This window comes from Enterobacter sp. RHBSTW-00593 (genome assembly GCF_013784105.1).
Lineage (GTDB): Bacteria > Pseudomonadota > Gammaproteobacteria > Enterobacterales > Enterobacteriaceae > Enterobacter > Enterobacter ludwigii.
Genome location: NZ_CP056393.1, coordinates 1 through 56,641, shown reverse-complemented (window position 1 = coordinate 56,641; position 56,641 = coordinate 1). Strand labels below are relative to the sequence as shown.

General features: G+C 56.3%; 56 protein-coding genes, 2 pseudogenes and 1 other annotated feature (1 of these 59 cut by a window edge). Of the genes and pseudogenes, 20 read left to right on the top strand and 38 right to left on the bottom strand.

Annotated features, from left to right (window positions below):
• The 3 genes from HV242_RS00290 to HV242_RS00280 all read left to right on the top strand — a co-directional run.
• A protein-coding gene (locus tag HV242_RS00290) for an efflux RND transporter permease subunit (RefSeq protein WP_047954863.1) crosses the window boundary here: on the top strand, positions 1–326 show its 3' portion. 2,785 nt of this gene lie to the left of the window's left edge; only the last 326 of its 3,111 coding nucleotides appear in the window; its start codon lies beyond the left edge, outside the window; its stop codon occupies positions 324–326.
• Positions 326–1,690 (top strand): efflux transporter outer membrane subunit, encoded by a 1,365-nt coding sequence (locus HV242_RS00285; protein ID WP_050737656.1) that lies wholly within the window; start codon positions 326–328, stop codon positions 1,688–1,690. The genes HV242_RS00290 and HV242_RS00285 overlap by 1 nt, the downstream gene beginning before the upstream one ends.
• A 131-nt stretch (positions 1,691–1,821) precedes the next feature.
• The gene (locus HV242_RS00280) at positions 1,822–2,118 is read left to right on the top strand and encodes a YicS family protein (protein ID WP_020882719.1); all 297 of its coding nucleotides are present in this window, start codon (positions 1,822–1,824) and stop codon (positions 2,116–2,118) included.
• Positions 2,119–2,145: 27 nt separating this feature from the next.
• Here the strand turns inward: HV242_RS00280 and HV242_RS00275 are convergent, their stop codons facing one another.
• Complete coding sequence (locus HV242_RS00275; protein WP_014168010.1) at positions 2,146–3,096, bottom strand: LacI family DNA-binding transcriptional regulator; 951 nt, start codon at positions 3,094–3,096, stop codon at positions 2,146–2,148.
• Positions 3,097–3,389: 293 nt separating this feature from the next.
• Between HV242_RS00275 and HV242_RS00270 the strand changes: the two genes are divergently transcribed.
• From HV242_RS00270 to HV242_RS00245, 6 genes are all read left to right on the top strand, one after another.
• A complete protein-coding gene (locus HV242_RS00270) occupies positions 3,390–3,704 on the top strand; it encodes a PTS sugar transporter subunit IIB (RefSeq protein WP_050737657.1) in 315 nt (104 codons plus the stop codon).
• Between the two features lie 11 nt (positions 3,705–3,715).
• Positions 3,716–5,041, top strand: coding sequence for a PTS cellobiose transporter subunit IIC (locus tag HV242_RS00265; protein ID WP_014168008.1), 1,326 nt, complete (start codon positions 3,716–3,718; stop codon positions 5,039–5,041).
• Positions 5,042–5,058: 17 nt separating this feature from the next.
• Positions 5,059–6,441, top strand: coding sequence for a glycoside hydrolase family 1 protein (locus HV242_RS00260; protein ID WP_181616877.1), 1,383 nt, complete (start codon positions 5,059–5,061; stop codon positions 6,439–6,441).
• Positions 6,441–6,743 (top strand): PTS lactose/cellobiose transporter subunit IIA, encoded by a 303-nt coding sequence (locus HV242_RS00255; protein WP_014168006.1) that lies wholly within the window; start codon positions 6,441–6,443, stop codon positions 6,741–6,743. Before HV242_RS00260 ends, HV242_RS00255 begins: the two co-directional genes overlap by 1 nt.
• 138 nt (positions 6,744–6,881) lie before the next feature.
• A complete protein-coding gene (locus HV242_RS00250) occupies positions 6,882–8,261 on the top strand; it encodes a carbohydrate porin (RefSeq protein ID WP_050737658.1) in 1,380 nt (459 codons plus the stop codon).
• Positions 8,262–8,413: 152 nt separating this feature from the next.
• Positions 8,414–9,319 carry a DMT family transporter gene (locus HV242_RS00245; protein ID WP_020882723.1) on the top strand — a complete coding sequence of 302 codons (906 nt, stop codon included), beginning with the start codon at positions 8,414–8,416 and terminating at the stop codon, positions 9,317–9,319.
• Between the two features lie 48 nt (positions 9,320–9,367).
• Here the strand turns inward: HV242_RS00245 and nepI are convergent, their stop codons facing one another.
• On the bottom strand, positions 9,368–10,558 hold the full coding sequence (nepI, locus tag HV242_RS00240; protein ID WP_044865934.1) for a purine ribonucleoside efflux pump NepI: 1,191 nt from the start codon (positions 10,556–10,558) through the stop codon (positions 9,368–9,370).
• Positions 10,559–10,765: 207 nt separating this feature from the next.
• Here nepI and HV242_RS00235 point away from each other — a divergent pair, with 207 nt between their 5' ends.
• Positions 10,766–11,764, top strand: a complete 999-nt coding sequence (locus HV242_RS00235) for an aldo/keto reductase (RefSeq protein ID WP_020882725.1) — start codon at positions 10,766–10,768, stop codon at positions 11,762–11,764.
• Positions 11,765–11,829: 65 nt separating this feature from the next.
• Here the strand turns inward: HV242_RS00235 and HV242_RS00230 are convergent.
• The 6 genes and pseudogenes from HV242_RS00230 to HV242_RS00205 all read right to left on the bottom strand — a co-directional run.
• Positions 11,830–11,985: pseudogene (locus HV242_RS00230) on the bottom strand (acetyl-CoA C-acetyltransferase); the annotation flags it as partial.
• Entirely contained in the window at positions 11,955–12,158 is a 204-nt protein-coding gene (locus tag HV242_RS00225) for a thiolase family protein (RefSeq protein WP_032679297.1), read from the bottom strand. The pseudogene HV242_RS00230 and the gene HV242_RS00225, both read right to left, overlap by 31 nt.
• Positions 12,155–12,568, bottom strand: coding sequence for a carboxymuconolactone decarboxylase family protein (locus HV242_RS00220; RefSeq protein WP_025206518.1), 414 nt, complete (start codon positions 12,566–12,568; stop codon positions 12,155–12,157). The genes HV242_RS00225 and HV242_RS00220 overlap by 4 nt, the downstream gene beginning before the upstream one ends.
• Positions 12,555–13,775, bottom strand: a complete 1,221-nt coding sequence (locus HV242_RS00215) for an MFS transporter (RefSeq protein ID WP_063858526.1) — start codon at positions 13,773–13,775, stop codon at positions 12,555–12,557. The genes HV242_RS00220 and HV242_RS00215 overlap by 14 nt, the downstream gene beginning before the upstream one ends.
• 123 nt (positions 13,776–13,898) lie before the next feature.
• Positions 13,899–14,390, bottom strand: a pseudogene (locus HV242_RS00210) (HAD family hydrolase); the annotation flags it as partial.
• Positions 14,391–14,404: 14 nt separating this feature from the next.
• Positions 14,405–14,623, bottom strand: a complete 219-nt coding sequence (locus tag HV242_RS00205; RefSeq protein WP_050737659.1) for a hypothetical protein — start codon at positions 14,621–14,623, stop codon at positions 14,405–14,407.
• A 371-nt stretch (positions 14,624–14,994) separates the two neighbouring features.
• On the opposite strand from HV242_RS00205, the gene HV242_RS00200 reads away from it, so the two are divergent.
• Positions 14,995–15,915, top strand: coding sequence for a LysR family transcriptional regulator (locus HV242_RS00200; RefSeq protein ID WP_020882730.1), 921 nt, complete (start codon positions 14,995–14,997; stop codon positions 15,913–15,915).
• Here HV242_RS00200 and HV242_RS00195 read toward each other — a convergent pair.
• The 9 genes from HV242_RS00195 to ivbL form a co-directional block, all read right to left on the bottom strand.
• On the bottom strand, positions 15,912–16,364 hold the full coding sequence (locus HV242_RS00195) for a DUF1198 domain-containing protein (protein ID WP_050737660.1): 453 nt from the start codon (positions 16,362–16,364) through the stop codon (positions 15,912–15,914). The genes HV242_RS00200 and HV242_RS00195 overlap by 4 nt on opposite strands.
• 186 nt (positions 16,365–16,550) lie before the next feature.
• Positions 16,551–17,555 (bottom strand): alpha/beta fold hydrolase, encoded by a 1,005-nt coding sequence (locus tag HV242_RS00190; protein WP_050737661.1) that lies wholly within the window; start codon positions 17,553–17,555, stop codon positions 16,551–16,553.
• Positions 17,556–17,709: 154 nt separating this feature from the next.
• Positions 17,710–19,101: a hexose-6-phosphate:phosphate antiporter gene (gene uhpT, locus HV242_RS00185; RefSeq protein ID WP_020882733.1), complete on the bottom strand. Its 1,392-nt coding sequence runs from the start codon at positions 19,099–19,101 to the stop codon at positions 17,710–17,712.
• A gap of 132 nt (positions 19,102–19,233) precedes the next feature.
• Positions 19,234–20,553, bottom strand: a complete 1,320-nt coding sequence (gene uhpC, locus HV242_RS00180; RefSeq protein WP_014167989.1) for an MFS transporter — start codon at positions 20,551–20,553, stop codon at positions 19,234–19,236.
• Positions 20,546–22,051: a signal transduction histidine-protein kinase/phosphatase UhpB gene (gene uhpB, locus HV242_RS00175; RefSeq protein WP_014167988.1), complete on the bottom strand. Its 1,506-nt coding sequence runs from the start codon at positions 22,049–22,051 to the stop codon at positions 20,546–20,548. The genes uhpC and uhpB overlap by 8 nt, the downstream gene beginning before the upstream one ends.
• Positions 22,048–22,641 (bottom strand): transcriptional regulator UhpA, encoded by a 594-nt coding sequence (uhpA, locus tag HV242_RS00170; protein WP_014167987.1) that lies wholly within the window; start codon positions 22,639–22,641, stop codon positions 22,048–22,050. The genes uhpB and uhpA overlap by 4 nt, the downstream gene beginning before the upstream one ends.
• A gap of 73 nt (positions 22,642–22,714) precedes the next feature.
• Positions 22,715–23,002 (bottom strand): acetolactate synthase small subunit, encoded by a 288-nt coding sequence (gene ilvN, locus HV242_RS00165; RefSeq protein ID WP_014167986.1) that lies wholly within the window; start codon positions 23,000–23,002, stop codon positions 22,715–22,717.
• Between the two features lie 3 nt (positions 23,003–23,005).
• The gene (gene ilvB, locus HV242_RS00160) at positions 23,006–24,694 is read right to left on the bottom strand and encodes an acetolactate synthase large subunit (RefSeq protein WP_050737662.1); all 1,689 of its coding nucleotides are present in this window, start codon (positions 24,692–24,694) and stop codon (positions 23,006–23,008) included.
• A 107-nt stretch (positions 24,695–24,801) separates the two neighbouring features.
• On the bottom strand, positions 24,802–24,900 hold the full coding sequence (gene ivbL, locus HV242_RS00155) for an ilvB operon leader peptide IvbL (protein WP_071605430.1): 99 nt from the start codon (positions 24,898–24,900) through the stop codon (positions 24,802–24,804).
• 525 nt (positions 24,901–25,425) lie between these two features.
• On the opposite strand from ivbL, the gene tisB reads away from it, so the two are divergent.
• From tisB to emrD, 4 genes are all read left to right on the top strand, one after another.
• A complete protein-coding gene (tisB, locus tag HV242_RS00150) occupies positions 25,426–25,515 on the top strand; it encodes a type I toxin-antitoxin system toxin TisB (protein WP_020684667.1) in 90 nt (29 codons plus the stop codon).
• A gap of 64 nt (positions 25,516–25,579) precedes the next feature.
• Positions 25,580–26,026, top strand: a complete 447-nt coding sequence (locus HV242_RS00145) for a GNAT family N-acetyltransferase (protein ID WP_014167984.1) — start codon at positions 25,580–25,582, stop codon at positions 26,024–26,026.
• A 62-nt stretch (positions 26,027–26,088) separates the two neighbouring features.
• Positions 26,089–26,922 carry an EamA family transporter gene (locus HV242_RS00140; protein ID WP_032680035.1) on the top strand — a complete coding sequence of 278 codons (834 nt, stop codon included), beginning with the start codon at positions 26,089–26,091 and terminating at the stop codon, positions 26,920–26,922.
• A 175-nt stretch (positions 26,923–27,097) separates the two neighbouring features.
• On the top strand, positions 27,098–28,282 hold the full coding sequence (gene emrD, locus HV242_RS00135; protein ID WP_050737675.1) for a multidrug efflux MFS transporter EmrD: 1,185 nt from the start codon (positions 27,098–27,100) through the stop codon (positions 28,280–28,282).
• Here emrD and HV242_RS00130 read toward each other — a convergent pair.
• Positions 28,185–29,273, bottom strand: a complete 1,089-nt coding sequence (locus HV242_RS00130; protein ID WP_050737663.1) for a cellulase family glycosylhydrolase — start codon at positions 29,271–29,273, stop codon at positions 28,185–28,187. The genes emrD and HV242_RS00130 overlap by 98 nt on opposite strands.
• Before the next feature lie 85 nt (positions 29,274–29,358).
• A complete protein-coding gene (gene dsdC / locus HV242_RS00125) occupies positions 29,359–30,285 on the bottom strand; it encodes a DNA-binding transcriptional regulator DsdC (protein WP_025206531.1) in 927 nt (308 codons plus the stop codon).
• Between the two features lie 204 nt (positions 30,286–30,489).
• Between dsdC and dsdX the strand changes: the two genes are divergently transcribed.
• Complete coding sequence (gene dsdX, locus HV242_RS00120) at positions 30,490–31,827, top strand: D-serine transporter DsdX (protein ID WP_014167979.1); 1,338 nt, start codon at positions 30,490–30,492, stop codon at positions 31,825–31,827.
• A 17-nt stretch (positions 31,828–31,844) separates the two neighbouring features.
• A complete protein-coding gene (gene dsdA, locus HV242_RS00115; RefSeq protein ID WP_032680040.1) occupies positions 31,845–33,137 on the top strand; it encodes a D-serine ammonia-lyase in 1,293 nt (430 codons plus the stop codon).
• Here the strand turns inward: dsdA and HV242_RS00110 are convergent.
• The 4 genes from HV242_RS00110 to HV242_RS00095 form a co-directional block, all read right to left on the bottom strand.
• Positions 33,121–33,468: a DUF202 domain-containing protein gene (locus tag HV242_RS00110; protein ID WP_014167977.1), complete on the bottom strand. Its 348-nt coding sequence runs from the start codon at positions 33,466–33,468 to the stop codon at positions 33,121–33,123. The genes dsdA and HV242_RS00110 overlap by 17 nt on opposite strands.
• Positions 33,458–33,805: a YidH family protein gene (locus tag HV242_RS00105; RefSeq protein ID WP_020882741.1), complete on the bottom strand. Its 348-nt coding sequence runs from the start codon at positions 33,803–33,805 to the stop codon at positions 33,458–33,460. Before HV242_RS00105 ends, HV242_RS00110 begins: the two co-directional genes overlap by 11 nt.
• A 91-nt stretch (positions 33,806–33,896) precedes the next feature.
• Positions 33,897–35,219, bottom strand: coding sequence for a 6-phospho-alpha-glucosidase (locus tag HV242_RS00100; RefSeq protein ID WP_014167975.1), 1,323 nt, complete (start codon positions 35,217–35,219; stop codon positions 33,897–33,899).
• Positions 35,216–36,838 carry an alpha-glucoside-specific PTS transporter subunit IIBC gene (locus HV242_RS00095; protein ID WP_050737664.1) on the bottom strand — a complete coding sequence of 541 codons (1,623 nt, stop codon included), beginning with the start codon at positions 36,836–36,838 and terminating at the stop codon, positions 35,216–35,218. Before HV242_RS00095 ends, HV242_RS00100 begins: the two co-directional genes overlap by 4 nt.
• A gap of 223 nt (positions 36,839–37,061) precedes the next feature.
• Here HV242_RS00095 and HV242_RS00090 point away from each other — a divergent pair, with 223 nt between their 5' ends.
• Positions 37,062–37,808 carry a GntR family transcriptional regulator gene (locus HV242_RS00090; RefSeq protein ID WP_050737665.1) on the top strand — a complete coding sequence of 249 codons (747 nt, stop codon included), beginning with the start codon at positions 37,062–37,064 and terminating at the stop codon, positions 37,806–37,808.
• Here the strand turns inward: HV242_RS00090 and HV242_RS00085 are convergent.
• The 3 genes from HV242_RS00085 to ibpA all read right to left on the bottom strand — a co-directional run bounded on the left by HV242_RS00085 (position 37,776) and on the right by ibpA (position 40,565).
• Positions 37,776–39,437, bottom strand: coding sequence for a putative transporter (locus HV242_RS00085; RefSeq protein ID WP_020882744.1), 1,662 nt, complete (start codon positions 39,435–39,437; stop codon positions 37,776–37,778). The genes HV242_RS00090 and HV242_RS00085 overlap by 33 nt on opposite strands.
• 152 nt (positions 39,438–39,589) lie before the next feature.
• The gene (gene ibpB / locus HV242_RS00080) at positions 39,590–40,018 is read right to left on the bottom strand and encodes a small heat shock chaperone IbpB (RefSeq protein WP_025202652.1); all 429 of its coding nucleotides are present in this window, start codon (positions 40,016–40,018) and stop codon (positions 39,590–39,592) included.
• A gap of 136 nt (positions 40,019–40,154) precedes the next feature.
• Positions 40,155–40,565: a small heat shock chaperone IbpA gene (ibpA, locus tag HV242_RS00075; protein ID WP_008500162.1), complete on the bottom strand. Its 411-nt coding sequence runs from the start codon at positions 40,563–40,565 to the stop codon at positions 40,155–40,157.
• Positions 40,559–40,631 (bottom strand) — a sequence feature (ROSE (Repression Of Heat Shock gene Expression) occurs in the 5'-region of heat shock genes and acts as an RNA thermometer to modulate expression.). It overlaps the preceding gene by 7 nt.
• A gap of 248 nt (positions 40,632–40,879) precedes the next feature.
• Here ibpA and HV242_RS00070 point away from each other — a divergent pair.
• Positions 40,880–41,197 (top strand): YceK/YidQ family lipoprotein, encoded by a 318-nt coding sequence (locus HV242_RS00070; protein ID WP_025202651.1) that lies wholly within the window; start codon positions 40,880–40,882, stop codon positions 41,195–41,197.
• A 10-nt stretch (positions 41,198–41,207) separates the two neighbouring features.
• Here the strand turns inward: HV242_RS00070 and HV242_RS00065 are convergent, their stop codons facing one another.
• The 8 genes from HV242_RS00065 to HV242_RS00030 all read right to left on the bottom strand — a co-directional run bounded on the left by HV242_RS00065 (position 41,208) and on the right by HV242_RS00030 (position 49,387).
• Positions 41,208–42,437 (bottom strand): DUF3748 domain-containing protein, encoded by a 1,230-nt coding sequence (locus tag HV242_RS00065; RefSeq protein ID WP_072126526.1) that lies wholly within the window; start codon positions 42,435–42,437, stop codon positions 41,208–41,210.
• 51 nt (positions 42,438–42,488) lie between these two features.
• Positions 42,489–43,826 carry an MFS transporter gene (locus HV242_RS00060; RefSeq protein WP_080271857.1) on the bottom strand — a complete coding sequence of 446 codons (1,338 nt, stop codon included), beginning with the start codon at positions 43,824–43,826 and terminating at the stop codon, positions 42,489–42,491.
• A gap of 72 nt (positions 43,827–43,898) precedes the next feature.
• Positions 43,899–45,047: a galactonate dehydratase gene (gene dgoD / locus HV242_RS00055; RefSeq protein ID WP_014167964.1), complete on the bottom strand. Its 1,149-nt coding sequence runs from the start codon at positions 45,045–45,047 to the stop codon at positions 43,899–43,901.
• On the bottom strand, positions 45,044–45,661 hold the full coding sequence (locus HV242_RS00050) for a 2-dehydro-3-deoxy-6-phosphogalactonate aldolase (RefSeq protein ID WP_032680045.1): 618 nt from the start codon (positions 45,659–45,661) through the stop codon (positions 45,044–45,046). Before HV242_RS00050 ends, dgoD begins: the two co-directional genes overlap by 4 nt.
• Complete coding sequence (locus tag HV242_RS00045) at positions 45,645–46,523, bottom strand: 2-dehydro-3-deoxygalactonokinase (protein ID WP_040018330.1); 879 nt, start codon at positions 46,521–46,523, stop codon at positions 45,645–45,647. Before HV242_RS00045 ends, HV242_RS00050 begins: the two co-directional genes overlap by 17 nt.
• Positions 46,520–47,209 carry a D-galactonate utilization transcriptional regulator DgoR gene (dgoR, locus tag HV242_RS00040; RefSeq protein ID WP_050737666.1) on the bottom strand — a complete coding sequence of 230 codons (690 nt, stop codon included), beginning with the start codon at positions 47,207–47,209 and terminating at the stop codon, positions 46,520–46,522. Before dgoR ends, HV242_RS00045 begins: the two co-directional genes overlap by 4 nt.
• Before the next feature lie 226 nt (positions 47,210–47,435).
• The gene (gene yidA, locus HV242_RS00035; RefSeq protein ID WP_025202646.1) at positions 47,436–48,248 is read right to left on the bottom strand and encodes a sugar-phosphatase; all 813 of its coding nucleotides are present in this window, start codon (positions 48,246–48,248) and stop codon (positions 47,436–47,438) included.
• A gap of 113 nt (positions 48,249–48,361) precedes the next feature.
• Positions 48,362–49,387, bottom strand: coding sequence for a zinc-dependent alcohol dehydrogenase family protein (locus HV242_RS00030; RefSeq protein ID WP_014167960.1), 1,026 nt, complete (start codon positions 49,385–49,387; stop codon positions 48,362–48,364).
• Positions 49,388–49,496: 109 nt separating this feature from the next.
• Here HV242_RS00030 and HV242_RS00025 point away from each other — a divergent pair, with 109 nt between their 5' ends.
• Complete coding sequence (locus tag HV242_RS00025; RefSeq protein ID WP_050737667.1) at positions 49,497–50,444, top strand: LysR family transcriptional regulator; 948 nt, start codon at positions 49,497–49,499, stop codon at positions 50,442–50,444.
• Positions 50,445–50,477: 33 nt separating this feature from the next.
• Here the strand turns inward: HV242_RS00025 and gyrB are convergent, their stop codons facing one another.
• The 4 genes from gyrB to dnaA form a co-directional block, all read right to left on the bottom strand.
• Positions 50,478–52,889, bottom strand: coding sequence for a DNA topoisomerase (ATP-hydrolyzing) subunit B (gene gyrB / locus HV242_RS00020; RefSeq protein ID WP_020882753.1), 2,412 nt, complete (start codon positions 52,887–52,889; stop codon positions 50,478–50,480).
• Between the two features lie 28 nt (positions 52,890–52,917).
• The gene (gene recF / locus HV242_RS00015; RefSeq protein WP_050737668.1) at positions 52,918–53,991 is read right to left on the bottom strand and encodes a DNA replication/repair protein RecF; all 1,074 of its coding nucleotides are present in this window, start codon (positions 53,989–53,991) and stop codon (positions 52,918–52,920) included.
• Between the two features lie 147 nt (positions 53,992–54,138).
• A complete protein-coding gene (dnaN, locus tag HV242_RS00010; RefSeq protein ID WP_014167956.1) occupies positions 54,139–55,239 on the bottom strand; it encodes a DNA polymerase III subunit beta in 1,101 nt (366 codons plus the stop codon).
• A gap of 4 nt (positions 55,240–55,243) precedes the next feature.
• Positions 55,244–56,641 (bottom strand): chromosomal replication initiator protein DnaA, encoded by a 1,398-nt coding sequence (gene dnaA, locus HV242_RS00005; protein ID WP_020882755.1) that lies wholly within the window; start codon positions 56,639–56,641, stop codon positions 55,244–55,246.

Genomic DNA, 56,641 nt, shown 5'->3' with positions numbered 1-56,641 from the left:
CCATCGGCCTGTCGTCGAAAAACGCCATTTTGATCGTTGAGTTTGCGGAGGCGAAAGTCGCGGAAGGTTACTCCCTGACGCGTGCCGCGCTGCGTGCGGCTCAGACGCGACTGCGTCCGATCATCATGACGTCGCTTGCGTTTATCGCCGGGGTAACACCGCTGGCCGTCGCCACCGGTGCAGGCGCCAACAGCCGCGTGGCGATTGGGACCGGCATCATCGGCGGGACGCTCGCGGCAACGCTGCTGGCCATCTTCTTTGTTCCATTATTCTTCGTACTGGTGAAACGTCTCTTCTCCGGTAAGCACGCAAACCGGAGGTCATAATGTTTCGTGTATCTGTTTTAGTGTTAGCGCTGCTGAGCGCAGGCTGTGTTTCGTTAGACCCTACCTACCAGCGTCCTGACGCGCCCGTCCCGGCCACGTTGCCGGGCACCCACGGCGAAGCCACCGCCGTGGTCAGCCAGTGGCAGCAGGTGATGAACGATCACCGCCTGAACAGGGTGGTAACAATGGCACTCACCGGCAACCGCGATGTGCAAAAAGCGATTGCTGATATCGACGCCGCCCGCGCCCAGTATGGTGAGACGCGCTCGTCTCTGTTCCCGTCGGTGGATGCCAGCCTGAGCCATACCCGCAGCCGCACGCTGGCCAGCGGCGTGAGCACCAGCGATGAGGCTAACGGCACCGTCTCCAGCTTCGAGCTGGATCTGTTTGGTCGTAACCAGAGCCTCTCGCGCGCCGCGCGTGAAACCTGGCTTGCCAGCGAGTTCACGGCGCAGAACACGCGCCTGACAATGGTCAGCGAGCTGACCACCGCCTGGATTACTCTGGCGGCAGATAACAGCAATCTGGCGCTGGCAAAATCCACTCAGGAGAGCGCAGCGAACTCGCTCAAGATTGTGCAGCGTCAGCAGGACGTCGGGGTCGCCGCCGCAACGGATGTCAGCGAAGCAATGGCGGTTTATCAGCAGGCCCGCGCCAGCGTCGCCAGCTATCAGACGCTGGTGATGCAGGACAAAAACGCCCTGAATTTGCTGGCGGGCGAGACGGTACCGGAAAACCTGCTACCCGGTACGCTGGAGAGCCTGAGCGATAACGCCATCACCCTGATCCCGGCGGGCGTTAGCTCCGCCACACTGCTGCGTCGCCCGGATATTCAGGAGGCTGAACATAACCTGTTGAGCGCGAATGCCAACATCGGTGCTGCGCGCGCCAACTTCTTCCCGACGATGTCGCTTACCGCCAGCGCCGGGGTCGGCAGCGATTCGCTCTCGTCATTGTTCAGCCACGGCATGAAGGTCTGGTCGTTCGCGCCGTCCATCTCCCTGCCGCTGTTCAGCGGCGGCAATAACATGGCGCAACTGCGCTATGCCGAAGCGGAGAAAAAAGGGCTGATTGCCACCTATGAGAAAACCATCCAGAGCGCGTTCAAAGATGTAGCCGATGCGCTGGCGCGCCGCGAAACCCTGAGTGAAGAGCTTGATGCCCAACGTGAATACGTGGCGGCAGAGCAAAAAACGCTGGATGTGGCAACGCGCAGATATCAGGTGGGGGCGGGTGATTACCTGACCGTTCTCACCGCGCAGCGCGCCCTGTGGTCGGCACGGGCATCATTGATTACCCTGCAGCAGACCGACTTTGAAAACCGTATTACGCTGTGGCAGTCGCTGGGCGGAGGGATTCAATAACCGCCGGTGCCGGTCCGGGTGCAGGGTTCTCATACGCAGGAAGACAAAAATTCATACTTTCGGCTGGCGTCGCTACACTGAATGTAACGATATATTTCATGGGAAGCCTGTGACGTCTAAAGGGGATTTTGATGAAAGCTGCACACCTGGTTTGCCTGCTCGTTTGTCTGCTCTTCGCCGCGTTTGTCCATGCCCAGGAAAAAGACGATCCCGTGAAAGAGGCCCAGATAAAGCAGCAGATCCTTAAAGATGTGAAGAAGGCCTGCACGCCCCAGAAAAAGCAGAGCGATAAAGCCTGGCAGGCGATGATTTTGTCGTCTGAGGCCAATCAACTGTTGATCAAAAACGCCATCACGGCCGTGAAGCGCGACAATCTGGATGCTTACTGGGACGCGGTCAGTCAGGTAGATTGTATGGAAGATTATTAAGCGTGAAGCCGGGCTTCACGCTTTTTTTTAGCGCTTTCGTACATCCGGAATAATCAAATCCCCGCGCAGAACATAGGACCCCAGCATCTGCGTTTTCTCCGTCAGCCAGCCCACAATACGTGCCGCCATAGCATCCATTGAGTATTCAATGGCCGGGATCACCGGGATACCCGGCAGATGCAGCGATCCGGCAAGGCTAAAGACCATAATGTCGTCCGGTACGGATTTATTAAACGCCTGCAGCTGCGGGATCACCCGCTGAGCTTCCTGTTCGTCCGCCACCAGCAGCGCGTTAAAATTCAGCGTGCTCGCATTGTTAAGCAACTCCTGCAGCGCAACGGATGAGGAGGTGGCATCCATAAAGACGAGGTTGCGATTAAAGGGCAGGAAATTTTTCTCCAGCGCGTGTTTATAGCCCAGCAACACCTGGTCGGCGAAACCGCTGCCTTGCGGATGGATCAGGGCTATCTGGCGTCGCCCCTGGCTGGTCAGATAGTTACAGGCGGTTTCGGCGGCAAAGGCGTGATCGAACTGGATGCTGTTGGAATTATCGGACTCCATACAGTCAACGAGAATGACATTGTCCATCTCGACGTCCAGCGGGAAACGCGCGCCAATCACCAGGATGTCATCACATAACCCACAGGAAAGTTCTTCCAGGGCGTGCATCACTTCCGCTTTGGTATGCGCGAAGCGCAACAGCAGATGTTTTTGATGCTGGCTGAGGTGCTTTTCCAGCGCGTAAAGATAACCGGTGGTCTGGTTAATATTCTCCTGCGCGCAAATCACCCCAATACACCCCGTCGACTGGCTCAGCAGCGACTGCGCAATCACATTGGGCCGGTAGTTCAGTTCATCAACCGCTTTTAAAACGGCCTGGCGGCTGGCTTCCTTTACGCCACGCGACCCACTCAACACTCGCGATACCGTGGCTTTAGACACCCCGGCAAGACGTGATACATCATTGATTGTCGACATCTCTTTCCCCTGGCAGGCTTACTTCGCACCTGCAAATTCCATCACCGCTACGGCTCATATTATAGCCAGAATGGAGTATATCCTTTTCCGTTTTTCATGGAAACCGATTTTCCATTTCAACTCAAAATGATGTCAAAACGCGCAAATTATGTGACATGCATCTGGTTAATTAGCGTCATAAGTAGTGGATCTTGATGGTTGTCACACTTCTGTCTTTTATAAATGGAAACCGGTTTCCGTATAATGTCCAATCATCCTCGCAATAACTTTTTACATTTAGAGGATGGTTGTCGATGTTCAAGATTATGCTGTGTTGCTCTGCCGGGATGTCCACCAGCCTGCTGGTCAGCAAAATGGTCGATGTCGCGAAAGAGCGCGGGTTGCCGGTAAAAATAGACGCGTATGGCGTTTCCGAATTTGATACGCAGTTTCCGCAGTACCAGGTTGTCCTTCTCGGACCCCAGGTGAAGTACATGTTACAGACACTCTCAGACAAGGCGGCTACAAAGGGCATCCCGGTCCAACCCATCGACATGATGGATTACGGTATGCAACGTGGCGATAAAGTACTGGACTATGCTCTGTCGCTCATCGAAGCGACACACTAAAAGGTGTTCACATGAGTTCGTTATATCAATCAATGGTCGCGGTTATTGAGCAGTCAATTACCCCGCTGGCCGCGAAGCTCGGCCAGCAAAAGTATGTGATTGCCATCCGCGACGGCTTTACCGCCGCGCTGCCGTTTATGATCATCGGCTCGTTTATGCTGGTGTTCATCTTCCCGCCCTTCTCCGCGGATACGACAAACAGCTTTGCCCGCGGCTGGCTGGATTTCTCCCAGACTTACCGTGAACAGCTGATGCTGCCGTTCAACCTCAGCATGGGCGTGATGACGTTCTTCATTTCGGTGGGGATTGGTGCAAGCCTGGGGCGTCAGTTTAACCTCGATCCGGTGATGTCCGGTCTGCTGGCCTTTATGGCCTTCCTGCTGGTGGCAGCTCCGTATGCCGACGGCAAGATCTCGACCCAGTACCTCTCCGGCCAGGGGATTTTCACCGCGCTGATCACCGCCATCTACTCCACCCGCGTGTATGCGTGGCTGAAGCAGAACAACGTGACCATCCGTCTGCCGAAAGAAGTGCCGACCGGTGTGGCGCGTTCGTTTGAGATCCTGATCCCGGTCATGGTGGTGATCGGTACCCTGCACCCGCTGAACCTGTTTATCGAAGCACAAACCGGGATGATTATCCCGCAGGCGATTATGCACCTGCTGGAACCGCTGGTCTCTGCGTCTGACTCCCTGCCTGCCATTCTGCTCTCCGTGCTGCTGTGCCAGATCTTCTGGTTTGCCGGTATCCACGGCTCGCTGATTGTCACCGGCATCATGAACCCGTTCTGGATGGCCAACCTGTCCGCAAACCAGGCGGCACTGGCGGCTGGCGCGGCGCTGCCACACGTTTACCTGCAGGGTTTCTGGGACCACTACCTGCTGATTGGCGGCGTCGGCTCCACGCTTCCGCTGGCCTTCCTGCTGCTGCGCAGCCGCGTCACACACCTGCGCACCATCGGCAAAATGGGCGTTGTGCCCAGCTTCTTTAACATCAACGAACCGATTCTGTTCGGCGCGCCAATCATCATGAACCCAATGCTGTTTATCCCGTTCGTGTTTGTTCCGCTGGTGAACGCCTGCCTGGCGTACGGCGCCACCAAAATGGGCTGGCTGGCACAGGTGGTGTCGTTAACCCCGTGGACGACCCCGGCCCCTATTGGCGCATCGTGGGCGGCAAACTGGGCGTTGAGCCCGGTGGTGATGTGTCTGGTGTGTATGGTGATGTCAGCGCTGATGTACCTGCCGTTCCTGCGTGCTTACGAGCGTACGTTGATGAAAAACGAAGAGCAGAAAGCCCAGGCAACCGTCGGTGCCGCTGAAACAGCAAGTCATTAAGTCAAAGAGGAAAGGTCATGAAATACGCATTTCCCGATAATTTCTGGTGGGGCAGCGCAAGCTCCGCCCTCCAGACCGAAGGGACACGAGAGGGTGAAACCACCTGGGATTACTGGTTTGCCCGCGAGCCAAACCGTTTTCATAATGGCGTGGGACCGCAGCACACCTCCACGTTTTATCAACACTGGAAAACGGACATTCAGCTGTTAAAGCAGCTGAACCACAACAGCTTTCGCACCTCGATTAGCTGGGCGCGCCTGATCCCCGACGGTATCGGTGAAGTGAACCCGGAAGCGGTCGATTTTTATCATCAGGTCATTGATGAGCTGATTGAACAGGGTATTACCCCGTTTATCACCCTGTTCCACTTCGACATGCCGATGGCGATGCAGGAGATTGGCGGCTGGGAAAACCGCAACGTGGTGGACGCTTACGCCCGTTATGCGCAGATTTGCTTCGATCTGTTTGGCGATCGCGTGCTGCACTGGTTTACCTTCAACGAGCCGATTGTGCCGGTGGAAGGCGGCTATCTGTACGATTTCCACTATCCCAACGAGGTGGATTTCCGTCGTGCGGCCACCGTGGCGTATCACACCGTGCTGGCGCATGCGCAGGCGGTACGCGCTTACCGTGCCGGGCACTACGCCGGGGAGATCGGTATCGTACTGAACCTGACGCCGTCCTATCCGCGCTCGCAAAACCCGGCTGACGTCAAAGCGGCACACATTGCGGACCTGATGTTTAACCGCAGCTTCCTTGACCCCGTCCTGCGCGGCGAATACCCGGCGGATCTGGTGGCGTTGCTGAAATCTTACGATCAGCTCCCCGCCTGCAAACCGGAAGACAGTTTCCTGATTGCGGAAGGAAAAATCGACCTGCTCGGCATTAACTATTATCAGCCGCGTCGCGTGAAATGCCGTGACAGTGCGGTGAACCCACAGGCCCCGTTTATGCCGGAGTGGTTCTTTGATAATTACGAAATGCCTGGCCGCAAGATGAATCCATACCGTGGCTGGGAAATTTATGAGCCGGGTATTTACGATATTCTGATTAACCTGCGCGACAATTACGGTAACCCACGCTGTTTTATTTCTGAGAACGGTATGGGTGTCGAAAATGAACAGCGCTTTATTGAGAATGGTCAGATAAACGATCAATACCGCATCGATTTTATTTCCGAACATTTGGCCTGGCTGCATAAAGGTATTAGCGAAGGGTGCCAGTGTCTTGGCTACCATATGTGGACCTTTATTGATAACTGGTCGTGGTGTAATGCGTATAAAAATCGCTACGGATTTATCCAGCTCGATTTAACTACCCAGCAGCGCACCATCAAGAAAAGCGGCGAGTGGTTTGCCGCCACCGCATTAAATAACAGTTTTGACAGAGAGTCAGTGTAATGATCGCATTAGAAGAAGCCGTAATGGAAATTATCGTCAACGCCGGTCAGTCGCGTAGCCTGTGCTTTGAAGCCCTGCACGCGGCGCGTCAGGGCAACCTTGACGAAGCCAAAAGCCTGCTGCGCGAAGCCGATGGCTACGCGCGCCAGGCGCACAAAATGCAGACCAAACTGATCGAACAGGATGCGGGCGAAGCCCGCCAGCCGATGACCTTAATAATGGTTCACGCGCAGGATCATTTAATGAATTCCCTGCTGGCACGTGAATTATCCGAAGAAATAATCCATTTATATCAGAGATAATGTATGGCGAAAAAACGTTAATGTAATCACTCTGTACCTAAAATAGAAATCCACTTGTTCTGATGATAGCGACAAACTCTGTCAGATCGGAGCGGGATGGTTATTGTCTGAATAAAATTAAACTATATTGAGATAACCATGAATTATATTAAAAAACTTCCATTAACCATGGCGGTTGTCGCCGCGCTTTGCCCAATTTCTGTACTCGCACAAGAATTTACGCAAGAGCAAATCGACGCCATCGTGGCGAAAGCGGTAGACAAAGCGCTGGCCGAACGGCAGGCCAAAATGGACGCCGCCGTCGCGAAAAAAGCGGACGTGGTCACCGAACCGCAAAGCGCGGCGCAATCACCGGACCTCGCGATTCCGTTTGGGGTTAAATTTACCGGCTATGCCCGCTACGGCGCGCACTTCCAGGCAGCCGATCAGAAATACGTGGCGGTAGACGGTTCCTATAACGGCGCATCCGCAATCGGTCGTCTGGGTAACGAAGGCAACGGCGGTGAATTCCAGCTCTCCAAAGCCTTCAAGGGCGACAACGGTGCCATCTGGGACATCAACGTGATGATCGACCACTGGGGCGACGAGGTTAACCTGAAAAAAGCCTATGCCGGTGTGACCAACATTATGGCCTCCAACCCGAACGCCTATTTCTGGGCCGGCCGTGACTTCCACCAGCGTCCACAGCAGGGTATCAACGATTACTTCTGGATGAACCACGACGGCCAGGGTGCCGGGGTGAAGAACTTCGACATCGGCGGCGTGCAGTTTGACGTTGCCGCGGTGGCCGCGGTGGAATCCTGTAGCCCGGAAGTGATGGAAGATGAGGCGAACCCGTCGCGCATTACCTGTACCGGCGGTTCCGGCACGGGCGACAAGGGTAACTACGCTGTGACCTCAAAAATCCACGGCATGAAAGTCGGCCCGCTGGATCTGGAGCTGTACGCGAACTACGGTTTTGACTCCAAAGCCATTGAGAGTGAAGAGCGTCTGAAGGCCTGGCAGGGCGGCGTGGTGCTGAGCCACACCAACGACAGCGGCGTGAATAAGGTGATTGCCCGTTATTCTGATAACGCGGATAACAGCGTATTCAACAAAACCGAGGATCTGACGACGGTCTACGCCAGCTTCGAAGGGCTGTACAAATTCACCCAGGCCACGCAGGTGGAGTACATCCTCGCCTTCCACGACTACGACAACAGCCGCGATAAAACCGACAACCGTAAGAACTACAACGCCATCGTGCGTCCGATGCACTGGTGGAACGACGTTCACTCCACCTGGCTGGAAGCAGGCTGGCAGCACGTGGATTACGACAATGGCGGTGATAACAAAGGCTGGAAGCTGACCCTGTCGCAGAACATGTCTATCGCCATGGGGCCAGAGTTCCGCCCAATGCTACGCTTCTACGTGACCGGCGGCAAAGTGGATAACGAACGCACCGCCCGTGTGAACGGTACAAAAGATGAGACGCTGGATGATTTCAACGTCGGCGCGATGTGGGAAGCGTGGTTCTAAGCAAGGTAAAAGCAAAACGGCAACGCACGTTGCCGTTTTTCGTGTTTGCCCCCTCACCCCGTGGGAGAGGGCCGGGGTGAGGGCATCAGGCCACACCCCACCCGGCAAGACCCATGTTATGCTACACAAAAACCAACATAACAGGGGAGAACATGGGTTCCACACGTAAAGGAATGCTCAACGTTCTGATCGCCGCCGTTTTATGGGGCAGCTCAGGGGTTTGCGCGCAGTACATCATGGAGAAAAGCCAGATCTCGTCCCCTTACCTGACGATGATTCGCCTGCTGTTTACCGGCGTCATCTTGCTGACCCTCTCCTTCGTGCATGGCGACAAGATTTTCTCAGTCATCAAACATCGTAAAGACGCCCTCAGCCTGCTGTTTTTCTCGCTGGTTGGTGCGCTCACCGTCCAGCTCACCTTCCTGCTGACGATTGAAAAATCCAACGCGGCGACGGCCACCGTGCTGCAGTTTCTCTCGCCAACGATCATCGTCGCGTGGTTCGCGCTGGCGAGGAAAAAACGTCCCGGCGTGTTTGTTTTATCCGCCATTTTGACGTCACTTGTCGGCACTTTCCTGCTGGTCACCCACGGCGATCCAACCTCGCTCTCCATCTCCCCTGCCGCCCTGTTCTTCGGTATCGCCTCGGCCTTTGCCGCCGCGTTTTATACAACCTACCCGTCGACGCTTATCGCCCGCTACGGCACGCTGCCGATTGTTGGCTGGAGTATGTTAATCGCGGGGGTCGTGCTGACGCCGTTCTACGCCGGACGCGGGACCACCTTCGTGATTGATGGCAGCCTGCTGCTGGCGTTTTTCTATCTGGTGGTGATTGGCACGGCGCTGACGTTCAGCCTGTATCTGAAAGGCGCGCAGATGATTGGCGGGCCGAAGGCGAGCATTCTGAGCTGTGCCGAGCCGCTGAGCAGCGCCCTGCTGTCGGTGATTTTGCTTGGGGTGGCGTTTACGCTGCCGGACTGGCTGGGCACGCTGTTGATTGTGTCGTCGGTGGTGCTGATTTCGATGGATTCGAGAAGACGGGTTCAGACATCGGCGTAGCCTGATGCCCTCACCCCATCCCTCTCCCACGGGAGAGGGAGAAAAGCATTACTTCGCCTTAACCTTCCCCGCCACCAGCAGCGCGGTCAGCAGCATCAGCGTACCGGAAATCACCAGCGGTGACGTCAGCCCCAGATGGTCCAGCGCAACGCCGCCGATCGCCGCACCGCAGGTGTTCGCCAGCTGGATCACCGCGACCTGAATCGACCCGGCTTTTTCCGCCTGATCGGCGAGCGAGCGGGTGATCCACGTCGACCAGCCCACCGGCACCAGCGCAAAAGCAAAGCCCCAGATAATCGCAATCGCCGACGCAACCCACTTATCGCTGCCCCACAGCACCAACACCGCAGCGCTAATTGCCAGCACCAGCGGCGCGCCCGCCAGCGCCACTTTCAGGGAACGCTTCAGGAACGCGGACGACAGCGAGGTGCCGACAAAGCTGGCGATACCGAAGCTCAGGAGCACCAGCGTCAGGCCATCCACATCAAACCCGGCCATGTTCATGAATACCGGGCGGATATAGGTGAAAAAGGCAAACTGTCCGGCAAATGCCATAAAGATGGCGGTCATCCCCGCCAGCACGCCCGGGCGCTTCAGCAGGCTGAACATATTCTGTTTATGGTGTGCCGCTTCCCCCGGTAAGGACGGCAGCGCTTTCCAGACCCAGAGAATGCAAAGCACCCCCATCACCGCGGCAGCGTTAAAGACGTTACGCCAGCCGATGATCCCGCCAAGGAAACTGCCCAACGGCGCAGCAATGACCAGCGCAATCGAAACAGCACCAAAGATCACGGAGAGGGCTTTCGGCACGGTGCGCGCGGGAACCAGACGCATGGTGAGCGAGGCCGACATTGCCCAGAAGCCACCTAATCCCAACCCCAGGCAGGCGCGACCCAGCAGCAGCAGGGTGAAGTTATTGGCAAAAGAGACCAGCAGGCAGGAGAGCGTCAGCAGCACGCTGAACAGAATGACCACTTTACGGCGGTCGATGGTGCCGATCACCTGGGTAATAAACAGGCTCGCGAACATCGCCACAAAGGCGGTCACGGTGACGGACTGCCCCGCCACCCCTTCGGAAATGCCCAGATCCTGCGCCATCGGCGTCAGCAGGCTCACCGGCAGAAACTCAACGGTAATCAGGCAGGCAACGCAAAATGCCACGGAGAAAACCGCCGACCAGTTGGGGCGAGTGACCTCCTGGGTCTGCGGTCTGGGTGTGGGCTGAATGTGTTCTGTCATGGCGTCACCTGAAGATAAAAACGTGCGGAAAAGTCGCGCAGTTTATCATCAAAAGTGTGACGGATTTAACGATTTGACAACTTTTGTCGTTTTTAATGAGCCTGGAGAGAGCGCGTCGTCGACTGATACCTTTTCTGCATAACGAAAATGAAAATTCAGTATCCACATTTGAGGTGAAACAATCATAGCGTCTGAAAAGGAGAAACTATGAAAACACGTAATTTATCTCAAAATCTTACCGTCAGTGCCGTCGGTTACGGTGCCATGGGGCTGAGTGAATTTTATGGCCAGACTGATGACAACGCCTCGCTGCGGGTATTGCATAGCCTCATCGATCTGAACGTGACGTTTATTGATACCGCAAATTTATATGGTCGTGGTCATAATGAAAGACTAATCGGTCATTTTCTTGCCGGGCTGGATAAAAGCACTCGCGAGCAGTTCAAAATAGCCACGAAATGCGGCATCGATCGCTCTCCCGACGAGTCTTATGCCCGCACCATCAACAATACGCCTGACTATATCATCCGCTGCTGTAATGAGTCCCTCAAGCGGCTTGGCGTGGAGCGAATCGACCTCTTTTATCTACACAGACTGAGTAACACCACCCCGGTCGAAGAGAGTATGGATTGTCTGCGCACCCTTGTGAAAGAGGGCAAGATCAACCACATAGGCCTTTGCGAAGTGTCGGCGTCAACGCTGCAACGGGCCCATGCGGTACATCCGGTCACCGCGCTGCAAACGGAATATTCTCTGTGGACACGCGATATCGAGGAAAGCATTCTGCCGGTCGTGAAAGCGTTAGGCATTGGTCTGGTGCCCTACTCGCCTCTTGGCAGAGGCTTCCTGACGGGAAAATACCTGAACAATAGCGAATTTGCAGAGGGTGATTTCCGTAAAAATAACGAGCGCTTTATGCAGTCCAGCCTCGATCATAATCGCCAGCTGCTCGATGTCATCCACCCGCTGGCGGCGAAATACGGCTGTACCGCGGGTCAGATTGCCCTTGCCTGGCTGTTAGCGCAATACGATCGGCTGGTTCCCATCCCGGGCACTAAGCACACCGGCTATCTGGCCGAGAACGCGCGCGCTGCCAACATTGAGCTTGAGAAGAGCGATATTGAATCATTGAACAACCTGCATCGCCGGATAGCGATTAAAGGCGATCGCTATTCTGCCGAGGGTATGAAGGGCGTGAACGCCTGATACCTCATCAAGAAAATAAAAAAACCGGGTTTTCCCGGTTTTTTTATTTCGGATACGCCGTGCCGTTAGCGATAAACGCTCAGCGCGACGCCTTCCCCACCACCTACGCACAGCGCGGCGACGCCACACTTGCCGTCATTACGGACCAGGGCATGAACCAGCGTCACCACAATCCGGCAGCCGGATGCGCCTATCGCATGCCCAAGCGCGATTGCCCCGCCGTAAGAACCTGACCCATAATGACCTGAGAGATATCACTGGCCTCTACGCCAGATTCTTTCAGGAGCGCCTGAATGACCCAGCTTCCCAGGTCAGCGGCGGAATGCTCCGCAAGCGCGCCCAGAAATGCGCCCGTCGCCGTGCGGCGGGCTGCAATAATGACAACCTCGCTCATGCGTCACTCCCTTTCAGTCCCGGCAACGTATGACCCGTCGCAGCGATTGCCGCGCGGTAGGCGGTAAGACCGTTCATACAGGCGGGAACGCCGGCATACACCGCCATCTGTATCACAATTTCAAGCAGCTCTTCCGGCGTCACGCCGGTGTTGAGCGCGCCTCTCATGTGCAGTTCCAGCTGCGGCATAGCATTACCCAGCGTCACAAGCGAGGCGACAGTCAGCATTTCGCGCGTTTTGAGCTCCAGTCCCGGACGTCCCACCACATCCCCGAACGCATAGTCGGTTATCAGGGCGGGCAGGCCCGGGTCCAGTTCGCTCAGGCGGCGGGTGACTTTATCCGCGAGCCCTGCTTCAAGACGGTCCATGATCTCTCTGCCATAGCGCGTGCGGTCATTAATTTGACTCATAAGATTTCTCCATATGGGATTGTTTTGCGGTCAAGGTTGCAGGAATAACCGCGACAAGCAGAACGGACAGGCCGATAGCCGTGCCGGCGACGATATACAGGAGCGGCATTGAAAATGATGAAACCATCCAGGCACCGACCGACGCGCCGATACCAATGGCGGTATTGAAAAACGAAACGTAGATTGCGGAGGCCGGGAAGGCTTTATCTTCAGCCATACGTAAAACCCACGTCTGGAAGCCGACAAATATTCCTGACACGGCAACGCCCCAGATAATCATGCTGGTGAATATCAGCGCAGCAGAGAGCGAGGAACCTGACAGGCCCAGGAACAGCAGCACTGCACAGATCAGCAGTACAGACAGCGAAACCGTCAGCTTGAGATACTTATCAATCATCACGCCGGTCAGGAAATTACCGGCCAGACCCGCGATGCCGTAAACAAAAAGCACGGCGGGAATAAAGGCGGTGGACAGTAAACTCTGCGTGTGAAGCCAGGGTTCAATGTACGTAAAGGCGGCAAAGTGCGCCGTAACAGCCAGCAGGGTTGCTGAGTAAATTTTCCACAGGGTAGACGATTTCAGCACGCCCTTAAGCGCATCCAGGCCAAGCGCGCTTTTGCTTGCGATCTGGGGAACAAGCACGCTAATACCCACAAAGGCAATTACGCTCAGCGCAGCCATCAGCCAAAATGCCTGCCGCCAGCCGAAGTGGATACCAATGTAGTTGGAAACCGGTACGCCAAAAACGCTTGCTGCGGAAACGCCACCAAATACGATTGACGTCGCCGCACCAATATATCTGGCAGGAACCATGGCAACCGCCGTTGCGCCTATCATCGCCCAGAATGCACCGTGAGCAAGCGCGCCCAGCACGCGGGCACTAAGCAGCATTCCGTAGGTGTTTACCGTCGCGGCCATGACGTTAGAGATCAGAAGCACCACGGTGAGCACGAGTAAAAGCCGCTTCTTAGCCACATTGCCTAAAAAGACGGAGGCAAACAGCGCACTCAACGCCCCCACCCAGGCATAAAGCGACACGGTCATGCCCACCGCGGATTCCGAAGACCGTAATCCCTCTGCGATTGGCGTTAATAATCCGACCGGCGCCAGTTCGGTAGTGACAATAGTAAACGTTGAAATAGCCAGAATGAATAACGCAAGCCATGACCTTAACGTCATATTTTGCGGAGAGAGTTCTGAAGTCATACTACTTACCTCAATAATGGTTGAAATAATGTGCCAATTTTTTTCTGCTGCATATCGGGTAAGCGCGGAATGCTCTCCCACACAGACGGGATGCCCAATGGCTTCGAGCATTGGAATATCCGAAAGATCGTCACCATAGGCATAACAATCCGCCGGATTAATCTCCTTATCCCGGCAAAACGTCATCAGGGCGTCTTTTTTACCCGCTCCAATTGTTTGGGGCAGGCCGATTTCCCCCGTCAACTCGCCTGCGTCATTTATTATTAACGGAGCACAGAGTATGTCCGTTACCCCAAGATATTTCGCAATGGGTGACAGAATTGGAAGCATAGAGCCCGATATAAATACGGTGTACATGTTCTGTCTCTGATGGCTTTTAAGTGCTGAAACGGCACTCTCAATAAAAAATTCGTTTTCTGGCTTACGCCTGAACCATTCATGGCCCATTTCTTCCAGATAACGACAAGACACACCTTTAAACTGGCGATAATACTCTCTGTTCAGCGTCTCCCCTGGCACACCGTTTTTTACGTCGACGCGAAAGCGAGACATATAGCGTTGAAGACGATCGTTTTGATTATTTTCCCTGCACCAGAAGTCATAGAAATCAAACATGCTTTTAATATTTATTAGCGTCTCATCAACGTCAAAAAATGCGGCGTGGTTTCATCGCGCCACTGACGATACTGCTGATAGTTATGGGCGGGCACCTCAACGTGACGAAACTGAATATAATTAGATTCGGGTAAACTCTTTTTATTATCGATTGGGGATTCAACAAACTTAAGCAGTTCGCGACGAATATCGGCAGAAAGAACAGCAGAGAAACGATGGAACATGGATTCCATTTCACTCTCAGCACACGCAATTTCTTTAATGTCATTGAAAGCGCGCAGTTCCAGCAGTTCATTAACACCGTTTCTTCACAGGAAAACTAGCGAACGTTTTCATTGCTTTTTAAGGAGGTAAAGTCTTTCTCTGTAAAAGTATTTTTTAACGGGAAGCGTGACACCAGTACATATTTAGACGACATAATTACTCCGAATATTGATTGAGTGAGGATTCGGGTAGAAATTTATCAATATAGGAAACAATTGGAATTGTTAAATTTGTAATATATTTTTGGTATTACTGTTGAAATGGGTTTACTGCCCGCATTTAGCGTGTAATATCGAAATGGAAAAAAGACGAAATACCTTTTCGCATTCAGGACCCACGTATGGCCACAGCAGAACATTTAATCAGCAATAACCTGCCCAGTATCAAACAATTACAATGCTTTCTCGCTGTCGCACATGAACTGAACTTCCGTAAGGCTGCCGAACGCCTACGCATGACTCAACCGCCATTGACGCGTCAGATAAAATGCCTTGAAGCGGTTCTGAAACGTCAGTTGTTCAGCCGCAACACGCATGACGTTAGCCTCACAGAAGCAGGCCGTGCGCTGGTTGTTCAGGCTGAAAAAATACTCAAAGACATCAGTAACCTAAAAGAAGATCCTCTCTCTTCTGAAACGAGCCTGCGTATTGGACTCACACGGACCCTTAATTTTGAATATATTGAACCCGTGAATACCCAGCTTCACAAAATGAACGCGGGAGATGATGTCGAAACGCCGGACCTGACGTCAGCCCAACTGCTGCAAAGCTTGTCTAAAAACATGCTGGATCTGGTGCTGACCGGTGAAAAAGGAACGGGTCATGAAGACATTGTTCAATACCGCTGGGTCTGCCAGGAACCGTTGCTCATCGCAATGCCCTCTTTACATCCTGCCAGCCTGAAAGAGAAAGTCGCGCTGGAGGATATTAGCGATCTTCCCATTTTCTGGTTTTCCAGAAGTGCCAACCCGTCATTTTACGACAAATGCGAAAGCTACTTTGATACGCTGAAAACGCCGCTGAAGCGGATAAAAGAGCCGGATGATACCCTTGTGATGCTAAGCCGTATCGCAAGAGGGAAAGGATTTGCGCTGCTGCCTCAGTCGAAATGCACCTTTAATCAGGAAGGACTTTGCTACCGTGAACTCACGGACGCCGAGGCAAAAAGGTTAAACATAGATATCTATGCCGCCACTCGCCTCAATGAAAATAGAGAGGAGATCCTTAACGCACAGAATGTGTTATGCGGGAAAACGGCTTAATGCAGGTAAAACACGCCCTCTTCCGCCAGGAAAAGCTGGTTATAGCGTAACTGGAAGGCGTTTAGCTCCTGCGGATCGGGCTCCATTTCACGCATAAAACCCAGCGTCAGACGGACCTGCGCGTCCGTGATCGGCGCGGCCAGACGGGCTTTACGCAGCATGCGGTGCCAGGCAAGCAAATTCTCTTCACTGCCGTCGACAATGCAGACCTGCCAGATCAGCAGCACCTGCGCCGCGTTTTGCAGATGCGCCTCGTCCGGGCGTTCAAGGTAGCGGATAAACTCATTGCCGGGCGTTTTTCCGAACTGGTCGATCATCGATTCTACAGGAACCGGGGTGATCCCCAGCCGCTCGCTCAGGCGTTTAATTGCGCGACGTGAATCTGAGGTCAGGACCCGAAATCCCACCACAAACACCACGGCAAGCGTTGCCAGCATTATCCAGACCATGCGTTCTCCTCTACGTCAGCCGCTCATCATAGCGGGAAACGCGCGGCGTCGACAGCGGGCAAGGCCATAATAGTGCAGTGAAAAAAGGTGGAAAATCGTTATGAGGGCAGCGCCACGTGTGCTGGCGAGTAGTGCGCGGAAGACAGCCCGCGCAGAACGGGCTGCGGGGCTGTTGCTTTAGACCGGTCAACGTACCTGCAGCCCTTTCAGCAGCGCGTCATGGAAGCGCTGAGGGTCCTGCATCTGCGGCGCATGGCCCATGTCGTTAAACTCAACCAGCGTCGCATGCGGAATGCGTTTTTCCGTCTCCTTACCCAGTACTGCATAGTTGCCCAGCGTCTTGCGGATCGCCGGCGGGGCGAGGTCTTTCCCGATGGCGGTGTTGTCTTTGGTGCCGATCATCAATAATACCGGCATCTTCAGTTCACCAAATTCGTAGATCACCGGCTGGGTATAAATCATGTCGTAAAGCAGGGCTGAGTTCCAGGCGACACGCGTTTTGCCCGGCCCATTGTTCAGCCCGGCCAGCATCGTCACCCAACGCTCATACTCCGGCTTCCACTCCCCGGCATAGTAGGTATTTTTCTCGTACTGACGAATACCATCGGCGCTGGTTTTAAGTTCACGCTGATACCACTGATCGACCGTAATATGCGGTACGCCGCGGGCTTTCCAGTCTTCTAAACCAATCGGGTTAACCATCACCAGCTGTTCCACTTCCTGCGGCCACATCAGCGCGTAGCGGGTCGCCAGCATGCCGCCGGTCGAGTGCCCAATAACCGTCACGCGATCGACGCCGAGCTGCTTAAGCAACGCGTGGGTGTTATCCGCCAGCTGCTGGAAGGTGTACTGGTAATGCTCGGGTTTGGTGGATTTACAAAAACCAATCTGGTCTGGTGCCACCACGCGGTATCCGCTGGCGGAAAGTGCGCGGATAGTCCCCTCCCACGTTCCGGCGCAGAAGTTTTTACCGTGCATCAGCACCACGGTGCGGCCGTTGGGTTTTTCTGGCTTAACGTCCAGATAGGCCATATCAAGCGGCTGATGTTGCGAGGTAAAGGTGAAATGCTTAACCGGCCAGGCGTAATCAAACCCCTCCAGCTTCTCGCCGTACGTCGGCGCATCCGCCGCCAGGGCGGGGGAGGCAAGCGCCACCAATAGCGCAAGACAGGATAGTCGTCGGTTTACCATGCAAGCTCTCCATAACAAAACGGACAAAAGCCGCGGGGTGCGGCAGCAAAATTAAAATGTAGAGCATTGCAGGGAGCGGGTCTGTAAAGGGGGGTAAAGGTGGGATGTAAAAAAAAGCCCGGCGGTCAACCGGGCAAAGAAGTTACCTGCACACTCAGGCTACTTTTAATTTCTGCATCCGATTTTCACGGCGGATCTTACGTTCTTCCAGCACCGCGACCATCGCCATCAGGACGATACAGCCGATGGCGGCGGCATCCAGCGCGGCAAAGGTGCCCGCCCAGCCGGTGAGGCCGAAAATCGGCGTGCCGTCGGCGATCATACCCAGACCCAGCTTGGCGAAGCTGTCACCGATCAGGTAGGCGAAGGTGCCTTTAATTCCATCGGCAGCGCCGATCGCTTTTTTCGGTACGAAGCCGACTGCTGCCACGCCGATCAGCAGCTGTGGACCAAACACCAGGAAACCGAGCGCGAACAGGGACGCCAGGTAAACGTACTGGTTGCTGGCGTGCTGGTAGACGCCGAGCGTGGCGATAATCAGCGCCAGCGCGACGCAGGCCACCAGCGCGCGGCGACCATTGGCGAGGTCCGAGAGCCAGCCCCACAGCAGCGTGCCGACCAGCGCGCCCACTTCGAACAGGGTAAAGCCCTGAATCGCAACTTCTTTGGAGAGCTTCAGCTCCTGGAAGGCATACACGGTCGACCACTGGTCGATGCCGATGCGCACCACGTACAGGAAGATGTTGGAGAAACAGAGCAGCCAGATCACTTTGTTTTTCAGCACGTACTCAACAAAGATCTGCCATTTGGACATCTCGTTTTCTTCGGTCTCTTTGTCCTCTTCGCTGATCTCCTCGCCGAACAGCTCTTCGGCTTTGCCGAGGCCGTACGATTCCGGGGAGTCGCTGCCGTAGCGCAGGCCAATAAAGCCGACAATCAGGGCGATAATCGACGGGAAGATAAACATACCGATCACGTGGCCGTCGAACAGGTAGTTTGCGCCGAACAGCGCCACGCCTGCCGCACCCGCCCCGCCGAGGTTGTGGGAGATGTTCCACATGCCGAGGTACGAACCACGCTTGCGGCGAGGGGTCCATTTGGTGATGGTGGAGTAACTGCACGACCCGCCGGTACTCTGGAAGAAACCGCTCAGGGCGTAGAAGGCGATCATCATGAACAGGCTGACGGAGCCCGCGCCCATGCTGGCGCTGAAGCCGAGCATACAGATGGCGGAGAGGATCAGCATAAACGGCAGGAACTGCTTGGTGTTTTTGCCGTCCGCGTAGTAGGAAACGACGGTTTTACCCACGCCGTAAGTGATGGAGAAGCCCAGGCCAATCATCCCCAGCTGCGTCATGCTCAGCCCGTAGGTTGAGATCATGTCGTTCTGCGCGATGTTAAAGTTTTTGCGGATCAGGTACATGGTCAGGTAGCCGATAAAGACCACCAGGTAAGACTGCATGAACGGTTTGAACCACATTTTACGCCGCACATCGAGCGGCAGATCCAGGGTCGGCTTGCGCACCTGATTTAAGAAGGCCAGCATGATTGGTTTACTCCTGAGCTGATTTTTGCAGCATTGTAAAAACCAGCCGGGAGCGACGCCTGAGACAGCGTCCAGGTGAAACCAGGAAAATTTCTTAGTTTTGCGCCATTCGGGATGAAAAGGTGAAGCACATCACGCTTCGTGTGCCTCGCGCGGCGCCTGCGCATGCAGGAACGGCAGCAGCAGCAGGGCCGAAATTCCTGCCGCGATGGCGATCACGGCGAAGAAACCGCTCCAGTGCCAGACGTCGATCACCCGCGCCAGCGGCCAGCCGGAGAGCGATGCGCCAAGGTAAGCAAACAGCCCGACAAAGCCCGTCGCGGCCCCCGCGGCGTCTTTGTGTGAACACTCCGCCGCCGCCATGCCGATCAGCATCTGCGGGCCAAAGACGAAAAAGCCGGTGGTGAAGAAACACGCCGCCTGCATCACGTAGCTGGCAAACGGCATCAGCCATAGCGAACCAACGGAAAGCAAAATCCCGGCGGCGAAGATCAGGTTCATCGGCCCGCGGTTACCGTTGAAGAGCTTATCCGAGCCCCAGCCCGCCACCAGCGCGCCGATAAAGCCGCCCAGCTCGAACATCGTCACCGCCGAGTTGGCGGTCACCAGATCGACACCCAGGGTTTCGGACATATACAGATTGCCCCAGTCGTTGATCGCCGCACGCACCACGTAGACCAGCACGTAGCAGAGGGAGAGTAACCAGATATAGGGATTTAACAGCACATATTTGGTGAGGATCTCTTTACGCGTCAGCCCTGCACCTTCCTGCTGTTGAGCGACTTCCATCTCGTCGTGCCGCCAGTCGCCTACCGCGGGCAGGCCCACGGTTTGTGGCCTGTCACGCAGTCGCCAGCAGAGAAACAGCCCGGCAACGATCGCCAGCCCGCCGGCAATCATCATTCCCGTGCGCCAGCCGTAGTGCAGCGCCGCCGCCCCAACCACCATCGGAATAAGCGCCCCCCCGACGTTATGCGCCGTGTTCCAGATAGCCCACCAGCCGCCACGCTCGTTGCGCGAGTACCAGGCGGTAAGCAGACGGGCACACACCGGCGCGCCCCATCCCTGGAAAAAGGCGTTCAACGCCCACAGCAGCGCAAAGGCCCAGAGCGAGGTGGAGAAGCCAAACAGAATGTTCACCACGCCGGTGGCAATGAGTCCAGAGCCCATAAAATAACGGGCATTCGAGCGGTCGCTGACGATACCGGAGAAGAACTTCGACAGGCCGTAGGTGATGTAAAACAGCGTCGCCAGCAGGCCAATATCGGTGCGTGTCATCACCCCGCTGGCGAGGATTTCCGGCGCGGCGGCGTTGAAACTTTTGCGGGTAAAGTAAAAAAGCGCATACCCCAGCCAGATGGTGATCAGGATATGGCGACGCCAGTAACGATAGCGGGCGTCAATTTCACGTTTATCGTTTAGCGGGGCGGCATTCGCCGGGGTTTTAAACATGCTGACTCCTCAGCGGTAAACTGACGCTGACACGCGTGCCGTGGGTGCAGGAGATGGTCAGGGTACCACCCAACGCCTTGACGCGCTCACGCATGCCCGCCAGGCCAAAACCCAGCTGGCCGGAGCCCGGCGGCAGACCACAGCCATCATCTTCAATCACCAGCATCAGGCGTTCATCCTGTTGCCATCCCTGCAGCGTTACCGCGCTGGCGCTCGCGTGCTTAACAATATTATTCAGCCCTTCCTGACAGACGCGGAACAGCGTGACGCGCTGACCCTCGCTCAGCAAAGATTCATTGATGCGCCAGTCAAGATGGCTGACGATCCCGCGGCTTTCCAGCTCCATCTCGCGCATCAGAGACCGTACCGCCTGCTCAAGCGTAAGGTCGTCCAGCTGGCGCGGTCGCAGCCTGCCAAGCAGTCGCCGCACCGAGTCATACACGCCAAGAGAGAGCTGTTCGATATGTGCCCCGCCCTGCTTTACGCCGGCGTTTTCGGCCGCCAGACGCTGAACGATGCCCGCCTGAGTGCGAATGGCGGTAATGGTCTGGCCGATGTCATCGTGCAACTCGCGGGCCACCTCCTGCCGGACGCTCTCTTCCGTTTCCAGCAGGCGTTCTGCCAGACGGCGATTACGCGCCAGCTCGGTTTGTAATGAGTGGTTAAGTTCACGCAGGCGCTGAATCCCGGCCCCCAGCAGCAGCCCGGTCAGGCTCTGGGCCAGCAGGGAGAGCAGTAAATCGACGGGGTGATCGTGCCAGGTCTGGCTGGCAATCAGCGCGATAGCGTTCATCAGGGTGGCAATCAGCGCGCCCTGCCAGCCGTAGTGCCACGCAAGGGCAATAATCGGCAACGCCAGGCAAAACGGGGTAAAGCGCGACAGCTCATCGGGCAGGCCAAGCTGCAGCCACAGGCTGATCGCAAACAGCAGCAGATACCAGATAAGATGCCGGGCGCGCCAGTTTACCGGCTGAGAGACCAGCGCCGGTCCGAGCGGCTGCCAGACGTTACTGGTGAGGTAGTGCCAGATAACCAGGCAGGTGGGAGCCAGCGTCAGACCGCCGGTCAGCGTCAGCAGAAGGGCGTTAAGCATCTCCTCCTCGCCGGTCCAGGGCAGGGACTGCAACAGCGCGGCGGCAATCAGCGCCGCCCCCTGACGCAGCAGCGTGCGCCAGTCGCGCTGGTGACGGTAACGGGAGATCAGCGCCACCGGGATCAGCGTGAGTACGCTGCCCGTCACCAGTAAAGGCAAGTGCGCCAGCGCCACCTCCTGCGCCAGCCAGACCAGCATCAGCCATTCGGCGCCCAGCAGTACCGGCCAGAAACCGCGCGGACATTGCAGCATCAGCCCCAGACGCAGGCCAAACGGGAAAAGCAGCACCGCCAGCTCCGGGCGTTCAACCAGATGCAGGCTGATGCTCCACAGGCAGAACCAGGCGGCGGAGAAAATGGAAAAACTGGCAGCAACGGCGATCAGCCGTGAAAACAGCGGGTTCATTGCCAGCTGTCGAACATGCGGCGCGCCAGTTCAACGTCATTACTGACGCCGAGTTTTTCCATCAGGTTAGCGCGGTGAACGTGAACGGTTTTTGGCGACAGCCCCAGGTCCACGGCAATCTCTTTCACCGACATCCCCTGTGCCAGTTTTTCTGCCACCTGACGTTCGCGTCGGGTGAGTGGGTCTTGTCGCCCTGCCGCCAGCTTGATGGCGATATCCGGCGTCAGGTAGCACCCGCCGGTGGAGACCGTGCGCACGGCAGCGATCAGTTCGTCCGGGCTGCAGCGCTTGGAAAGAAATCCCCGTGCGCCTGCGTTCAGTGCCTGCTCCACCAGCGCCGGGCTGTCATGGACCGAGAGCATCACGATCGCCATCCCTTTCGGCAACTGGCTCAGCAGCTCGAGTCCGGAGAGATCCGGCATCGAGATATCGCAGATACAGACCTGGACACCGCGCCCGGGCAAACCTGCCAGCGCCTCACGACCGGAGCCGAACTCCGCCACCACCTGAAAATCAGGCTCAAGGTTCAGCAGCTGGGCAAATCCGGAGCGGACGATGAGGTGGTCGTCGATAAGGGCGATGGTGGTCATGGCGCGTTCCTGGCGGGTTAAAAAACGCGCTTACCTTAACGATAAGCGCGTGGGGGTTCAAGCTTTGCGCTATTTACTCGAAGAACACCGCAATTTTGTTAAACATGGTGGGATCGGACTGGTTGCGCACCACTTTCTCGACATCTTCCAGCTTATCGATCTGCGCAATCATCTGCTCCAGACGCTGATCGTCATTCACCAGTAGCCAGATGCGGCTGTGCTCGCTGCCCTGGATGGGCAGACAAAGGATACCTTCCACGTTAAATGCGCGGCGGGCAAAGAGCCCACAGACGTGCGTCATCACGCCAGGGTGGTTGCGGACGGTGAGTTCCAGAATGACGTTATCATGTTGTTTCTGCATGGCTTATTCCCCCACCATCTCAGTATTTGCCGCACCTGGCGGCACCATCGGGTACACTTTTTGTTCAGGATCGATACGCACGTGGATCAGCGCCGGGCCAGGACGAGAAATCGCCGCCTGCAGCGCCGCATGAGGGTCCGCTTCGGCGTTCAAATCGCAGGTATGCAGGCCAAAACCGGCGGCAATCTGCATAAAGTTAATCGTTCCTGGATAGGTCGCGGCAAACACGCCCTGCGTATAGAACAGACTCTGCTGCTGGTGCACCAGCCCCAGCGCCTGGTTGTTCATCAGGATGATTTTCACGTCTAACTGGTTTTCGGCTGCCGTCGCCATTTCCTGAATGTTCATCATCAGGCTACCGTCACCGGAGAAGCAGATCACCTTGCGATCGGGATTGGCCAGCGCCGCGCCCACTGCCGCCGGCAGGCCAAAGCCCATGGTCCCCAGTCCACCCGAGGTCAGCCACTGACGCGGACGGTTCAGCGGGTAGGCCTGGGCGGTCCACATCTGGTGCTGGCCCACGTCGGTGGTGATAATCGCGCTGTCATCAACGCAGGCGGCCACGGCGTTAATCAGCCCGTAATGGCTCAGCGGGTCCCCCTCGGTTGGGATAGCGCCCGGGAACTCTTTTTGCAGATCGGCAACCAGCTGACGCCAGTCGGCGCGATCGGAAGCGTTCGTTTGCGGAATCAACTGCGCCAGCACCTCGGCAACATCACCCTGAATCGCCACGTGCGGCTGCTTGATTTTACCCAGCTCGGCACGGTCGATATCCACATGAATGATTTTGGCGTTCGGGCAGAACTGCTCGGTCTTGCCAATCGCCCGGTCATCAAAACGTGCACCCAGAACAATCAGCAAATCCGCTTCTTGCAGAATGTAGTTCGTGCTGCGCGCGCCGTGCATCCCCAGCATACCCAGCGACAGCGGGTGCGCTTTTGGCAACATACCCAGCGCCATCAGGGTCATGGTGGTGGGCAGGCTGGCTTTCTCTGCGAGCTGGCGTACCGCGTCGGAGGCATTAATCGCCCCGCCACCCAGATAAAGCACCGGGCGTCTGGCGGCGTTAATCATCGCCGCTGCAGCCTGCACGCTCTCTGCGCTGAACTGCGGCGCTGGCGCACGTTCACCCGGCTCCGGCAGCACGTCAATCTCGATCTCTGCGGTCTGAACATCCTTAGGAATGTCTATCCACACCGGGCCGGGACGGCCGGATTGCGCAATACGGAACGCATCGCTGATAACCTGAGGAAGCTCGGCGATATCGCGAACTAAATAGTTATGTTTAGTGATGGGGATAGAGATGCCGTAGGTATCCACTTCCTGAAACGCATCGGTACCGATCATGGAGGACGGCACCTGGCCGGTGATGCAGATCAGTGGAATTGAGTCCAGGCGCGCGTCAGCGATAGCGGTGACCAGGTTAGTCGCACCCGGGCCACTGCAGGCCATACAGACCGCGGGTTTGCCCTGCGTACGCGCCATACCCTGAGCGATGAAACCCGCGCCCTGCTCGTGACGCGCCAGAACGTGACGAATCTGCGTGCTTTGGCTTAACGCATCATACAGCGGCAGCACGGTGCCGCCCGGGATCCCCGCAACCGTGGTGATGCCCTGTCGTTCCAGCAAATGAACGATTAACTGCGCGCCCGTGAAACGCGTTTTGGTGGATGTTGTGCCCGAACTTGCCATGCTCCAGTCCTTTTCTTCTGAGCCGACTTTCCGGGGAGGGTCCTTAAACGAAAAACCCCGCCCGGTTTGCGCCGGCGGGGTTTTGGATTCGTGTGTTGATCCAGTCCCTACGGCGCATTGCCGACGACCACCACCACACGCACGACGACCACTGCGGCTGGTTGCGCAGTTGCTAGTAGGGTCGAGGTGAACATGGATGCTGTCATTGGGGACCTGTGTTTGGAATCTATTGATAGAATTTATACAAACACAGCTTTTCGGGCATGACAATGGAAATATTTTCATCTGCGCAAAAATGCGTCGAAGATCACGTTTCGTTTGTTGCGTGCAGAAAACAAAAAACCTCGCCTGAGCGAGGTTTTTTTTCAGAGGTTTTGCGGTTGGTCGCCGCAGAACACACTGTGTTACGTCAACGCAAAAAGTATACGCGATCGAAGACGAACGCGCAATTCGGGCACGGATTTTGACGTTTTTGAGTATGGACCGCCTTCTGAATTTTGTCCAAAAAATACTGTTCATGCATACAGTATTTATCTATACTGAGGGTGTTCGCAGTGAGCGAGGGGGCCGCAGTTCTACCGGCGCAACGAAGTCCTGGCTGAAACGGGTGGTGCCGTCAGTGCCTTAACCCCCTGAAGTGAGCACACTGTGTTACGTCAATCCAGGTGCTGGTCACAGGCGGCGGAAAGGTACGCCAGCATCGTGCTCCTTTTAACCAAAAGGAGACGCGTATGAGCGTAGTGGATATGGTGATACTTATCCTCAAACTCATTGTTGCTGTACTGCAACTACTTGATGCTGTCCTGAAATACCTTCGGTGATTCAGGTTCAAGTCGCACCTGAGAGGGGCGGGCAACCGCCCCTCTTTAATAACGAGGGAATGCTATGTCGCGTCTGTTAATTGAGCCTGTCACGCCAGAAGAACCTGGCTATATCGCCTTAAAGGCCGAAAGTATCGCATCGAATTTCAACATGCTGCGCCGGCTGGAAGAGAACTGGCAGCGCGGTGAAAACCGTTTTAACGCACCGGGCGAAAAGCTGCTGGGCGCCTTTTTGAACGGCAAGCTGGTGGGCGTATGCGGTCTTAACCGCGATCCCTTTAGCCAGCAGCCGCGCGCCGGCCGCATTCGTCATCTCTACGTCAGCGAGAAGTGCCGCGGGCTGGGCATTGGTAAGCAGCTTCTGACTGTGGTAATGGCCGATGCCAGCATCTGGTTTGATTTTCTCAATACCCACGCGCCGGACGCTGCATACGGGTTTTATCATCAGGCGGGCTTTACGCTGGTCTCGGATGAACCACGGGTCACACACCGTCTGTTTTGCGCGGTGTGACCGGCTGGCAGCATCAGGTTGTGAATGTTACAGTTGAGTGACAATTCACCGCCAGATACGCCATGACCATTACCGTCTTCTGCATTTTACTGTTCGCCGCGCTGCTGCATGCCAGCTGGAACGCCATTGTTAAAGCCGGTACAGACAAGCTCTATTCAGCAATCAGCGTTAGCGGTTCCGCCGCGTTTATCGCCCTGGTATTACTGCCCTTCTCCCCACAGCCGTCTGCTGCCAGCTGGCCGTTTTTAGGGGTCTCCTGCGCGCTGCAGGTGGTGTACACGGTGCTGGTTGCAAAGACCTACCAGGTCTCCGATATGAGCCAGACCTATCCGCTGATGCGCGGTACGGCACCGCTGCTGGTGGCATTGATAAGCGTGCTGGTGCTGGGAGATAGCCTGTCATGGCTCGCGTGGTCCGGCATCGCCGTGATCTGCCTGTCGATTCTGGCTATGGCCATGAACGGCCGCATGACGTCGCGTAAGGGGGTCTGGCTTGCACTGCTCAACGCCTGCTTTATCGCCGGGTATACGCTGGTCGACGGCACCGGCGTGCGGTTATCAGACACCGCGCTGGGCTATACGCTGTGGACCTTCTTTATGAATGGCTTCTGCCTGCTCTTGTGGGCGATGATGGCACGCCGACGGGAAGCCTCCAGATACCTGCGTACGCACTGGAAAAAAGGGCTGCTCGGGGGTATCGGCACCATGGGCTCTTACGGGCTGGCGCTCTGGGCGATGACCCAGGCTCCGCTAGCCGTGGTCGCCGCCCTGCGTGAAACATCCATCCTCTTCGGGGCGCTGATCGCATTTGTGCTGTTAAAAGAGAAGGTTGCGGGCCTGCGTATCGCGGCCGCAGTAGGAATTGCGGGCGGGGCGATCCTGCTGCGCCTGGCATAAATCACTGGCAACATTAGTTGCCGATCTTGTTTACAAATCCTGCCTTTACCCCTTCTGACATTCATCACAGGAATGCTTAATTTGTCATCTCTCTGTGGTAGATTCCTCGCGCATTTATGGGAATGCGTAGTCACTTATTCTTTATTTCTCTCTTTTGGCAAAAGTATTCAGCGACATGAAAAAACACAGGAACGTTAACTTATTGTTGATGCTGGTGTTACTGGTGGCCGTCGGTCAGATGGCGCAAACCATCTACATTCCGGCGATCGCCGATATGGCAAAGGAACTTAACGTCCGCGAGGGCGCAGTACAGAGCGTAATGGCAGCTTATCTGCTGACCTATGGCGTTTCGCAGCTGTTCTATGGACCGCTGTCTGACCGCGTCGGGCGTCGCCCGGTGATTCTGGTGGGTATGTCCATTTTCATGGTGGCGACGGTGATTGCCATTACCACCCATAACCTGACCATATTGATTGCCGCCAGCGCCCTGCAGGGTGTCGGCACCGGCGTCGGAGGGGTGATGGCGCGAACCCTGCCACGCGATCTCTATCAGGGCACCCAGCTCCGCCATGCCAACAGTTTGTTAAATATGGGGATTCTGGTGAGCCCGCTGCTGGCGCCGCTGATTGGTGGCCTGCTCGATACGATGTGGTCCTGGCGTGCCTGCTACGCTTTCCTGCTGGTGCTGTGCGTAATTGTGACCTTCAGCATGGCGCGGTGGATGCCGGAAACCTGGCCAACGGACGCGCCACGCACCCGCCTTATCACCAGCTATAAAACGCTGTTCGGCAACGGCGCGTTTACCTGTTATCTGCTGATGCTGGTTGGTGGCCTGGCGGGTATTGCCGTGTTTGAAGCCTGCTCCGGCGTGCTGCTGGGTGCCGGGCTTGGCCTGAGCAGCATGGTGGTCAGTATCCTGTTTATTCTGCCCATCCCGGCCGCGTTCTTTGGTGCCTGGTTTGCCGGCCGACAGAACAAGCGTTTCTCAACGCTGATGTGGCAGTCGGTGATCAGCTGCCTGCTGGCAGGTCTGATGATGTGGATCCCGGGGCTGTTTGGCGTGATGACCGTCTGGACGCTGCTGATCCCGGCGGCGCTGTTCTTCTTCGGCGCGGGGATGCTGTTCCCGCTCGCCACCAGCGGCGCAATGGAGCCGTTCCCGTTCCTCGCAGGCACGGCGGGCGCACTGGTGGGGGGACTGCAGAACATCGGTTCCGGCGCGCTGGCCTGGCTCTCGGCGATGATGCCGCAAACTGGCCAGGCTAGTCTGGGGTTGCTGATGACGCTGATGGGGCTGCTGATTTTACTGTGCTGGCTGCCGCTGGCGTCGCGTGTTCCCCATCACGAGCAGCCGGTTTAACCGCATGATGGCCCGGCTTCTCGCCGGGCTTTTCACAAACAGGCGCGATCATGGCCTGCAGCAGCGGCTCTGGCGCTGGACGCCAGGCGCCCTCTTCCCCGTCGTAAAACTGAATATCCGCGTTGATAGCGTAGGGAACTTTGGTCTTTTGCAGTTCGCAGGCCATAAACGAGGCAAACGCCATTTGCGATGCGGTTGGGGTGAAGTGATTTGATTCACCCACGCCCCAGCCGCCCACCCAGCTGACGTGACCGGTTTTTTGCTGCCAGTGCAGCGCGGTCGCAATGCGATTATGGATAGCCGCTTTCTCCGCCACCGTCCCGGACGTCCACGGATATTTACCGTTACTCTTTAGCGGACCCCACGGGAAAATGTGCCACTCCGCCAGCAGATAATTTTGGCTGTGCGCCGGGAGTTTCAGGCTGAGGAGATCCTCTGGCGCAGCCCGCAGACGTGGCGCGATGAAGATCATGCGATTAGCATCAATTGCATGAATGTCTTTGACGGTTTTCTCATAAACCCGGTTAAGCGACGCGGCGTTATGGTTGAGCTTGTCCGCCGGTTCATAAATCAGGTCAAAACCCAGCAGGGGATAGCTTTGGCCGAAGTAGTGCGCCACGGCAATCCACCAGTTAATCACCTCTTTTTCCGTCTCGGCTTTCGGGTCGTTTTTATATTCATCGGCCTGATAAGCGATAATCGGGATCACCCCGTATTGCTCGCAGGCTTCCACCAGCTTACGCAGATGAATCAGCCGCGCCTCCGTCGGTTCATCGGCCACGCGGATACGCACATGGCTGATACCCTTCGCACGAAAATCGCGAACCACCAGCGGATCGAACTCCCGAATGCCGCGCTCGGTGCGCGCCCAGTCTACGTCCATCCCCACGCCCAGCTTTTGCGCATAAAGCACAGCCGTCAGCGGTGGCTCAGCGGCAATCACCCAGCCGGAAGAGAACAGTAACGCAGTGGCAATCAAAGGCTTTAACACGGTGTACCTTGCGAGAAATCAAAAGCATTACCTGTATTTAGCACGCTTTTTCACATTTGGTGTAGCGCCAAAGCGTAATAATTCTTCAGCCAGCCAGTTCTCTCAGCCAGCTAATAAAGGCATCTATTTTCGGCCACTGTCGTCCTGGCAGGGTCGACATGTAGTAATGCTGATGGCATTTAAGCGTTTTCTCCCCAAACGGTGCAATCAACTCACCGCGTTCGAGCCGCTTTTGTACCAGCCGTTTTCGCCCCATCGCGACCCCGACATGGTTCATTGCCGCGACAATCGCTAAATCAGAGCGATCGAAGCCAATGCCCGATGATGATGGCATGTTCACTGCAAAATGTGCCGCCCAGCTGAGCCATTCGTCGGTACCGGAATCGTTGCTCCAGGCCTGGCGATCGTGCAGGAGCGTACAGTGGCTGAGGTGGGCGGGGTTTTTCAGCAGGTCATGTTCCCGGGCATACGCCGGCGAGCAGACGGGTAAAATCGCCTCGTCCATCAGGAAGTGATGCGTCAAATTGGCTGGCGGCGTATCGTCGAAATAGAGCGCCAGATCGATACCGGTTCGCTGCATATTGACGTTTTCATTGCCGGTCAGGATGGTCAGCGAGATCGCGGGATAACGCCGGGTGAAATCCCCGAGCATGGGCACCAGCCAGCACTGGGCAATCGACGGACGAGAGTAAACCGTCAACGTGCCGGACAGCGCCTGGTTCTTGATATCCAGGATCTCCTGGTTCAACGTATCCAGCGACGATTTCAGCGTCCAGTAGACGCGTTTCCCCTCCTGCGTCAGCTCCACTTTACGGTGGGAGCGGACAAACAGCGCTATCCCTAACTCCTCTTCCAGCAGGTTGATACGGTGACTCACCGCACTGGGGCTGAGCGACAGCTCCTCCGCCGCCAGCGCGAAGGACTCGTGGCGGGCGGCCACTTCAAACGTATACATTTTTGACAGCTGCCAGCCGTTTAACAGCCGGTTTCGGCCTTCATTTGCGTCATTCATCGCACTTCTCACACAGACTTTTGCTGCTCAGGATACCGCTCAAAGTTGAATTTATGTGAACCAAACACGCATTAAGTGCGCTTTTTTGAGTCCAGTCACGCGTTTGATCCAATCTGGCTCACCTGAAAGGCAATTTATATCGTTTGTCAGCACCCGCTGATTTTTCGTCCAATACCCGTAAATAACATAAGGGTGAGGTGAGATATGGGTGCTCAGGTCTGGGTTGTGGCGACGCTGCTCATCAGCATCGCGTTAATCGTATTAACTATCGTAAAACTGAAGTTTCACCCGTTCCTGGCGCTGCTGCTGGCGAGCTTTTTTGTCGGTGCCATGATGGGAATGCGCCCGCTGGACATGGTGAATGCCATTGAAAGCGGTATTGGCGGCACGCTCGGCTTCCTGGCGGCGGTGATCGGGCTTGGCACCATCCTCGGCAAAATGATGGAGGTGTCCGGTGCGGCAGAACGCATTGGGATAGCGCTTCAGCGTTGCCGCTGGCTGTCAGCTGATGTCATCATGGTACTGGTGGGGCTTATCTGCGGCATTACGCTGTTTGTTGAAGTCGGCGTCGTCCTGCTGATCCCGCTGGCCTTCTCCATCGCCAAAAAGACCCATACCTCGCTGCTGAAGCTGGCCATTCCCCTCTGTACCGCGCTGATGGCGGTGCACTGCGTGGTTCCGCCGCACCCGGCGGCCCTGTTTGTCACGAATAAACTGGGGGCGGACGTGGGGACGGTTATCGTCTACGGTCTGATGGTTGGCCTGCTGGCCTCGCTGGTTGGCGGCCCGCTGTTCCTGAAATTGCTGGGCGATCGCCTGCCCTTCAAAGCCGTCCCGGCTGAATTTTCTGACCTCAACGTTCGTGAAGAACATACGCTGCCCTCGCTGGGAGCCACGCTGTTTACCGTGCTGCTGCCCATTGGCCTGATGCTGGTGAAGACCCTCGCCGAGCTGAATATGGCAAGAGAAGGCACGCTGTATACGCTGCTGGAATTTATCGGTAACCCGATCACCGCCATGTTCATCGCCGTGTTCGTCGCCTATTACCTGCTGGGGCTGCGCCAGCATATGGGGATGGGTACGATGCTGACCCATACCGAGCACGGCTTTGGCGCCATCGCCAACATTCTGTTGATTATCGGCGCGGGCGGCGCGTTTAACGCCATCCTCAAAACCAGCGGCCTGGCCGATACCCTGGCGCACATTCTGTCGAACCTGAATATGCACCCGATCCTGCTCGCGTGGCTGGTGGCGCTGGTTCTGCACGCGGCGGTGGGGTCGGCCACGGTGGCGATGATGGGCGCAACCGCCATCGTCGCACCCATGCTGCCGCTCTATCCCAACGTCAGTCCGGAGATCATCACCATTGCCATCGGTTCCGGTGCCATTGGCTGCACGATCGTGACCGATTCCCTCTTCTGGCTGGTGAAGCAGTACTGCGGTGCCAGCCTGAACGAGACCCTGAAGTACTATACGACGGCGACGTTTATCGCCTCGGTACTTGCACTTGGCAGCACATTCCTGCTTTCTTTCATTATCTGAGCGCGAAGAGACGTACTATGGAAAACGCAACTATCAGCACCTTAACCGCACAGTTCCCTCTGATTGAGGATCTGATTGCCCTGAAAGAGACCACCTGGCTAAACCCACGCACCACCTCGCTTGCTGAAGGGTTGCCGTATGTCGGGCTGAGCAAAGCCGATGTGGACGACGCGCATGCACGCCTTAACCGCTTTGCGCCGTATCTGGCAAAAGCGTTCCCCGAAACGGCGGCCACGCAGGGGATTATCGAGTCCGAGCTGGTGGCTATCCCGGCGATGCAGAAAAGGCTGGAGAACGAATCGGGGGTGGCCATTCCCGGCACGCTGCTGCTGAAAAAAGACAGTCATCTGCCTATCTCTGGCTCCATCAAAGCGCGCGGGGGCATCTATGAAGTGCTGACTCACGCCGAAAAACTGGCGCTGGAAGCAGGGTTACTGAGCGTCGAAGACGATTACAGCATCCTGCTGGAACCGCGTTTTAAAGCGTTCTTCAGCCAGTACAGTATCGCGGTGGGATCCACCGGCAACCTCGGGATGTCCATTGGCATCATGAGCGCGCGCATCGGCTTTCAGGTTACGGTGCACATGTCTGCCGATGCCCGTGAGTGGAAAAAAGCCAAACTGCGTAGCCACGGTGTGATCGTCGTGGAATATGAGCAGGATTACGGCGTGGCGGTGGAGCAAGGACGTAAGGCCGCGGAGAGCGATCCGAACTGTTTCTTTATCGACGATGAGAACTCCCGCACGCTGTTCCTCGGCTATGCGGTGGCAGGCGAGCGGCTAAAAGCGCAGTTTGCCGCGCAGGGCCGCGTGGTGGATGCGGAACATCCGCTGTACGTCTATTTGCCCTGTGGCGTCGGTGGCGGTCCTGGCGGCGTGGCGTTTGGCCTGAAGCTGGCCTTTGGCGATAACGTACACTGTTTCTTCGCCGAGCCGACACACTCCCCGTGCATGCTGCTGGGCGTCTACACCGGGCTGCATGATGCCATCGCCGTGCAGGATCTGGGTATCGACAACGTGACGGCCGCCGACGGGCTGGCGGTTGGACGCGCGTCTGGCTTTGTGGGCCGGGCGATGGAGCGGCTGCTTGACGGGTTCTATACCCTTTCCGATCAAAGCATGTACGACATGCTCGGCTGGCTGGCGCAGGAAGAAGGCATTCGCCTTGAGCCGTCGGCGCTGGCGGGCATGGCCGGGCCGCTGCGTGTTCCTGTCGCATCCGCGAACGCGACCCATCTGGTCTGGGCAACCGGCGGCGGAATGGTGCCGGAAGACGAGATGGCGAAGTACCTGGCTAAAGGGAAAAAATAAACTGCAGATGGGTGACCGCAAACAGCAGTGACAACGACAGCACCGCGAGGGCGATCAGGAACTTATCGCGCACCGCCTTCGGCTGTACAAAATCGTCCTGCGTCACATCCATTACGTTGCGACTGCGGGTATAGCGCCACAAAACGATCGCCACAAGCGCCAGCACGACCAGTGAGATCCAGAATGGCACGCCTGTGCGATGCCAGTTGTGCTTGATGGCGAGGGCAATCAGCGCGCCATACCCCAGTAACGTACGCAGCCAGGCCAGCGACGTCCGCTCCGGCTGCAGGCCGGGGTCGGCTTCGCGTCGCGCTTTGCGGTTATCCACCATACAACACCAGCACCATCACCACGCCCGCTACCGCCAGCAAAATCATGCTGATGATGAGTAACCCACGCGTATAGGGAAGATCCTGCTTGAGCCGCATCGCCTTTTCGTTACGCAGCCAGCGCAGGTAGCCGTAAATGGCCAGCACGCCGGCAAACAGGCACAGCAGCAACGCCAGCACTTCGCGGATCAGCGGCGTGGCAAAATCAGGCGCGAGCTGGTCAAGCCCCACACCTGCGGCGAGAAAGCCCAACGCGGTGCGGATCCATGCGAGGAACGTACGCTCATTAGCCAGCGAGAAGCGGTAGTCAGGGGCTTCACCGAGGCGGGAAATTTTCATGAAGATTCCTTGTCTGCTACAGGCAGGTTCCAGCATAGCGTAAATCGACAAGGACAAGGAGACCGGCATCGGGCGATGCCGGTCAGGACAATTAATGCAGCGCTGGCCAGTACGCTTTGTTGGCCTCGATCAGATCATCCAGAATCGCTTTCGCAACGGAGGCGCTCGGCACCGTTTTCGACAGCGTAATCGCCTGCCACAATTTCTGGTACGAGCGCTGCTCCCAGGCATCCACTACCAGTTTTTCCACCGCTACCTGTTGGCTCATCAACCCTTTCTGGAAGTGTGGAATATCACCCACCGTTAACGGCTCCGGCCCGTTATGACCGACCAGGCACGGAATTTCTACCATCGCGTCGGCATCAAAGTTATGAATGGCACCGTTGTTGGGCACAATCAGCAGCATGCGCTCCTGAGTGTTGAAGGCAATCGCAGTCGCCAGATCGACGATGTACGACGCATGTTCGTCGATTTCCAGCTCCCCGGCGGACGATACACCGGCTTCGATAATCGCCCGGCAGGCGCTGAACACATGCTTCTCACGGTGATCCATCACCTCGTTAGCGCGCGTGCGTTCCGGATTGGAGTGCGCGACCACGTAGTCCGGGAACAGGTAATATTTCAGATAGGTGTTTGGCATGGTGTCCGGATCCAGCGCCTGCACATCTTTTGCCTTCGCGAACGTGTCGTTCCAGCTGGCTTCGGTATGAGCATTGTCAGAGGGCGGTACATAGCCGTTTTTCGCGACATATTCGCGCAGTTTCGGCATTAAATCATTGCCGTTTGCATCTTCAATGGATGTCCACCATCCGAAGTGGTTCAGCCCGTAGTAACGCACGCGCATCTCTTTACGGTCTTTAAGGCCGACTATCTGCGCCATACGCCCTTCTATGCCGATGGGCATATCGCAGATGTTGAGGATTTTGGCGTTGGGTCGCAGGCGACGGGTCGCTTCAGCCACGATGGCCGCCGGGTTGGAGTAGTTCAGCATCCACGCATTCGGGGAGTATTGCGTCATGTAATCGACCAGCTCCAGCACGCCGCCAATAGAGCGCATGCCGTAAGCGATCCCGCCGGGTCCGCAGGTCTCCTGACCCAGCACACCGTGACGCAGGGGGATTTTCTCGTCTTTTTCACGCATCGGGTATTTCCCCACGCGGATATGTGCCATCACAAAATCGACGTCGGTAAAGGCTGCTTCAGGATCGGTGGTGTAGCTAAACTCAATCTCCGGAGCCTGCTCTTTAAGGATGATCTTGCACGCCTCGGCGATGGTCTCCTGACGTGCGCCGTCGTTGTCATAGAATTTCAGCGCGCGCAGCGGAAAACGGTCACGGTTGGCTAACAGCATCAGGACGATCCCCGGCGTGAAGGTACTGCCGCCGCCTGCAATGACAACTGAGAATTTTTTCATGATATAGCCTCTGTCAGGGTAGTTTGTTCGTTTGTTGAAGGGGTTTTCATCAGCGATTCAAGCTGGTCTCGCACCTGAGGAACGTGCAGTCCAACAATCACCTGAATGCCGTTGCCGCGTCGCACCACACCGTGTGCGCCCAGGGCCTTAAAGACGTCATCGCTTTGGGTTTGCGCCATGTCGACCAGCGCGATACGTAAGCGGGTGGCGCAGTTATTGATGCTTTCGATATTGGCCGCGCCGCCCAGCGCCTGCAGGAATCCGGCGGCTTGCCCAACCTGCTGGCTGGCGGCAGCCGGTGCGGTGGTTTGCCCGCGCGCCGCTTTATAATCCGCCTTGCAGTAAAGTTTGACTTCGCTCTCTTCACGGCCCGGGGTTTTAAGGTTCAGCCGTTCAATCAGCGTTTTGAAGACCACGAAATAGAGGCCGGTGAAGCAAAGACCGATACCCATCTGGGTGAATACCGTCGAGGCGTGGTTGTGGAACATGGGGATCCAGTTTTGCGGCAGGAACTGGTCCAGCAGTCCGCCGCCCATGTTGCCCACGACGCCGAAGATGTACATCACCGTCGCCATCGTGGCAGCCAGAACGGCGTGGACGGCAAACAGCAGCGGCGAAATGAACAGGAAGGTGAATTCCAGCGGCTCGGTAATGCCCACCAGCACGGCGGTCAGCGTGGCCGGGATCAGCAGGCCTGCCACTTTGACGCGGTTTTCCGGTGATGCGGTGTACCAGAGCGCCAGCGCAATCCCGACAGAGCCAAACACTTTGGCGTTGCCGTGAAGCGCAAAACCGCCTTCCGGGAACAGGGTTTTCAGCGGCAGCGTGCTTTGGCTAAATTCCTGAAGATGCTGCGCCCAATAAACCTGGATGCCGCCCTCGACCGCTGCCGGGCCAAAGATAAACGGACCGTAGACAAAGTGGTGTAATCCGGTAGGGATCAGAATGCGTTCCAGGAAGGTATAAACCCACACCCCCAGCGCACCGGCAGAGCGTAAAAAGGCCTGCAGGGACTCAATGCCGAGCTGCACTTTCGGCCAGCCCATCAGCGTCAGCCAGGCGCAGGGGATCATCACAAAGAACGCGAGGATAACGACAAACGAGGTGCCCTGAAAAATCCCCAGAAAAACAGGCAACTGCTTGTCGAAATAGCGGTTGTGGATAGCGGTGACGATCCCCGAAATCACAATCGCCCCAATGATGCTGGTATCGAGCGTTTTGATACCGGCAATCATGGCCAGTCCGCTGCCAGCAGTGGGCTCAGCGGCGAAGTTGACGCCAAAGAAATGACCCCATGTCATCCCCATCGCATTGATAAAGTAGTTCCAGGTCAGAAAACTGATCAGCACCGCCAGGCAGGCGCGGCCCTGCGCCTGCTTCGCCAGACCAATCGGTAAACCCACGGCAAAAATCAGCGGCATATTGCGAAACACCGCCCAGCCGCCCTCTTCAATGATGTGAACAATTTGCGCGAACAGATTATCGGGGGCGGTTAAGGCCTCGCCCACAAACAGCGGGTTGCGAAGCATGATGGCGATCCCGACCACGATCCCGGCAAAGGGAAATAACAACACCGGGGTAAACATGGCGCCGCCAAAACGTTGTATTTGACTGAGCATTTTTAAATCCTCACGTAACAACCTGTAGGGGGTAGAGGCCTTTATGATTTTTTGCTGGGCCTGAAGTGAGCATAAGAATTTACCCATGGGCGAACATGACGTGCCGCTGCGATTCGTGATCGCATTCATGGTTTTATTTTGACCAGTCAGGTCTACTTTTCGTTGTTAATATGGACATGTCAGGACGCAAGCCACGCGTTAATACGGGAAGAGAGGTCTACTGGTGATCTACAAATCTATCGCTGACAGGTTGCGGCTGCGGCTGAATTCGTCGGACTACAATATCGGGAGTCCGCTGCCGGGTGAGAAAGCGCTGGCGCAGGAGTTTGGCGTGGCGCGGATGACCATTCGGAAGGCGCTGGATCTGCTGGTGAACTGGGGGCTGGTTGAACGCCGACACGGTAGCGGGACATTCGTGGCGCGTAAAGATGTCCACCACGAAACCACCAATCTGACCGGGCTGGTGGAGGTGCTGCGCCAGCAGGGAAAAGAGGTGCAGAGCAAGGTGCTACAGTTCGAAGTGATGCCCGCTCCGCCCGCTATCGCCAGCCAGCTCCGCATTCAGGTGGATGAGCGTATCTACTTCTCGCGCCGGGTGCGTTATGTCGACGGAAAGCCCCTGATGCTGGAGGACAGCTTTATGCCCGTGAAGCTGTTCCGCACGCTTTCACTGGCACATCTGGAAGGGTCGAAGTTTGATTACATCGAGAAGGAGTGCGGAATAACCATCAGCGGCAACTACGAGAGCCTGACGCCGGTGCTGGCAGATAAACAGCTCGCCGGTTACCTGAACCTGCCGGAACAGACGCCGCTGCTGCGGATAACGTCTCTCTCCTACAGCAACAGCGGCGAATTTCTCAATTATTCCGTGATGTTCCGTAATACCCGTGATTACCAGGTGGACTACCATCTGCGGCGCATCCACCCGGACGATCTGCTAGCTCATCCCCCAGAACAGCACCGCCAGTAGCTGCGGGGTAATAATGCGCAGGAACATCACCAGCGGGTAGACCGTGGCGTATGACAGCGCCGCCGCGCCGCTGGTGGCGTGCAGGTTGTTGGCAAAGGCCAGTGCGGGTGGGTCAGTCATTGATCCGGCGAGCATGCCGCAGAGCGTCAGATAGTTCATTTTGGCGAACATCCGCGCCAGAATCCCCATCGTCAGGAGCGGAATCGCCGTGATAAATATCCCGTAGCCGACCCAGCTCATCCCCTCGCCCTTCACCAGGGTATCGATAAAATCGCCCCCGGATTTCAGGCCGACCACCGCCAGAAACAGCACAATCCCCAGCTCGCGCAGCGCCAGGTTGGCGCTCGGCGGCATAAACCAGTAGAGCTTACCGATACAGCCGATACGCCCGAGGATCAGCGCCATAATCAGCGGTCCGCCCGCCAGGCCCAGCTTGAGCGCAACCGGAAAACCCGGGACATACAGCGGAATGGAGCCAAGCAGCACCCCCAGCCCGATACCGATAAAGACCGGCAACATCTGCACCTGCTGCAGTTTTTGCTGGGCGTTACCCACCATGTCCGCTACCGCATCAATGGATGACGGGCGCCCAACCAGGTTCAGGATATCGCCGAACTGCAGGCTGGCTTCCGGGCTGGCGACCAGTTCCACCCCAGCACGGTTAAGACGGGAGATCACGACGTCATAGCGCTCCTTAACCTGCAAATCGCGTATTTTCTTGCCAAGCACGTGCTCGTTGGTCACCACGACGCGCTCTACACGCATATCGGTGCCGCGCGTGGAAAGCGAGGTCTCCACCTCCTGACCAATCACCAGCCGCGCGTTGTTTAAATCCCCGGGCTGTCCGACCAGGTGCAGCAGGTCACCCTGCTGAATAATGGTCCCGGGCGCAGGTACCATCAGCATATCGTCACGTTTAAGGCGTGAGCAGATAATATTGGCGCTGTTCAGGATCGGCACATCCTGAATCGCCATATTGTTAAGGTTGGGGTTATCGACGCGAATGTTGATGGTTTTGATCGGCATATGACCGTTGGTGAGCGTGGTTTCGTGGTCTTTCGCCTCGTTTTCGACGTTAATGCGAAAGAGTACCCGCACCAGCCACATGGAGAGCAAAATGCCGCAAATCCCAAACGGATAGGCCATGGCGTAGCTCATCCCCATCTGGTCGACAATACCGGGAGAGATGCCAAGGTCGCGCAGAATTTGCTGACCCGCACCCAGTGCAGGCGTATTGGTGACCGCCCCGGAGAAAATACCCAGCACCACCGGCAGCGGAATATCGAAGAGCTTATGCAGAATGGCGGTGACCAGCCCTCCCATCACCACAATGCCGAAGGCAAACAGGTTCAGCCGTAATCCGGAGACCCGAAGGGAAGCGAAAAAGCCAGGTCCCACCTGAATACCGATGGTGTAGACGAAGAGGATCAGACCGAATTCCTGGATGAAATGGAGCATTTCGGCGCTGAGCACCAGCCCAAGCTGGTCGGCAAAATGGCCGACAAAAATCCCGCCGAACAGCACCCCGCCTATCCCAAATCCGACGCCGCGGATTTTAACATTGCCAATCCACAGACCCACCACTGCGACCAGGGCCAACACGCTAACGGTTAACGCGATATCACTCATGATCCACTTCCTGTGCATAACCTTAGTTATGCTAAGGATTCTCTCAGAGCCGCACGCGGTTGTATGGGCGATGGCGCACAAAAAAGCCCTGCCGGGGCAGGGCGTTATCTTTTCATCCTCTCCCTGTGGGAGAGGCAACAACCCGCAGAGGGTTAACTGTTCAGCGCAGGACGCTCGCTAATGGCGATACGCTGCGGTGCAATGGCTTCCGGCACGTTGCGGGTCAGGTCGATATGCAGCAGCCCGTTGGTAAATGTCGCGCCGGACACTTCCATATGGTCAGCCAGAGTAAAGCTCAGGCTAAACGGCTGATTAACCAGGCCCTGGTGCAGCCATTTGGTCTCGGTTTCTTGTTTTTCCGGCGTACCTTTCACGGTCAGGCGCGTGCCTTCGAGCTGAATATCCAGATCGTCCTGGCGGAACCCGGCCAGCGCAAGGGTGATGCGATAGTGGTTGTCATCGCTTTTTTCGATGTTGTACGGCGGAAACGTCTGTTGCTCGGTGGTGCTTTGCAGGGCATTAGCCAGTTTGTCAAAACCAATCCACTGACGCAGCAGGGGGGATAAATCGTAGTTACGCATACTAAATCTCCTTCTGAGAAGCGAGTTCGGCACAGTTTATTTTTGTGCGCAGTTGTTCCTGCAAATCCTCATGGATTCACATATGCTCCCATTACGGCAAGCAATTCTGGGTGGGCCGCTCGCGCGACCCGCATAATCAGTTGATCTCGATACGGCGCGGTTTTTTCTCTTCCGGAATCACACGTTCCAGTTCGATAAACAGCAGGCCGTTGACCAGGTTCGCGCCTTTCACGTGAATGTTCTCGGCTAACTGGAACTTGCGTTCAAAGTTGCGCTCGGCGATACCCTGATAAAGGTAGGTGCGTTCTTTCTGCTCAGCCGTATGTGAACCTTTCACCACCAGCAGGTTGTCCTGCGCGGTGATCTCCAGTTCGTTCTCTGCAAAACCGGCGACGGCAATGGCGATGCGGTAGTGGTTTTCATCAACCAGTTCAACATTGTATGGAGGGTAGCCGTTGCTCTGGCTTTGGTTATTTTCTAAATGGTTAAACAGGCGGTCAAAACCAATTGCAGAACGGTATAGCGGGGAAAGATCGAAGTTACGCATAAATAAAAGCTCCTGAAATCAGCGAGAAATTGTAGCCTTCCACCATGGACAGGCCAGTGTGCCCCTGAACACCCCTCAGGCGTGTTCGTTATCGGGTTACATTCTTAAAATGGGTCTGGAACCGGTCTTTTCAAGCGCAGCGGGCGCACTTTTTTTTGCACTTTCGTGCATCTCGCTTAGACTGGGACAACAGCACAAAGGGTTAAATTGCGATGGCTACCACAGTGCGGGGTTATCGGGCTATCCATTTTGAACGAGGCTCGCTATAACCCTGAGTTGCAGGTTTATGCAGTGCCATTAACGATGACTGAGTGATGATGAAAAATGTTCTGATAAAGCTGACGACGTTCAGCGGGGTTGTTTTACTTTGCGGGTGTTCGAGCGTGATGTCTCACACCGGCGGTAAAGAAGGAACATATCCGGGGACGCGTGCCAGCGCTGAGATGATCTCCGATGACGATACCAACTGGGGCACAAAATCCCTGGTCATCCTGGATATGCCGTTTACGGCTGTGGCCGATACGCTTTTGCTCCCGTGGGATATGTTCCGTAAGGACAGCTCCGTGCGCTCGCGGGTAGAGAAAAGCGAGCAGCAAAATCTGGCCACCAATTCCGTCATTCCACCCGCTTAACGCCAACGCGTTAACGCTGCCCGGTTTCCGTTAGCCAAAGCTGACGGAAACCTTCTGTCTCTTCCATCCATGCAATAAAACGCCCGTCCGGGGAAAACACGACCGCATCACCAGACGGTGGATTGCCGTGATCGGACGTCAAAAACGTCACCTCTCCGGTTTGCGCATCACAGCAGGCAATCCGCTCTTCCAGCACAAATCCAAGACGGTGACCGGCAGGGTGCCAGGTAAATGCTGACTGAATGTCACTTTCGTTATGCGTCAACTGGCGTGGTTCGCCGCCTTCAGGGGCGATAAGCCACAGCTGCACAATGCCCTTATCATCACGCATCAGAAACGCAATCTGCGTCCCCTGTGGGTTGCAGCGCACCCAGTGACGCGGCACGTTTACCAGCCCCGGGAATGCCCGCTGGTGGGTAAAGGTCAGCCGGCGCTGCATGACACCCGCCGGGGGCGCAGGCAGCGTCTCAGGAGTCCCCTGCAGCGGCGCATCGCCCGCGCGTTTCCATCCCTGCTCGTCGTTGGGCAGATCCACAATAAACAGTTCTGGCACTTTCTCGCCTGTCGCAGACACGGTATCGCCGATAAACGCCAGCCTGTCATTGCCCACCCAACCCTCTTCATAGGCTCGGTTGATCTCATCGCTGCCGGGCTGAGGCGCGGGCGTCGTGCGGCTCACCAGCACGCTCCAGAAGGTGCCGGAATATTCACGTGGATGCGTCCCCTGCGGCATCACCGGGCCAAAAGGTACTGCGACGCCGACATTACGTAAATCGAGCTTCGGGTCACGCTCATGCAATACATGGTCGTTGTAGGTAAAGCTCACGAACTGTCCGTCAGGGCTAAAAACGTGCACGTGGCTGCCGCCACGCAGCGCGCCTGCGGTATAAGGCGGCGTGATATCCATGGCATCCAGGTTACTCACCTGACCGTTGTGTACAACCACGCCCTGACGATGATGAAAATCGTAGTGCCAGTCTGCATCCGGGTTTTCCGGGCCGTGGATAAAGACATATTTGTCCTGCTGCGGATGAACGGTCACCACGCCAACATGCGCACCGTGACTGGCGCGATAGATCACCTCGACGTCACCCGTAATAACATTGACCCGCTCAATAGTTTCACCGGTAAACGATGCGCCGGACGGACGCACATCGTAGGCCAGCCACTGGCTGTCCGGCGTCCAGGTATTGATATTGGTAAGCTGGTGATGACGGGAGGCGAAGGTGATTTGTTTCATGGCGTTACCCTGATGCGCAGTTATCGCATCAGGGTAAAACATTGCGGGGAATTAGCCTACACGTTTGACGTCACCTACCAGCAGGATATAGGAGAGCGCACCGAGCAAGGCCACTGCGGAGATATAGATCAGTGCCGGGCCAAAGCCATAGTCCTGAGCCAGATAACCGATGACCAGCGGAACCGTGATCCCCCCCAGGCCGCCGACAAAGTTGAACACGCCACCGGTCAGACCAATCAGGCGCATCGGGGCCAGCGAGGAGACCAGCGACCAGGTGATGGAGGCAAAACCGTTACCGAAGAACGCAATCGCCATCAGCGTCATAATCCAGACCGGATCGTTGGTGTAGTTTGCGCCCATGATGCAGGTGGAGATCAGCAGCCCGCAGATAATAGGCGTTTTACGCGCGACACCCAGCGAGAACCCTTTTTTCACCAGCCTGTCCGCCAGCCAGCCGGAAAGCAGCACACCAAAGAAGGCCGCCAGGAACGGTACGGTGGTCATAAAGCCCGCTTTCAGCGCGGTGATGCCTTTTTCCTGGGTCAGATAGTTCGGGAACCAGGTCAGGAAGAACCACAGCGTGGAGGTCACCGCGAACTGCCCCAGATAAACCCCCACCAGCTTGCGGTGGAAAACCAGCTTCCAGTCAGCTTTAGTCAGCGGCTGACGCGCCTCTTTTTTCACCGGCGCATCGCCATCCACCAGACCGCCACCGTCGCGGATATAGTCCAGTTCAGCTTTGCTGATACTTTTGGTGAGACGCGGCGGTTGATAGACCTTGAACCAGATTAACGACCAGATAATGCCGATCCCTCCGGTCACAATAAAGACCCAGTGCCAGCTCAGCAGTTCCTGGATCCAGATCAGCAGCGGCGTCAGGAACGCCAGGCCGACAAACTGCCCGGAGGTGTAGAACCCAACGGCCGAGGCGCGTTCATGCTCCGGGAACCAGCTGGTCACCATGCGGTTATTGGTCGGAAACGCCGGGGCTTCGAAAATCCCGGTGATCGCACGCAGGCCAATCAGCGACATCAACCCGGTGGCAAAGCCCTGGAAAAGGGTCGCCACAGACCAGCCAAAGATGGCAATGAAATAGGTCAGGCGCGAGCCGACACGGTCAAGGAACCAGCCGCCGGGGATCTGGCACAGCGTATACAGCCAGGCAAACGCCGAAAAGACGTAGCCCATTTCCGCTTTGCTGATCCCAAACTCCTCCTGAATATGGGCTGAAGCCACGGCAAGGTTGGCGCGGTCAACGTAACAGATGACCACAGTAATAAAAATCATGACCAGCGTCAGGTAGCGCCGACGCCCGGTTTTTGCAGCAGTAACGGGAATATCCATCGCAATCTGTCTCCAGATTTTGGGCATAGCGAAGCCGCTCACCATGCCCTGTAATTTACAGAGGGTGTGTTTGTTATTGTTGAAATTACTTTTTAGTGGCGATGTGCTTTGGCTGAATTACCACTCAGCGACAGAGCCATCTTCATGACGCCATAACGGGTTGCGCCAGTCCGGCGCGTTTTTACTCAGCTCAATGACTTTGGCTTCGTCGATATCCACGCCAAGGCCCGGCTTCGTTAACGGTTTAAAGAAACCGCCTTCCATGCTGAAATCATCTTTGTTTTTCACAAAGTCGAGCAGTTCCGCGCCCTTGTTATAGTGAATGCCCATGCTCTGTTCCTGGAACACCGCGTTGCGCGAGACAAAATCGACGTGCAGACAGGCTGCCAGTGCGATCGGCCCCAGCGGACAATGCGGTGCCAGCGCCACGTCGTAGGCTTCCGCCATCCCGGCGATTTTGTAGCATTCTGTGATGCCGCCGGCATGCGACAGATCCGGCTGCAATATCGCCAGGCCGCCAGCTTCCAGCACGCGTTTGAACTCGAAGCGCGAGAACATGCGCTCACCGGCGGCAATCGGGATATGCGTCTGTGCGGCCAGTTTCGGGTAGTACTCCGCCTGCTCGGCCAACACCGGCTCTTCGATAAACAGCGGACGGTACGGCTCCAGCTCTTTAATCAGCACTTTGGCCATCGGCGCGCTGACGCGACCGTGGAAGTCCAGGCCAAACTCAATCTCGTTGCCGAACGCTTCACGGATCTGCGCCACGGTATTTACCGCGCGGTCTACCGCCCGTGCGTTGTCGATGACGCCCATCTCTTCGCAGCCGTTCAGTTTAAAGGTGTCAAAACCAATATTGCGCAACTGCCTGATACCGTCGATCACCTCCGCGGGACGGTCGCCGCCCACCCAGCTGTAGGCTTTGATTTTGTCGCGCACCAGGCCGCCCATCAGCTGCCAGACCGGGGCATTCAGCACTTTGCCTTTGATATCCCATAACGCCTGGTCGATACCGGCGATGGCGCTCATCAGAACCGGTCCGCCCCGGTAGAAACCCGCGCGGTACATCACCTGCCACAGGTCGTTGATACGGGCAGGATCTTGTCCTGTCAGGTACTCGCCCAGCTCATGCACCGCCGCTTCCACGGTACGCGCACGCCCTTCAATGACCGGTTCGCCCCAGCCGACCACGCCTTCATCGGTTTCGATTTTCAGGAACAGCCAACGCGGCGGTAAACGGTACGTGGTGAGTTTGGTTATTTTCATTTCACTGCCTCTCGATACGCTTTCACAAATGCGGCCGCCTGCTGTGCGGTACGTTCGACGGATTGCCCGGCGCGATAGAGATCGCTGCCCAGACCCGCCCCGACACAACCTGCGTTGATCCACTGCGCCAGGTTTTCTGGCGTCACGCCCCCCACGGCAAAGACCGGTACGCTGGCGGGCAATACCGCTTTCAGCGCGCTGATATAGGCCGGACCAAAAGCCGATGACGGGAAAATTTTGAGCGACTGCGCGCCCGCATCGAGAGCCGCGAACGCTTCTGTTGCCGTTGCGCATCCCGGGCAGACGGTCATGCCGTAGCCCACTGCGCGACGGATCACCTCAGGGTGAATATTCGGCGTCACAATCAGCCTGCAGCCCATCTGCGCAAGCTGGTCCACCTGCTCCGGTTGCAGAACGGTGCCAGCGCCAATCAACGCCTTATCACCAAACGCGTCCACGACCGCCGGGATGCTCTTTTCCCACTGTGGGGAATTAAGCGGTATTTCCACGGCGTCAAAACCAGCGTCGATCGCCGCACCTACGTGCGCTAATACCTCGTCGGGCGTGACGCCGCGCAGGATAGCGATGAGGGGAAGATTAGTTTGCCACTGCATGAGCGATGCTCCTTATTCCTGCCTGAAATGCCGTGTCGCCCTCTACCGCCGCCACGTCCCGCCCGATGGCATTGAACGCCTGGCGGTAGCGAGAGGTCAGCGATGAACCCGCGACGAGGGTGATGGTCTGTTGCCCGGCGAACTGCTCGCTCAGGCTGGCGACTTCCGCGCCAATCAACAGGCCCGATAAAAATTCGCTGACCTGCGTACGGGGAAGCGTGCCCAGTACATGCGAAGCGCGAACTTCAAAAAGTTGCGGCAAAACGGCAGGGCTGGCGATACCCCGCTCCAGCCCGGCGGCAAAGGCCTCGGGCGAAGCGTCCTGCTCCGGCAACCCCGCGCCCACCAGCGAGTGCGTCAGCAGCAAGTGGTGCAGCTCACCGGTCATCACGGTGCGAAAATCGTGGATGTGCTCAGCGTCGGCCTGCACCCATTTACAGTGCGTGCCGGGCATGACGTAGACAGAAGAAGGAGAGAGCATGCGCGCGCCAAGGAGCTGGGTCTCTTCGCCGCGCATCACATTGTGGTTATCGTTCCGGGAAACGCATAATCCTGGAATAATCCAGATATTGTCACCAACGGACGTTAACTGCTCGCCAATGGCAGCGAACGCGGCAGGTACGGGCAGATAAGGCGCGACCTTCCAGCCCACGTTACTGCCCACCATGCCCGCCATGACCACCGGCGTGGTGCTCTCGCGCCAGTTGTGTGTCACCTCTGCTAACACCGCCTCGGGGGATTTACCGTTCAGGCGCGTCACGCCTGCTTCTGATTGCCTGCTTTCCAGGCACTGCTCGCCCTGATACAGCCAGGCGCGCAGATTGGTCGATCCCCAGTCAATAGCGATGTAGCGAGATGTCATGTGATTTCCTTCAACCTTCGTGTCGAGCTGGCGATCATCGTGAGTGCCGCCTGCTCTGCCGCATCGCCGTCCTGATGCCGGATAGCATCGAACAGCGCTTTATGTTCCTGGAGCGTTTTTGGCATGTTGGCCTCATCGCCCATCCAGGTTCGTTCAAATACCGCGCGCTGTAGCGAGCTGATGGCAACGCTAAGCTGCTGTAATACCGGGTTATGGACCGACTGCAGCACCGCTTCGTGATAGCGGATGTCCGCTTCGTTGAACGCATCCCGGCTCTGGTTATTGGCAATCATGTCGTTCAGGGCGGACTCAATCTGAGCCAGGTCTCCTGACGTTGCACGTTCCGCAGCCCAACGGGCGATGGCCGGCTCTACCAGGTTTCGTACCTCACTCATCGCACCAATCAGCCTTGGGTCGTAGTCGTTTTCCAGCACCCACTGCAGGACATCGGTGTCGAGGTAGTTCCACTGATTACGCGGGGCGACAAAGGCGCCGCGGTAGCGCTTCATTTCAATCAGCCGCTTTGCCATGAGCGAGCGAAACACTTCCCGAATGATGTTGCGCGAGGTTTCAAACTCCTCACACAGCTCTGCCTCAGCAGGCAGCGGTGAACCGGGAACGTACTTTCCACCCACGATCTGGGTGCCCAGCGTGATGACGATGCGATCGGTTTTATTGAGAGTCATGGAGAGTCCTTATGCTCTGTATGTTCAGGACTACTTTACCTCGACCGCTGAATTTCGCCTCATTTTTGCAGTACAAACGTGACGCCTTTCGTCATTACCGTGGCTGTAATGTAGTACAATCAATTAATGTTGTACTACAATCAAGATCACAAAAAGAACAATTTGATAAATTCAGCGCAAAAAAAAGCCCCGGTTGATAACCGAGGCTGATGAGCGTGAAACGCTGTTACTGCAGAACAAATTTCTCGATCGCGTAGGCAACGCCGTCTTCGAGGTTAGATTTGGTCACGAAATTGGCCACGTCTTTCACGGACGGGATCGCATTGTCCATTGCCACACCCATGCCCGCATATTCAATCATCGCAATGTCGTTTTCCTGATCGCCCAGCGCCATGATCTCTTCCGGTTTGATGCCCAGCGTATCTGCCAGCGATTTCACACCGGTGCCTTTATTGACGCGTTTATCCAGGATTTCGAGGAAGTACGGAGCACTTTTCAGCACGGTGTATTTCTCTTTTACCTCAGCCGGAATGCGCGCAATCGCTTTATCCAGGATGTCAGGCTCATCAATCATCATCACTTTCAGGAACTGGGTGCTCGGATCCATTTTCTCAGCTTCGCAGAACACCAGTGGGATCGTCGCGACATAGGATTCATGTACGGTGTAATAGCTGATATCACGGTTAGCGGTATAGAGCGTATTGCGATCGAGCGCGTGGAAATGGGAACCGACCTCGCGGGACAGTTTTTCCAGGAACAGGTAATCGTCATAGTTCAGCGCGGTTTGCGCCACCGTGCTGCCATCCGCCGCCTTCTGTACCAGCGCACCGTTATAGGTAATGCAGTAATCGCCCGGCTGATTCATGTGCAGCTCTTTCAGGTAGCTGTGCACGCCCGCATACGGACGACCGGTGGTCAGTACCACATTCACGCCTTTTGCGCGCGCAGCGGCAATCGCGTTTTTAACGGCTGGAGAAATAGTGTGGTCTGGCAGCAACAGCGTGCCGTCCATGTCGATAGCAATAAGTTTGATAGCCATAGGGTCCCCGGGATAAATGAGTGCTGCCTCATGCTAACGCGATTAAGCCCACAAAAATAGAGCTACATTGCGCAACAAAAGCCCCCTTTTACGTCTGTCCCGGGGATAACGGCTTACTCGCGGGTGAGGACTATTTTGCCAAAAGCACCGCGGTCGAGGTGTACAAGCGCCTCTTCAAGCTGGTTAAAACGGTAGCGGTGTTCAATCACCGGTTTCAGCCCCGTGACATCGACTGCGCGGACAAAATCTTCCAGCGCACGGCGGTGCCCGACGCCAATCCCCTGAATCACCGGTGATTTCAGCAAGAGTTCGCTGGCAGGCAGCGAGATTTCACTCCCGGCCAACACGCCAATGACGGATATGCGCCCGTGAACGGCAACGGCCCGCAGGGAATGTCTCAGGTTCTCCCCGCCAACGGTTTCAATAATATGGTCGATACCGCGATCCTGCGTCAGCGCGTAAATCTCGTCAGCCCAGTTCCCTTTAAGCCGGTTGATGCCCCGATCGGCACCGAGCGTTTTAGCCAGCGCCAGTTTTTCATCACTGCCCGACGTCACAAAAACTTCTGCACCGTGTGCTTTGGCGATTTGCAGCGCGAAGATTGCGACACCGCCAGTGCCTTGCACCAGCACCGACTGTCCGGCACGTAACTGTCCGCGCTCCACCAGCGCAAACCATGCGGTAAGCCCCGCGCAGGGTAAGGTGCTGGCCTCTGCGTCATCCAGCGTTTCCGGGGCGGCCACCAGCCAGTTTTCACGCATGATCACGTATTCAGACAGCATCCCCTGGAAGTAACCGCCCAGCGTCTGGTAGGGCAAATTGCGGGCGTCGCCTTTCGGTTTACCGTCTACCCACTCCGGAGAGAAGGTGGAGATGACGCGAGCACCGGGTTTAAAGCGGGTAACGCCTTCACCCGTACTGTCCACCACGCCTGCCATGTCAGATGCCGGAGTAAACGGGAAGGTGAGCGCGATCGGCATGTTGCCTTCAATGACCATTTTATCGCGATAGTTGAGCGCAACAGCGTTCACCCGCACACGCACTTCACCCGGACCCGGCTGGGGAACAGGCGCCTGAGTGAGTCTGAGGTTTTCACGCCCAAGGGCGTCCATTGACCAGCGTTGCATCATCTCTGTCATCTTTTTCTCCTGTTATCAAATGCACTTCAGTACTGACAGTCTAACGTTGACTCATGGTCGCCAGTGGCGATACATTTTCCCACTATTGATTCCTGAAGAGCGACAATCCATGACCGATACGCTGAAGGATATTCCCGTTTTTGTCGCCGCCGTAGAGGCAGGCAGTTTTGCTCAGGCCGCGGTGCGTTTGCATTTGTCGCGCTCGGCGGTAGGGAAAAGCATTGCTCGCCTTGAAGCGCGGCTGGGAGTACGCCTGTTTCAGCGCACAACGCGTAGCCAAAGCCTGACCGATAACGGTGCCCTTTTTTATGAACGTTGCCTGCGAGCACTCCAGGAAATCCGTGGCGCGGAGTCGCTGCTGGAAACAGGGAAACATCAGGTGAGTGGCCGTCTGCGTGTTGCCATGCCGGTGCTGTTTGGTCGCCAGTGCATCGCCCCGCTGCTGATAGCCTTGACGCAGGAGCATCCTGCCCTTGAGCTGGAAATGTCATTCAGCGATCGCGTAGTGGATATCGTCGAGGAAGGGTTTGATATGGCGGTGCGAAACGGCGCACTGCCGGACAGCACCATGCTGGTCGCCAGACGCCTGGGGGAACACCGAATGGTGCTGTGCGCCGCGCCGGAGTACCTGAGGAATAACGGCCAGCCTGAAACCGTTGCCGATTTACGCCAGCATAAGGCCATTAACTACCTGCGTGCCGGCAGGGTGTTACCGTGGGAACTGGCGGACCACGAAGGCACGCAGCACACCCTAATTCCCCGCTCATCCCTCAATATGGACGATCTGCAGGCTATCTGCGACGCAGCGCTGGCCGGGCATGGTATTGCATGGTTACCCTGCTGGATGGTGCGCAAAGAGCTGCAGAATGGAAGGCTCATCCCACTCTTAAAACAGGCGCCGGATGTGCGTTTCGACGTTCACGCGGTCTGGCAGCAGACGCCGCATCTGCCCCTGCGAGTCAGGATTGCGGTCGACATGCTGGTCAGCCGGTTACCGTCAGTCCTGTCGCTGGAGCTGGATGCTGATAATTCTGCGCCCACAAAAAAGCCGCGCTAAACGCGCGGCCTCTGACTTGCGGTGTAACCACCCTTAGATATCGATATTCGCCGCTTTCAGGGCGTTCTCTTCGATAAAGGCACGACGTGGTTCAACCGCATCGCCCATCAGGGTTGTGAACAGCTGATCGGCTGCAATCGCGTCTTTAACGGTCACGCGCAGCATACGACGGCTTTCCGGATCCATGGTGGTTTCCCACAGCTGATCCGGGTTCATTTCACCCAGACCTTTATAACGCTGAATAGACAGACCACGACGGGACTCTTTCACCAGCCATTCCAGCGCCTGCTCGAAGCTTGCTACCGGCTGACGACGTTCACCACGTTCGATAAACGCATCGTCTTCGATAAGACCACGGAGCTTCTCACCCAGCGTACAGATACGGCGATATTCCGGACCGGTCACAAACTCGTGCTCCAGGGGGTAATCGGTATCAACGCCGTGAGTACGCACGCGCACAATCGGTTCGAACTGCTGCTGAGCGTTCTGCTGGACATCGAACTTCCACTGGCTGCCGTGCTGCTCTTTCTCGTTCAGCTCGGTTACCAGGGTGTTCACCCAGCGGGTAACAACCTGTTCATCGCTCAGATCGGCTTCCGTCAGGGTTGGCTGATAAATCAGCGCCTTCAGCAGCGATTTAGGATAACGACGCTCCATACGACCAATCATTTTCTGCGCCGCGTTAAACTCGGACACCAGACGCTCCAGCGGCTCACCGGCCAGTGCAGGGGCGTGAGAGTTCGCATGCAGGGTCGCACCATCAAGCGCGATCGCGATTTGGTACTGATCCATCGCTTCGTCGTCTTTGATGTACTGTTCCTGTTTGCCTTTCTTCACTTTGTACAGCGGTGGCTGTGCAATGTAGACGTGGCCACGTTCAACAATTTCTGGCATCTGACGATAGAAGAAGGTCAACAGCAGCGTACGGATGTGCGAGCCGTCGACGTCCGCATCGGTCATGATGATGATGCTGTGGTAGCGCAGTTTGTCCGGGTTGTACTCGTCACGGCCGATGCCGCAACCGAGCGCGGTGATCAGCGTTGCCACTTCCTGAGAAGAGAGCATCTTGTCGAAACGGGCCTTCTCTACGTTGAGGATTTTACCCTTCAGCGGCAGGATGGCCTGATTCTTACGGTTACGGCCCTGCTTCGCAGAACCGCCCGCGGAGTCCCCTTCCACGAGGTACAGTTCGGACAGCGCCGGGTCGCGTTCCTGGCAGTCAGCCAGTTTGCCTGGCAGGCCAGCTAAATCCAGCGCGCCTTTACGACGGGTCATTTCACGGGCTTTACGCGCCGCTTCACGGGCACGTGCCGCATCGATAATTTTGCCAACCACGATTTTCGCGTCTGACGGGTTTTCCAGCAGGTATTCGCTCAGCAGTTCGTTCATCTGCTGTTCAACCGCCGATTTCACCTCAGAAGAGACCAGCTTGTCTTTAGTCTGAGAGGAGAACTTCGGATCCGGCACCTTCACGGAGACAACCGCGATCAGGCCTTCACGGGCATCGTCACCGGTGGCGCTGACTTTCGCTTTCTTGCTGTAGCCTTCTTTGTCCATGTAGGCATTCAGGGTACGGGTCATCGCCGCACGGAAGCCCGCAAGGTGAGTACCGCCGTCACGCTGTGGAATGTTGTTGGTGAAGCAGTAGATGTTTTCCTGGAAACCGTCGTTCCACTGCAGCGCCACTTCCACGCCAATACCGTCTTTTTCGGTAGAGAAGTAGAAGATATTCGGGTGAATAGGCGTTTTGTTCTTGTTCAGATACTCAACGAATGCCCGGATACCGCCTTCGTAGTGGAAGTGGTCTTCTCTGTTGTCACGTTTATCACGCAGACGAATCGAGACGCCGGAGTTCAGGAACGACAGTTCACGCAGGCGTTTCGCCAGAATCTCATATTCGAACTCGGTAACGTTGGTGAACGTTTCAAGGCTCGGCCAGAAACGCACCATGGTACCGGTTTTGTCGGTGTCACCCGTAACAGCCAGCGGTGCCTGCGGCACGCCGTGCGTATACAGCTGACGGTGAATTTTGCCTTCGCGCTGGATAACCAGCTCCAGTTTCTGCGACAGGGCGTTAACCACGGACACACCTACACCGTGCAGACCGCCGGAAACTTTATAGGAGTTATCATCGAACTTACCGCCTGCGTGCAGAACGGTCATGATAACTTCCGCAGCCGATACGCCCTCTTCCGGGTGAATACCGGTTGGGATGCCACGACCGTCATCGGTGACGGAGACGGAGTTGTCCGCATGGATCGTGACCACGATGTCTTTACAGTGACCCGCGAGCGCTTCGTCGATAGCGTTATCTACCACCTCGAATACCATGTGGTGCAGACCGGTGCCGTCATCCGTGTCGCCGATATACATACCCGGGCGCTTACGCACCGCATCCAGCCCTTTCAGGACTTTGATACTGGAGGAGTCATAAGAATTCGACATCAACGTTTCTCGCTCATTTCAACTTGGGTTAATCCGTTATTTTACCCTTTTCCACGGTAAACATCTTCGAATTTTCGTCCGACATGTCTATAACGTGTTCAGCGCTAATCGCACTGACGAAAACCTGTGACTGCGTGGCTTTTAAGCGGCTGGCAAGCAGCCCGCGCCGCGCGTCGTCAAGTTCCGAGGCAAAATCATCTATCAGGTACAGGCAGCGTCGCCCGCTCTCGCGGGTCAAAAACTCTCCCTGCGCCAGGCGCAGCGCACACATCAAAAGCTTGAGCTGCCCACGCGACAGCGTGTCTTCCACCGGCGCACCGTCGGCACGAATGCGGAAATCCGCCTTGTGCGGGCCATGTGCGGTGTAGGTCAGCATGCGGTCGCGCTCGAAATTTCTCTCTAACACTTCGGCATAATCTGTCTCTTTCTCCCAGCCGCGCTGGAAGGAGAAGGTGAGAGAGAATTCAGGTAAAAACTGTCTGCAGGTGTCGGCCATATCGTCGGCGATACCCGCGCTGTATTCGGCACGCCAGCAGCTGATTTGTTCCGCAAGGGGAATTAATTCCTTGTCCCACGGGCGCAGCTGGGCGTAGCGTGTCACCTGGCGCAGTGCAGCGTTACGCTGCTTAAGCAGGCGCTTCAGGTTGCTCCAGGCGTTAAAGAAACCGGCTTCGTTGTGAAAGCATCCCCAGTCAAGGAAGGCTCTTCTGTATTTGGGGCCGCCATTGAGTAAAGTAAACCCCTCCGGCGTAATCAGCTGCATTGGCATCAGCAGCGCGAGCTCAGCCACTTTGTGGCCATCAGTACCGTCGATACGAACCTTGCTGTCGCCCTGCTTGTCTTTGGTCAGACCGATGGCCGTTTCACGCTCCTCGCCCTGCAAACGCCCGTGCAGAACAAAGGCTTCCTGTTCGTGGCGAATGACGCGGCCAATTTGCAGACTGCGAAACGCCCGTCCATGGCCGAGCGTGTAGATGGCCTCAAGCACGCTGGTTTTGCCGCTGCCGTTCGCGCCAACCAGGAAATTAAAGCCAGGGGATAAAGCGAGATCCGCGTTTTCGATATTGCGGAAATCTTTAATTAAAAGGCGCGTCAGTGACATATCTGGATTTCTTCGGGCCAGGGCGTAATCGGCTCAGCCCGTTTCAACGCGGACTGCACGCAGACCCTGGTGCGTACACGAAGTACGAGACAGGGGCGAGCACAGCCCGGGTTGAAAAAGGCAAGAAAGATAGCCCGATAGCGTTCACTACAGCCTCATCGGCATGACAACATAAGCCGCACTTTGGCTGGCCGCATCTTCAATCTGTACACTCGAAACAGAGTCGGTCAGCAGAATGCGAACGTTCTCGCATTTAAGCGCGTTCAACACATCCAGCACATAGCTGACGTTAAAGCCGATTTCCATCTCAGTCCCGGCATAGGTGACGTCCAGAATCTCTTCTGCCTCTTCCTGCTCCGGGTTGTTGGCGGTGATTTTGATCTGATTTTCGCTCACATACAGACGCACCCCGCGGAATTTCTCGTTAGAGAGAATCGCGGCGCGGGCAAAGGCCTGCTTGAGGCTGTCGCAACCTGCTTCCAGCGTTTTGTCCGGGTTCTTCGGCAATACGCGGCGATAATCCGGGAAACGACCGTCAACCAGCTTCGATGTGAAGACAAAATCACCCACGTGAGCACGGATGTTATTGCTGCCGATCTGCACGCGCAGTGGCGTATCACCACCGTCGAGCATACGCATCAGCTCAATCACCCCTTTACGCGGTACGATCACCGAATGGTTTGGCAGCGAGTCGCCAATGGGCATAGAACAGACTGCCAGTCGGTGACCGTCGGTAGCCACGGTACGCAGCTCTTCACCTTCGGTTTCGAACAGCATGCCGTTTAAGTAGTAACGAACGTCCTGATGCGCCATTGAGAACTGCGTGGCTTCAATCAGACGCTTCATCGTTGCCTGCGGCAGGGTGAATTCAACTTCACTCTGCCAGTCGTCCAGGTTCGGGAAGTCCGCGGCTGGCAGCGTCGAGAGCGAGAAACGGCTGCGGCCAGAGCGCACCAGCATACGGTCGCCTTCCAGCTGCACGGCAATTTCAGCGCCTTCCGGCAGCCCGCGGCAGATATCAAAGAATTTACGTGCCGGAACAGTGGTCGCGCCCGCTTCATGCGGCTGAGACAGCGTAACGCGCGCGATCATTTCCATTTCCAGATCTGTGCCGGTCAGCGACAGCGTACCGTCCGCGACCTGAAGCAGCAGGTTTCCGAGAATTGGCAGCGTTGGGCGGCCACCTAATGGGCCACTCACCTGTTGCAGCGGTTTTAATAAATGTTCACGTTCAACGGTAAATTTCATAGCGTCACGATGATAATGTTCTGATTAAATTGGAAAAATCTTCTTTTATGTCGTGGCTTTCTTCGCGTAACTGCTCAATCTTACGACAAGCGTGCAGCACGGTCGTATGGTCACGGCCACCAAACGCATCGCCGATCTCCGGCAGACTGTGGTTGGTTAACTCCTTTGCCAGCGCCATCGCCATCTGACGCGGACGCGCCACCGAGCGGGAACGACGTTTAGACAGCAAATCTGCCACTTTGATTTTGTAGTACTCGGCCACCGTCTTTTGAATATTGTCGATAGTGACCAATTTTTCCTGCAGTGCCAGCAAATCGCGCAGCGCTTCACGCACAAAATCGATGGTGATCGCACGGCCGGTAAAGTTGGCATTGGCAATCACGCGGTTCAGTGCCCCTTCAAGTTCACGGACGTTGGAGCGCAGACGCTTGGCAATAAAGAACGCCACTTCACCCGGCAGGCGAATGTCGTTTTCATCGGCTTTCTTCATCAGGATCGCGACGCGGGTTTCCAGTTCCGGTGGCTCGATCGCCACGGTCAGGCCCCAGCCAAAACGGGATTTCAGACGATCTTCAACGCCGTTGATCTCTTTTGGATAACGATCCGACGTCAAAATGATCTGCTGATTACCTTCCAGCAGCGCATTAAAGGTGTGGAAAAACTCTTCCTGGGATCGTTCTTTGTTGGCAAAGAACTGGATGTCATCGATAAGCAGTGCGTCAACAGAACGGTAGTAGCGTTTAAACTCTTCGATCGCATTGTTTTGCAGGGCTTTTACCATGTCCTGAACGAAGCGCTCGGAGTGCATATACACCACTTTCGCATTTGGCTTACGCGCCATAATGCCGTTGCCTACCGCATGCAGAAGGTGCGTTTTACCCAAACCCGTGCCGCCATAAAGGAACAGCGGGTTGTAGGCACCACCGGGGTTATCTGCAACCTGGCGTGCCGCCGCGCGCGCCAGCTGGTTCGATTTACCTTCAACGAAGTTATCGAACGTGTGTTTAACATTGACGTTAGAACGGTAGGTTTGCTCTGCCGGAGCAGGCACGTTGTCCCAGCCCGAACGGGTCGCCGGAAGGGCGCGCGGTGCCGGAGCGGGGGCTGCCTGAGCAGGTATTGCCACATTTACCGTTTCACGCACGGTCTGCGTGACCGGTTTTGTTCCCACTTCAAAGCGTAGCTGTGGCGCATCGGATCCGCAGAAATCATTCAGCAGTCCATTGATGTTATTAAGGTATTTATCCCTTACCCAATCGAGCACAAAACGGTTTGGCGCATACAAAGCCAGCGTGTTATCGCTCAGTTCCGCCTGCAAGGGGCGGATCCACATACTGAATTCTGTGGCTGGTAACTCATCCTGCAATCGGGCAAGACACTGCTGCCAAAGCGAAAGTGACAC

Bases quoted from the DNA above. Each gene is read 5' to 3' on its own strand.
- HV242_RS00225 (WP_032679297.1), bottom strand. From the start codon at position 12,158: ATGAGCGAGGTTGTCATTATTGCAGCCCGCCGCACGGCGACGGGCGCA.
- gyrB (WP_020882753.1), bottom strand. From the start codon at position 52,889: ATGTCGAATTCTTATGACTCCTCCAGTATCAAAGTCCTGAAAGGGCTG.
- HV242_RS00145 (WP_014167984.1), top strand. From the start codon at position 25,580: ATGTCGCGTCTGTTAATTGAGCCTGTCACGCCAGAAGAACCTGGCTAT.
- HV242_RS00250 (WP_050737658.1), top strand. From the start codon at position 6,882: ATGAATTATATTAAAAAACTTCCATTAACCATGGCGGTTGTCGCCGCG.
- nepI (WP_044865934.1), bottom strand. From the start codon at position 10,558: ATGACAGAACACATTCAGCCCACACCCAGACCGCAGACCCAGGAGGTC.
- HV242_RS00285 (WP_050737656.1), top strand. From the start codon at position 326: ATGTTTCGTGTATCTGTTTTAGTGTTAGCGCTGCTGAGCGCAGGCTGT.
- HV242_RS00275 (WP_014168010.1), bottom strand. From the start codon at position 3,096: ATGTCGACAATCAATGATGTATCACGTCTTGCCGGGGTGTCTAAAGCC.
- HV242_RS00050 (WP_032680045.1), bottom strand. From the start codon at position 45,661: ATGCAGTGGCAAACTAATCTTCCCCTCATCGCTATCCTGCGCGGCGTC.
- HV242_RS00195 (WP_050737660.1), bottom strand. From the start codon at position 16,364: ATGGTCTGGATAATGCTGGCAACGCTTGCCGTGGTGTTTGTGGTGGGA.
- yidA (WP_025202646.1), bottom strand. From the start codon at position 48,248: ATGGCTATCAAACTTATTGCTATCGACATGGACGGCACGCTGTTGCTG.
- HV242_RS00025 (WP_050737667.1), top strand. From the start codon at position 49,497: ATGACCGATACGCTGAAGGATATTCCCGTTTTTGTCGCCGCCGTAGAG.
- HV242_RS00095 (WP_050737664.1), bottom strand. From the start codon at position 36,838: ATGCTCAGTCAAATACAACGTTTTGGCGGCGCCATGTTTACCCCGGTG.
- dgoD (WP_014167964.1), bottom strand. From the start codon at position 45,047: ATGAAAATAACCAAACTCACCACGTACCGTTTACCGCCGCGTTGGCTG.
- uhpB (WP_014167988.1), bottom strand. From the start codon at position 22,051: ATGAACCCGCTGTTTTCACGGCTGATCGCCGTTGCTGCCAGTTTTTCC.
- dgoR (WP_050737666.1), bottom strand. From the start codon at position 47,209: ATGACTCTCAATAAAACCGATCGCATCGTCATCACGCTGGGCACCCAG.
- HV242_RS00235 (WP_020882725.1), top strand. From the start codon at position 10,766: ATGAAAACACGTAATTTATCTCAAAATCTTACCGTCAGTGCCGTCGGT.
- ibpB (WP_025202652.1), bottom strand. From the start codon at position 40,018: ATGCGTAACTACGATTTATCCCCCCTGCTGCGTCAGTGGATTGGTTTT.
- HV242_RS00085 (WP_020882744.1), bottom strand. From the start codon at position 39,437: ATGAGTGATATCGCGTTAACCGTTAGCGTGTTGGCCCTGGTCGCAGTG.
- HV242_RS00270 (WP_050737657.1), top strand. From the start codon at position 3,390: ATGTTCAAGATTATGCTGTGTTGCTCTGCCGGGATGTCCACCAGCCTG.
- HV242_RS00070 (WP_025202651.1), top strand. From the start codon at position 40,880: ATGATGAAAAATGTTCTGATAAAGCTGACGACGTTCAGCGGGGTTGTT.
- HV242_RS00245 (WP_020882723.1), top strand. From the start codon at position 8,414: ATGGGTTCCACACGTAAAGGAATGCTCAACGTTCTGATCGCCGCCGTT.
- dnaN (WP_014167956.1), bottom strand. From the start codon at position 55,239: ATGAAATTTACCGTTGAACGTGAACATTTATTAAAACCGCTGCAACAG.
- emrD (WP_050737675.1), top strand. From the start codon at position 27,098: ATGAAAAAACACAGGAACGTTAACTTATTGTTGATGCTGGTGTTACTG.
- HV242_RS00060 (WP_080271857.1), bottom strand. From the start codon at position 43,826: ATGGTGAGCGGCTTCGCTATGCCCAAAATCTGGAGACAGATTGCGATG.
- HV242_RS00265 (WP_014168008.1), top strand. From the start codon at position 3,716: ATGAGTTCGTTATATCAATCAATGGTCGCGGTTATTGAGCAGTCAATT.
- uhpC (WP_014167989.1), bottom strand. From the start codon at position 20,553: ATGTTTAAAACCCCGGCGAATGCCGCCCCGCTAAACGATAAACGTGAA.
- recF (WP_050737668.1), bottom strand. From the start codon at position 53,991: ATGTCACTGACGCGCCTTTTAATTAAAGATTTCCGCAATATCGAAAAC.
- uhpT (WP_020882733.1), bottom strand. From the start codon at position 19,101: ATGCTGGCCTTCTTAAATCAGGTGCGCAAGCCGACCCTGGATCTGCCG.
- ilvB (WP_050737662.1), bottom strand. From the start codon at position 24,694: ATGGCAAGTTCGGGCACAACATCCACCAAAACGCGTTTCACGGGCGCG.
- dsdX (WP_014167979.1), top strand. From the start codon at position 30,490: ATGGGTGCTCAGGTCTGGGTTGTGGCGACGCTGCTCATCAGCATCGCG.
- HV242_RS00260 (WP_181616877.1), top strand. From the start codon at position 5,059: ATGAAATACGCATTTCCCGATAATTTCTGGTGGGGCAGCGCAAGCTCC.
- HV242_RS00220 (WP_025206518.1), bottom strand. From the start codon at position 12,568: ATGAGTCAAATTAATGACCGCACGCGCTATGGCAGAGAGATCATGGAC.
- HV242_RS00215 (WP_063858526.1), bottom strand. From the start codon at position 13,775: ATGACTTCAGAACTCTCTCCGCAAAATATGACGTTAAGGTCATGGCTT.
- tisB (WP_020684667.1), top strand. From the start codon at position 25,426: ATGAGCGTAGTGGATATGGTGATACTTATCCTCAAACTCATTGTTGCT.
- ibpA (WP_008500162.1), bottom strand. From the start codon at position 40,565: ATGCGTAACTTCGATCTTTCCCCGCTATACCGTTCTGCAATTGGTTTT.
- ilvN (WP_014167986.1), bottom strand. From the start codon at position 23,002: ATGCAGAAACAACATGATAACGTCATTCTGGAACTCACCGTCCGCAAC.
- ivbL (WP_071605430.1), bottom strand. From the start codon at position 24,900: ATGACAGCATCCATGTTCACCTCGACCCTACTAGCAACTGCGCAACCA.
- HV242_RS00065 (WP_072126526.1), bottom strand. From the start codon at position 42,437: ATGAAACAAATCACCTTCGCCTCCCGTCATCACCAGCTTACCAATATC.
- HV242_RS00280 (WP_020882719.1), top strand. From the start codon at position 1,822: ATGAAAGCTGCACACCTGGTTTGCCTGCTCGTTTGTCTGCTCTTCGCC.
- HV242_RS00140 (WP_032680035.1), top strand. From the start codon at position 26,089: ATGACCATTACCGTCTTCTGCATTTTACTGTTCGCCGCGCTGCTGCAT.
- HV242_RS00205 (WP_050737659.1), bottom strand. From the start codon at position 14,623: ATGGAATCCATGTTCCATCGTTTCTCTGCTGTTCTTTCTGCCGATATT.
- HV242_RS00045 (WP_040018330.1), bottom strand. From the start codon at position 46,523: ATGACATCTCGCTACATCGCTATTGACTGGGGATCGACCAATCTGCGC.
- HV242_RS00190 (WP_050737661.1), bottom strand. From the start codon at position 17,555: ATGGTAAACCGACGACTATCCTGTCTTGCGCTATTGGTGGCGCTTGCC.
- dsdA (WP_032680040.1), top strand. From the start codon at position 31,845: ATGGAAAACGCAACTATCAGCACCTTAACCGCACAGTTCCCTCTGATT.
- HV242_RS00030 (WP_014167960.1), bottom strand. From the start codon at position 49,387: ATGACAGAGATGATGCAACGCTGGTCAATGGACGCCCTTGGGCGTGAA.
- HV242_RS00100 (WP_014167975.1), bottom strand. From the start codon at position 35,219: ATGAAAAAATTCTCAGTTGTCATTGCAGGCGGCGGCAGTACCTTCACG.
- HV242_RS00200 (WP_020882730.1), top strand. From the start codon at position 14,995: ATGGCCACAGCAGAACATTTAATCAGCAATAACCTGCCCAGTATCAAA.
- HV242_RS00105 (WP_020882741.1), bottom strand. From the start codon at position 33,805: ATGAAAATTTCCCGCCTCGGTGAAGCCCCTGACTACCGCTTCTCGCTG.
- HV242_RS00110 (WP_014167977.1), bottom strand. From the start codon at position 33,468: ATGGTGGATAACCGCAAAGCGCGACGCGAAGCCGACCCCGGCCTGCAG.
- uhpA (WP_014167987.1), bottom strand. From the start codon at position 22,641: ATGACCACCATCGCCCTTATCGACGACCACCTCATCGTCCGCTCCGGA.
- HV242_RS00255 (WP_014168006.1), top strand. From the start codon at position 6,441: ATGATCGCATTAGAAGAAGCCGTAATGGAAATTATCGTCAACGCCGGT.
- dsdC (WP_025206531.1), bottom strand. From the start codon at position 30,285: ATGAATGACGCAAATGAAGGCCGAAACCGGCTGTTAAACGGCTGGCAG.